Origin of the sequence: Marinifaba aquimaris, from assembly GCF_013328345.1 — a bacterium.
GTDB lineage: Bacteria > Pseudomonadota > Gammaproteobacteria > Enterobacterales > Alteromonadaceae > Marinifaba > Marinifaba aquimaris.
This window is the reverse complement of sequence record NZ_JABULX010000017.1, coordinates 1-57,671: the sequence shown is the minus strand read 5'-3', so window position 1 is coordinate 57,671 and position 57,671 is coordinate 1. Positions and strand designations below refer to the sequence as shown.

Annotated in this window: 53 protein-coding genes (1 of these 53 running past the window's edge); 43 read left to right on the top strand and 10 right to left on the bottom strand. The window is 38.7% G+C overall.

Features of this window, described 5'->3' with window-relative positions; genetic code table 11:
* Positions 1 to 122: the 5' portion of a glycoside hydrolase family 18 protein gene (locus tag HR060_RS11765; protein ID WP_174200494.1), read on the bottom strand. The gene continues 928 nt to the left of window position 1, outside the view; the window shows 122 of its 1,050 coding nt (coding positions 1-122); the start codon lies at positions 120 to 122; the stop codon falls past the left edge of the window.
* A gap of 1,008 nt (positions 123 to 1,130) precedes the next feature.
* Here HR060_RS11765 and HR060_RS11760 point away from each other — a divergent pair.
* The 15 genes from HR060_RS11760 to HR060_RS11690 all read left to right on the top strand — a co-directional run bounded on the left by HR060_RS11760 (position 1,131) and on the right by HR060_RS11690 (position 12,535).
* Positions 1,131 to 1,535: a hypothetical protein gene (locus tag HR060_RS11760; RefSeq protein WP_174200493.1), complete on the top strand. Its 405-nt coding sequence runs from the start codon at positions 1,131 to 1,133 to the stop codon at positions 1,533 to 1,535.
* A 151-nt stretch (positions 1,536 to 1,686) separates the two neighbouring features.
* Positions 1,687 to 2,241 carry a hypothetical protein gene (locus HR060_RS11755; RefSeq protein ID WP_174200492.1) on the top strand — a complete coding sequence of 185 codons (555 nt, stop codon included), beginning with the start codon at positions 1,687 to 1,689 and terminating at the stop codon, positions 2,239 to 2,241.
* A gap of 92 nt (positions 2,242 to 2,333) precedes the next feature.
* Positions 2,334 to 3,089: an RES family NAD+ phosphorylase gene (locus tag HR060_RS11750; RefSeq protein ID WP_174200491.1), complete on the top strand. Its 756-nt coding sequence runs from the start codon at positions 2,334 to 2,336 to the stop codon at positions 3,087 to 3,089.
* A 107-nt stretch (positions 3,090 to 3,196) separates the two neighbouring features.
* Entirely contained in the window at positions 3,197 to 3,652 is a 456-nt protein-coding gene (locus HR060_RS11745) for a hypothetical protein (protein ID WP_174200490.1), read from the top strand.
* Positions 3,653 to 4,002: 350 nt separating this feature from the next.
* Complete coding sequence (locus tag HR060_RS11740) at positions 4,003 to 4,731, top strand: hypothetical protein (protein ID WP_174200489.1); 729 nt, start codon at positions 4,003 to 4,005, stop codon at positions 4,729 to 4,731.
* A 77-nt stretch (positions 4,732 to 4,808) separates the two neighbouring features.
* Positions 4,809 to 5,552: a winged helix-turn-helix domain-containing protein gene (locus tag HR060_RS11735; protein WP_217434916.1), complete on the top strand. Its 744-nt coding sequence runs from the start codon at positions 4,809 to 4,811 to the stop codon at positions 5,550 to 5,552.
* A gap of 32 nt (positions 5,553 to 5,584) precedes the next feature.
* The gene (locus tag HR060_RS11730; protein WP_174200488.1) at positions 5,585 to 7,177 is read left to right on the top strand and encodes an ATP-binding protein; all 1,593 of its coding nucleotides are present in this window, start codon (positions 5,585 to 5,587) and stop codon (positions 7,175 to 7,177) included.
* Positions 7,178 to 7,361: 184 nt separating this feature from the next.
* Positions 7,362 to 8,273, top strand: coding sequence for a gliding motility protein GldB-related protein (locus tag HR060_RS11725; protein ID WP_174200487.1), 912 nt, complete (start codon positions 7,362 to 7,364; stop codon positions 8,271 to 8,273).
* Positions 8,274 to 8,275: 2 nt separating this feature from the next.
* On the top strand, positions 8,276 to 8,665 hold the full coding sequence (locus HR060_RS11720; RefSeq protein ID WP_174200486.1) for a hypothetical protein: 390 nt from the start codon (positions 8,276 to 8,278) through the stop codon (positions 8,663 to 8,665).
* Positions 8,666 to 8,759: 94 nt separating this feature from the next.
* Positions 8,760 to 9,419, top strand: coding sequence for a hypothetical protein (locus HR060_RS11715; RefSeq protein ID WP_246283150.1), 660 nt, complete (start codon positions 8,760 to 8,762; stop codon positions 9,417 to 9,419).
* 217 nt (positions 9,420 to 9,636) lie between these two features.
* Complete coding sequence (locus tag HR060_RS11710; RefSeq protein WP_174200485.1) at positions 9,637 to 10,149, top strand: DUF6265 family protein; 513 nt, start codon at positions 9,637 to 9,639, stop codon at positions 10,147 to 10,149.
* 125 nt (positions 10,150 to 10,274) lie between these two features.
* Entirely contained in the window at positions 10,275 to 10,625 is a 351-nt protein-coding gene (locus tag HR060_RS11705; protein ID WP_246283149.1) for a VOC family protein, read from the top strand.
* A gap of 36 nt (positions 10,626 to 10,661) precedes the next feature.
* A complete protein-coding gene (locus HR060_RS11700) occupies positions 10,662 to 11,114 on the top strand; it encodes a GNAT family N-acetyltransferase (protein ID WP_174200483.1) in 453 nt (150 codons plus the stop codon).
* Positions 11,115 to 11,142: 28 nt separating this feature from the next.
* On the top strand, positions 11,143 to 11,322 hold the full coding sequence (locus tag HR060_RS11695) for a hypothetical protein (protein WP_174200482.1): 180 nt from the start codon (positions 11,143 to 11,145) through the stop codon (positions 11,320 to 11,322).
* A 646-nt stretch (positions 11,323 to 11,968) separates the two neighbouring features.
* The gene (locus HR060_RS11690; protein ID WP_174200481.1) at positions 11,969 to 12,535 is read left to right on the top strand and encodes a hypothetical protein; all 567 of its coding nucleotides are present in this window, start codon (positions 11,969 to 11,971) and stop codon (positions 12,533 to 12,535) included.
* A gap of 187 nt (positions 12,536 to 12,722) precedes the next feature.
* On the opposite strand, the gene HR060_RS11685 is transcribed toward HR060_RS11690, so the two are convergent.
* On the bottom strand, positions 12,723 to 13,664 hold the full coding sequence (locus HR060_RS11685) for an NADP-dependent oxidoreductase (protein ID WP_217434915.1): 942 nt from the start codon (positions 13,662 to 13,664) through the stop codon (positions 12,723 to 12,725).
* Between the two features lie 138 nt (positions 13,665 to 13,802).
* Here HR060_RS11685 and HR060_RS11680 point away from each other — a divergent pair, with 138 nt between their 5' ends.
* The 6 genes from HR060_RS11680 (at position 13,803) to HR060_RS11655 (ending at position 22,997) form a co-directional block, all read left to right on the top strand.
* Positions 13,803 to 14,729, top strand: coding sequence for a LysR family transcriptional regulator (locus HR060_RS11680; RefSeq protein ID WP_174200480.1), 927 nt, complete (start codon positions 13,803 to 13,805; stop codon positions 14,727 to 14,729).
* Positions 14,730 to 15,000: 271 nt separating this feature from the next.
* Positions 15,001 to 17,916, top strand: coding sequence for an AAA family ATPase (locus HR060_RS11675; protein WP_174200479.1), 2,916 nt, complete (start codon positions 15,001 to 15,003; stop codon positions 17,914 to 17,916).
* A gap of 36 nt (positions 17,917 to 17,952) precedes the next feature.
* Positions 17,953 to 19,236, top strand: coding sequence for an S-methyl thiohydantoin desulfurase domain-containing protein (locus tag HR060_RS11670; protein ID WP_174200478.1), 1,284 nt, complete (start codon positions 17,953 to 17,955; stop codon positions 19,234 to 19,236).
* 503 nt (positions 19,237 to 19,739) lie between these two features.
* On the top strand, positions 19,740 to 20,762 hold the full coding sequence (locus HR060_RS11665) for a hypothetical protein (protein ID WP_174200477.1): 1,023 nt from the start codon (positions 19,740 to 19,742) through the stop codon (positions 20,760 to 20,762).
* Between the two features lie 229 nt (positions 20,763 to 20,991).
* Positions 20,992 to 21,690, top strand: a complete 699-nt coding sequence (locus HR060_RS11660) for a response regulator transcription factor (RefSeq protein ID WP_174200476.1) — start codon at positions 20,992 to 20,994, stop codon at positions 21,688 to 21,690.
* Between the two features lie 11 nt (positions 21,691 to 21,701).
* On the top strand, positions 21,702 to 22,997 hold the full coding sequence (locus HR060_RS11655; protein ID WP_174200475.1) for an ATP-binding protein: 1,296 nt from the start codon (positions 21,702 to 21,704) through the stop codon (positions 22,995 to 22,997).
* Here HR060_RS11655 and HR060_RS11650 read toward each other — a convergent pair.
* From HR060_RS11650 to HR060_RS11635, 4 genes are read right to left on the bottom strand one after another with little or no spacing between them, the layout of a single operon-like run.
* Positions 22,974 to 23,726 carry a MipA/OmpV family protein gene (locus HR060_RS11650; RefSeq protein WP_174200474.1) on the bottom strand — a complete coding sequence of 251 codons (753 nt, stop codon included), beginning with the start codon at positions 23,724 to 23,726 and terminating at the stop codon, positions 22,974 to 22,976. The genes HR060_RS11655 and HR060_RS11650 overlap by 24 nt on opposite strands.
* A gap of 14 nt (positions 23,727 to 23,740) precedes the next feature.
* Positions 23,741 to 26,872, bottom strand: coding sequence for an efflux RND transporter permease subunit (locus HR060_RS11645; RefSeq protein WP_174200473.1), 3,132 nt, complete (start codon positions 26,870 to 26,872; stop codon positions 23,741 to 23,743).
* Positions 26,873 to 26,902: 30 nt separating this feature from the next.
* Complete coding sequence (locus HR060_RS11640) at positions 26,903 to 28,051, bottom strand: efflux RND transporter periplasmic adaptor subunit (RefSeq protein ID WP_174200472.1); 1,149 nt, start codon at positions 28,049 to 28,051, stop codon at positions 26,903 to 26,905.
* A gap of 10 nt (positions 28,052 to 28,061) precedes the next feature.
* Entirely contained in the window at positions 28,062 to 28,586 is a 525-nt protein-coding gene (locus HR060_RS11635; RefSeq protein WP_174200471.1) for a DUF2141 domain-containing protein, read from the bottom strand.
* Between the two features lie 162 nt (positions 28,587 to 28,748).
* On the opposite strand from HR060_RS11635, the gene HR060_RS11630 reads away from it, so the two are divergent.
* The 9 genes from HR060_RS11630 (at position 28,749) to HR060_RS11590 (ending at position 35,087) form a co-directional block, all read left to right on the top strand.
* Positions 28,749 to 29,804 (top strand): alpha/beta hydrolase family protein, encoded by a 1,056-nt coding sequence (locus HR060_RS11630; protein ID WP_174200470.1) that lies wholly within the window; start codon positions 28,749 to 28,751, stop codon positions 29,802 to 29,804.
* A 226-nt stretch (positions 29,805 to 30,030) separates the two neighbouring features.
* Positions 30,031 to 30,618, top strand: a complete 588-nt coding sequence (locus tag HR060_RS11625) for a hypothetical protein (protein ID WP_174200469.1) — start codon at positions 30,031 to 30,033, stop codon at positions 30,616 to 30,618.
* Positions 30,619 to 30,902: 284 nt separating this feature from the next.
* A complete protein-coding gene (locus HR060_RS11620) occupies positions 30,903 to 31,565 on the top strand; it encodes a hypothetical protein (protein ID WP_174200468.1) in 663 nt (220 codons plus the stop codon).
* Between the two features lie 188 nt (positions 31,566 to 31,753).
* On the top strand, positions 31,754 to 32,260 hold the full coding sequence (locus tag HR060_RS11615; protein ID WP_174200467.1) for a hypothetical protein: 507 nt from the start codon (positions 31,754 to 31,756) through the stop codon (positions 32,258 to 32,260).
* Between the two features lies 1 nt (position 32,261).
* Entirely contained in the window at positions 32,262 to 32,582 is a 321-nt protein-coding gene (locus tag HR060_RS11610) for a hypothetical protein (RefSeq protein WP_174200466.1), read from the top strand.
* 117 nt (positions 32,583 to 32,699) lie between these two features.
* The gene (locus HR060_RS11605; RefSeq protein ID WP_174200465.1) at positions 32,700 to 33,101 is read left to right on the top strand and encodes a hypothetical protein; all 402 of its coding nucleotides are present in this window, start codon (positions 32,700 to 32,702) and stop codon (positions 33,099 to 33,101) included.
* Between the two features lie 39 nt (positions 33,102 to 33,140).
* Entirely contained in the window at positions 33,141 to 33,872 is a 732-nt protein-coding gene (locus tag HR060_RS11600; RefSeq protein ID WP_174200464.1) for an SDR family oxidoreductase, read from the top strand.
* A 350-nt stretch (positions 33,873 to 34,222) separates the two neighbouring features.
* Positions 34,223 to 34,540 carry a hypothetical protein gene (locus HR060_RS11595; RefSeq protein ID WP_174200463.1) on the top strand — a complete coding sequence of 106 codons (318 nt, stop codon included), beginning with the start codon at positions 34,223 to 34,225 and terminating at the stop codon, positions 34,538 to 34,540.
* 1 nt (position 34,541) lies between these two features.
* Positions 34,542 to 35,087, top strand: a complete 546-nt coding sequence (locus tag HR060_RS11590) for a hypothetical protein (RefSeq protein WP_174200462.1) — start codon at positions 34,542 to 34,544, stop codon at positions 35,085 to 35,087.
* 269 nt (positions 35,088 to 35,356) lie between these two features.
* On the opposite strand, the gene HR060_RS11585 is transcribed toward HR060_RS11590, so the two are convergent.
* On the bottom strand, positions 35,357 to 37,774 hold the full coding sequence (locus HR060_RS11585) for a bifunctional diguanylate cyclase/phosphodiesterase (protein ID WP_174200461.1): 2,418 nt from the start codon (positions 37,772 to 37,774) through the stop codon (positions 35,357 to 35,359).
* A gap of 133 nt (positions 37,775 to 37,907) precedes the next feature.
* On the opposite strand from HR060_RS11585, the gene HR060_RS11580 reads away from it, so the two are divergent.
* The 5 genes from HR060_RS11580 to HR060_RS11560 all read left to right on the top strand — a co-directional run bounded on the left by HR060_RS11580 (position 37,908) and on the right by HR060_RS11560 (position 44,293).
* A complete protein-coding gene (locus HR060_RS11580) occupies positions 37,908 to 38,915 on the top strand; it encodes an extracellular solute-binding protein (protein WP_174200460.1) in 1,008 nt (335 codons plus the stop codon).
* Positions 38,916 to 39,102: 187 nt separating this feature from the next.
* The gene (locus HR060_RS19760; RefSeq protein WP_174200459.1) at positions 39,103 to 41,241 is read left to right on the top strand and encodes an exonuclease domain-containing protein; all 2,139 of its coding nucleotides are present in this window, start codon (positions 39,103 to 39,105) and stop codon (positions 41,239 to 41,241) included.
* A gap of 528 nt (positions 41,242 to 41,769) precedes the next feature.
* Positions 41,770 to 42,579 carry a hypothetical protein gene (locus tag HR060_RS11570; protein WP_174200458.1) on the top strand — a complete coding sequence of 270 codons (810 nt, stop codon included), beginning with the start codon at positions 41,770 to 41,772 and terminating at the stop codon, positions 42,577 to 42,579.
* A 51-nt stretch (positions 42,580 to 42,630) separates the two neighbouring features.
* Positions 42,631 to 43,437, top strand: a complete 807-nt coding sequence (locus HR060_RS11565; RefSeq protein ID WP_174200457.1) for a hypothetical protein — start codon at positions 42,631 to 42,633, stop codon at positions 43,435 to 43,437.
* A gap of 52 nt (positions 43,438 to 43,489) precedes the next feature.
* On the top strand, positions 43,490 to 44,293 hold the full coding sequence (locus tag HR060_RS11560; protein WP_174200456.1) for a hypothetical protein: 804 nt from the start codon (positions 43,490 to 43,492) through the stop codon (positions 44,291 to 44,293).
* Positions 44,294 to 44,414: 121 nt separating this feature from the next.
* Here HR060_RS11560 and HR060_RS11555 read toward each other — a convergent pair whose 3' ends face one another.
* Positions 44,415 to 45,473, bottom strand: coding sequence for a helix-turn-helix domain-containing protein (locus tag HR060_RS11555; RefSeq protein WP_174200455.1), 1,059 nt, complete (start codon positions 45,471 to 45,473; stop codon positions 44,415 to 44,417).
* 822 nt (positions 45,474 to 46,295) lie between these two features.
* Here HR060_RS11555 and HR060_RS11550 point away from each other — a divergent pair.
* From HR060_RS11550 to HR060_RS11530, 5 genes are all read left to right on the top strand, one after another.
* The gene (locus HR060_RS11550; RefSeq protein ID WP_174200454.1) at positions 46,296 to 46,724 is read left to right on the top strand and encodes a hypothetical protein; all 429 of its coding nucleotides are present in this window, start codon (positions 46,296 to 46,298) and stop codon (positions 46,722 to 46,724) included.
* 733 nt (positions 46,725 to 47,457) lie between these two features.
* On the top strand, positions 47,458 to 47,952 hold the full coding sequence (locus HR060_RS11545) for a hypothetical protein (protein WP_174200453.1): 495 nt from the start codon (positions 47,458 to 47,460) through the stop codon (positions 47,950 to 47,952).
* Positions 47,943 to 48,488 carry an ATP-binding protein gene (locus tag HR060_RS11540; protein ID WP_174200452.1) on the top strand — a complete coding sequence of 182 codons (546 nt, stop codon included), beginning with the start codon at positions 47,943 to 47,945 and terminating at the stop codon, positions 48,486 to 48,488. The genes HR060_RS11545 and HR060_RS11540 overlap by 10 nt, the downstream gene beginning before the upstream one ends.
* Positions 48,489 to 48,720: 232 nt before the next feature.
* Positions 48,721 to 49,119, top strand: a complete 399-nt coding sequence (locus HR060_RS11535; protein WP_174200451.1) for a hypothetical protein — start codon at positions 48,721 to 48,723, stop codon at positions 49,117 to 49,119.
* A gap of 391 nt (positions 49,120 to 49,510) precedes the next feature.
* Positions 49,511 to 50,110, top strand: coding sequence for a hypothetical protein (locus tag HR060_RS11530; protein WP_174200450.1), 600 nt, complete (start codon positions 49,511 to 49,513; stop codon positions 50,108 to 50,110).
* A 297-nt stretch (positions 50,111 to 50,407) separates the two neighbouring features.
* On the opposite strand, the gene HR060_RS11525 is transcribed toward HR060_RS11530, so the two are convergent.
* Positions 50,408 to 51,592, bottom strand: coding sequence for a tyrosine-type recombinase/integrase (locus HR060_RS11525; RefSeq protein ID WP_217434913.1), 1,185 nt, complete (start codon positions 51,590 to 51,592; stop codon positions 50,408 to 50,410).
* A gap of 206 nt (positions 51,593 to 51,798) precedes the next feature.
* Complete coding sequence (locus tag HR060_RS11520; RefSeq protein WP_174200449.1) at positions 51,799 to 51,981, bottom strand: helix-turn-helix transcriptional regulator; 183 nt, start codon at positions 51,979 to 51,981, stop codon at positions 51,799 to 51,801.
* A gap of 430 nt (positions 51,982 to 52,411) precedes the next feature.
* On the opposite strand from HR060_RS11520, the gene HR060_RS11515 reads away from it, so the two are divergent.
* From HR060_RS11515 to HR060_RS11505, 3 genes are read left to right on the top strand one after another with little or no spacing between them, the layout of a single operon-like run.
* A complete protein-coding gene (locus HR060_RS11515) occupies positions 52,412 to 54,922 on the top strand; it encodes a CHAT domain-containing protein (protein WP_174200448.1) in 2,511 nt (836 codons plus the stop codon).
* Positions 54,922 to 55,941, top strand: a complete 1,020-nt coding sequence (locus tag HR060_RS11510; RefSeq protein WP_174200447.1) for a hypothetical protein — start codon at positions 54,922 to 54,924, stop codon at positions 55,939 to 55,941. The genes HR060_RS11515 and HR060_RS11510 overlap by 1 nt, the downstream gene beginning before the upstream one ends.
* A 50-nt stretch (positions 55,942 to 55,991) precedes the next feature.
* A complete protein-coding gene (locus HR060_RS11505; protein ID WP_174200446.1) occupies positions 55,992 to 57,395 on the top strand; it encodes a hypothetical protein in 1,404 nt (467 codons plus the stop codon).
* Positions 57,396 to 57,671 lie beyond the last annotated feature (276 nt).

Here is a 57,671-nt window from a genome sequence, read left to right as displayed (position 1 = left end):
ATGGCTGTGGGGTGATCTTCAAGCCAGACCGGGTAAACCGCAATAACAGGTTTACATGTATTAGCCCAGCTCGAAAAGCTGGAGACCAGTAAAGTTAATAGAAGAAAAGTGAGTTTTTTCAAGAGTATATACCCATCCATGTTGTTTAATAACTATTCTAGATGAGTTTGAAAACGAGTCTTTGTAACTTAACTGTCATTTAGTTGTATCTACCGAAAAACTTCATTATTTCGAGTGAATAAAAAAAAACGATAAAAAGAACAATGCATAAATCGCGAATTATTAAACTGTTAGATGTCTTTAATAAAAAACTCAACCTCATATAACTAAGGCTAAATTCACCAGTTATTACTCACTATCTACAATTTCAACGCTGTAAAAAACAGCTGGCATATGACTTAACAGCCTGTTCAGTCAAAACCAACACCAACACCAACACCAACACCAACACCAACACCATTTACTCACCCATCTCAACCACAATTCAAAATGAAAAGTCAGATGTCAGATATGTATTACATTAATGATGAATTTTCCTTCCTAAATTTTATAATGAGTACTGGGTATATAATCAGTCAATTCAAGTTTCTCATTTATTACAAGTACACACTTTTTTCCACGTTTTTTAAAACGATAAAATTAAGGGTTGAACACAAGCCACGGCTAGCTTATCGTAGAGAGAATGTAAAAAAATATTAATGAGAAATAGACGGAAATTTGTTTCAAAAATAAATAGGAAACGTCCATCTATTAAACTGTTATGCGTCACTTTAAATCGCTGTCTTTAAAACGGTTTTTACTTCAAGTCTTTTCTTCAAATTAGCTTTTAGGTACAGTGGCGTAATCAAGTTTTAAGTTGGTCTTGGCTCTTCGTTTTTCAATTTAAGCTGTGACCAGAAAGGTCATTCACCAGTCGAACGCTTCTTTGCAATTTTGGGTTTGGTGGGTGTTTTTTAATTTTAATTTTGGCTTATTGGTGCAGGCGCAAGCGCTTCTAAATTTGAGTGTCAACGCATAACAAGGTCGTCAACGCGGACAAAAAACTGTTGGCTGCTACGCTACGCTTCGCTTCACATTTTAGCCAACAATTTTTTGCCGGTTACAACGGCGTTATGTGTCAGTGTAGCAAGATGAAAAATATCAAAAACTCACTAAAAAGTTGGTTGTCCCTAGAAGTAGATGATGAATGCTTTAAAGAGTTCGTTGAAACTTTCCGGCATGAAATCGAAAATAACTTTTCGAGAGGCGAGTACCTTAAGCTTAAAAATTGTGATCGGTTAGTCGGTCGTAACGTCTTAGAGCAATTAGTATCTTGCAACCATTGTAGCTCAATCAAAACTATAGACGACGCATTAAGTTTAACTAAGAATGATAACTATAAAGGCATCCAGCGCCCTGAATATTTAAAATTTGAGTTTAAATATCAAGGCGTAACAGGGCCAGATTCGTATTGGCAATGTAATAAATGCGGTAGTATAACTATGTTTGTTTTACCTGAACGCGCTTTTAAAGGGTGGTGGGGTAAAGTAGCGTGAATAAATACATAACAAGCTGTTAAATAAGGACAAATTTCACAGTGTCGCTTTTTGCTATTCTGCTCCGCAGGCAAAAATCAACCCAGCAAAATTTGCCTATTAACAGGGCGTTATACGTTCGGAGAGAAATTTCAACCAAGGAGAAAATTAAGTGCAAAAAGAAATAGTCATTGGGGTTACAGCGGCAGTAATAGCTTCAGCTATAACCTATTTAGGTTCTAATGTTGGACAAAAATTGACTGAAGTTCAGCTCCAAGAAATAGCAGACAACCTATCTAACGATAGTGCATTTAATACTGTTCTATTAAATAAGCTTTCTACTGACGCTAGATTCAAACCTAAAGACGGATCTGATGGTAAGAATGGCGTAAATGGAAGAGATGGATTAAATGGCATCCGAAATATATCGAGTTCTGGCACAAACTGGTGTGCTGAAATGGGAGAGTCAAATCAAATCTGTTGGGGATATATGGACTTGCCGACAGCAAATACGCATACCAGAAGCTTTAGTTTTAATTTTGTATCTCCATTTTCCGTTATTCCTACCATAGCAAATGGAGTCAACGCGAATAGCAGTGGCTGGGCTTTCTCTGTCTACAATAACCAAGTAACTAATTCTTCTTATAGAGGCAGTATTGTCGAGCATTCTAGTCGAGCAAATCGTACGCCAGTAAGAATGAATTATATAGCTATTGGTTCAAAGTAACGTATAACAAGCGCCTGCAATCTGACCTCCGGCCTCTGTCAGTTGAGGCGGGCGTTAGGATTAGATCGCGAATATGGGAAGAAATGTTAGGTATGTCTAGTAAGGTTACAATAATACTGCCAAAAGAAATCTCTGATACTTTTACAGGTATAGGTGAGCATCTGAAAAATAAAAATAGATTCTCTTTACCTCGTAATATGGAAAAAATTGTTACCACATTTTGTGAATCATATGTTGAAAATAAAAGCGTAATAGATAAAGGTACAAACTTTTGGCGCGCGAGAGTTCATGGTGTAAATCAAGAAGTTTGTTTCAAGAACACAGAAATGGGAGCTCCTCCAAGCGGCATTGCCTCTGCGGGAAGAATTAATCCTGTTGGGATTTCATATTTGTATGGTGCATTCGCTGAAAAAACTGCAATATCTGAAATACGGCCTTGGAAAGGGGCAAACGTCTCAGTTGGGAAATTCTCAACTTCTCGAGATGTTAATGTAGTAGATTTATCAAAATCACCAAATTCATCAAAATCACCTAAATTAAAACCGAATGAAAGCTTGGAGGTGGTGAAAGAAAGAAGAGCATTAAACCAGATTATCTCTAGTGTTTTAACTAAACATTATTTTTCGGCTCCAGCTCACAATAACGATGATCACGCATATTTAGCTAGTCAATATATTGCAGAAAAATTTAAAGCATATGGGATTGAAGCATTAATGTATCCCAGTGTTTTGGATGACAATGGAATGAATATTTGCTTCTTCTCAACCGATATAGCTGCATGTGAAAATGTTAATATTCGTTCGATTAAAAGCGTGATTTATGAATATGACGAACCAAAAAAATCCTAACAAGTTGCAGCAACGGACTGTCAAACCTGTCACTTTTTGTGCATTCGCACAAAAAAGCGCCAGCTTTTCCAGCCGCTGTGTAAGGCGTTAGCTATATTGAGGTACAAATGAGATTCATCGTTTTATTGTTTTGGTTCTTGGTAGGAACTGACATTGCAACTGCCGGAGATTCAGATTTGCTTGGGGAGTGGGATTGTGGAGTAACGGAGCTCGTAACAGAAGGCAACCTGCTAGATATGGATATCCATCATACGATTCAGTTTCGCCCTGACGGAACGTCAACCGATTATCATACTTATAGCTACAAAGGTATTGATGGTGTTTGGTTTACCGTTGCCTATTCCGGTCCGTGGACTTTGGAAGACAATACGCTTACTGCAATCACGACTTCATCTGAGTTCAGTGATGCATCGCATGCAGAAATCCTGCAATCACATGAGTTACTTCAGTTACTTCAGTTTGAAAAAAACGAATACAAATCACATGTTGTAGAACTGTCACCCGCGCGTTTTTCAACAATAGATGACGACTCTGATGACCCTTATATATGCGAGCGAAAATAGCTAACAAAAGACTATGGCGTCAATAGCTGACTTTTAGCTTTTGGCGCTTCCCACATTACGCCATCTCTTAGCATTGAATTTAGTATCACTTTAAAACAAAGCTCGTCATTTTATATAGCTGCCTAGCCGTTTTCTCTAAATAGGCTGGTTAGCTAAAAAGCTCTTCCAATACCGCTTTTTTACAGCCATTAAACACCAAATTTACTGATAAAAGAGATTGGTTTTAGACCTAGTCTGGCTTTTTGTCACGAACTGTCACATTAGGTCTCCAAAGGGCAACAGCTCTTTTTTCCTTTGCACGTTAAATTAGCACCATCAAATGCAACGCAACTAATGCAATAGGAAAAACCATGAACAAATTTTTAACTGATTTACAGGCCCGTATAAACATCCGCGATATGTTTTCTCTTCGTGCAAATAAAATTTTAACGTCAGTCATTATATGTACTGCATTATCTGCATGTAGCAAGAATGATATTGATGATTCAATTGATGATGTAGAAAAAAATAGAACCTCTGATATTTACTTTGTTAACGCACTTGATGTGACCGCGACTTTTTATGTTAAAAATGAGTTGATGGTTAATGATTTGTATAAATCTCAGTTCGATCGCGGCGATGTTGAAAGTAACGCGGTAAGTAACACCTTTGAGTACGATTGGAATAAACAACATGATGATACCGAATTTGGGGTAAGAGACACCAATAGCTCTGCTAAGTTAGCTAAGCAAAAACATAAACTGAAAGACAACCGTGATTTTTGGTCTATTGCTTGGCGAAGTGAAGGTAATAACCCCAGAAATCAATTGTCTGTTATTGAGAAAAGAGCTGCTGATCAAAATGATGTTTTAAGTATTAGGGTTTTTGCTAGTAGTGAAATGGTTATTAAAGTTAATAATTCAAATAACGTAGCTGCTATCACAGAAGCTGGAAAGGTTTCATCTGTATTTAGAATAGAAAACTGTTCGACAGGTCTTAACATTGATAAGCAATTTATTGACTTATGTCAGGGCGACTTCGGTAAATCATATCTGCTTGTTGTAAATGAAAATGGCCTACGTGTTATGGCACAAGAGTGATTAAAAAGGTGAAACCGAAAAGTAAAAGGTATTATCCTTATTTGGCTTTAAAGAAATGTGTTTAAGGAGTTGTGCTTTTGAGTGAGCTATCAGAGCCAAGTGTATTAAAAAATAATGTGTTACTTGTAGAAGACGATAGGGACCTTGCTATTTTGATTCAAGCGTTTTTATCAAAATACGAATTTAATGTTTCTATTGTCACCGATGGTATTGAGGCGGCTAAACGTATTATCGATGAACAGCCTGATTTAGTTATTCTTGATATTATGCTGCCCGGGCAAACTGGCATGGATGTTTGTCGTCAGGTTCGCAGTCAATACCAAGGCATTATTTTAATGCAAACGGCATTAGATGACGATATTGATCAAATGATGGGGCTTGAAATAGGGGCCGATGATTATATCGTTAAACAAGTTCAGCCAAGGTTATTATTATCGCGTATTCGCGCTTTATTAAGGCGAATTCAAGTGGGAACAACCGCCCAATCTGAGAATACAAATCCATCAGAACTGTCAACAAATGCTATTAATATCGGCCACTTAGCGATTAACTATGCCAACCGAAGCGTTACCTTGTCAGGTAAACCGGTAGAGTTATCAACTGCTGAATTTGAGCTGTTATATTTATTGGCAACAAAAGCAGGCCAGGTTGTCTCACGCGATGAAATCGTACAGGAAATTAAAGGTTATGAGTATGACGGTTTAGATCGCTCTATAGACAGGCGTGTTTCACGTGTTCGTAAAAAGCTGATGGACGATGCCAATAGCCCTGTACTGTTAAAAACGGTACGAGGAAAAGGCTACCAACTTTGCCAACCCTAAAACTAATTTAATAAACGCTAAGGTCTTCATTGATGTTTAAAGCCTTCTTTAAGCTTTGGATTGTGGTATTTGTACCCTTGTTCATTATGATTTTTCCCAATCCGTATAGCCCATTAGATAGGCTTAATGAGTATGCAAAAAAATCATGGGCAATTAAAACCTATCAAAGCACTTTTTATTTACTAAATAAATCTTTGCGCTCTATTCCCGAGTCACAGTGGCAAAAAGAAATCGATATATTATCGAAAGATTTTGGTTACGAACTGCTGTTGTTACCCATTAAACAAGGTGACACTGAAGATGATTTAAGCCGAGCCTTGTTATCAGATGAGTTTGTTTATCAAAATACTGATCCCGGGCAACTTTTAAGGCGGATACCCAACAGCCAATGGGCTATTTCATTATCACTAAACCCCAATGAGAACGAGCGTATAAGTCGAAGCGCAAGCGGTGGCATTGCGTTGTTAAAAAAGGAGTTAGAGAATCAACCAACCGAGCAATGGCTGCGTGTTACTAACGATCTAGCGTCGCGCTTCGATTATGATATCGATATCTTATCCGTTGACGATATTAGCCTTGAAAGTGACAAGTTAAGCCAACTGCACCAACAAGAACTGACTTGGCAATATGACCAAGATTACAATTTGATTTTCTATCAAATGTTGTCCAATGGGCACTCGGTCGTGCGGATCAGTTCTATCAATGAAAACATGCTTACCGCTAAGATCTTTACCGTGATCATTCTCGCTTTTGTTACGGCTATTTCAATTGCTATGTTTTTATGGGTTTACCCGCTTTGGCGCGATATTAATAAACTGACAAAAACAGCCGCACTATTTGGTGAAGGCTATTTAGATAAACGTTCAGTTATGGCCAAAACCTCTGTACTGGCAAGGCTAAGTGATTCCTTTAACCAAATGGCTGAACGCATAGAAAAGCTCATTGTTGAACACAGAGAGCTGACCAATGCAATTGCCCATGACTTACGTACGCCTTTATATCGACTAAGGTTTGCCTTTGAGATGTTGCGCGAAGAAGGTGTTTCGCAGCAAGACAAATATAAATATCAGAGTGCGATAGATAACAGTATTGAAGATTTAGACCACCTCATTAATCAAACCTTGATCCTCTCACGTTATAGTCGTGCTACTGATGTAACCTTATTTACCCAGTGCTACCTTGCACAAACAATATTAAAGGAAGTGGCTTACTTTAGAGACCAGCATGACGACTTAAATATTGAGCTAGTTATAGCCAAAGATCTAGAGCATCGTCAGTTATTTGTCGATGAAAAAGCGCTAAATAGAGCGTTAACCAACTTGTTATCAAATGCGCTCCGCTATGCGAACCACAACTTAAAAGTCAGCTTACTGTTGAGTGTTAATGAAGGGGTAGAGGTTTGCTCACTGATTGTAGAAGATGATGGCAAAGGGGTTAGTGATGAAGATAAACATCGAATACTTAAACCTTTTACGCAGTTAGATAGCAAAGAGCGAGAAGCGAATAGTGGTCATGGATTGGGGCTTGCCATTGTCAATCAAATTGCGAATTGGCATAACGGCAGTATCACTGTTGAAGACTCTGAACTCGGTGGAGCCAAGTTCGCATTAACATGGCCTATATGATTTTATCGGAATAGAGCTGAGATGGCGGTGAATATTCATCATTAGCCATCTCGATAGAACAACCATCACTTATAAACCCTGATTATCCTTGTCTTTAATTGACCAAGCTTTACCTCTTGTTAGGGCGGGCGTTACAATTTGCCTCCTACCCAACTGTGTTGTATCTACTAGGCCAATAAAAACCATGAAAAATAAGCCGTTCACTTTACTTTTTACCACATTAACTTTTCTTTTAATGGGGATATTCCAACCCGCTTTAGCCGATGAATTTATTTTGGATGATGCCGAGCGTTTTGCTGATCTATTTACGCAATCTAAACCGCTTGATGCAAAACAACTGAAAAATGAATATTTAAAGCCAGGTACTAAAGGGGTTGAGATTTTTACCCCGCGTCGCATCAAAAATGAAAATAACCTCATTAGAGCTATATCTGAAAATACGCGCGCCTATCAAAAAGCCATTGAAATATGTTTACCAGCAGCTAGAAATATTGCCAGTGACGCCAAACGCGTTTTAAAAGATGTCAGCACTTTATTAGCTCAAACCCAATCGGCGCCGACTTACATTTTATTTGGCGCAAATAATTCAGGTGGTACAGCCAGTAAAGAAGGGCTGTCTTTGGGGTTAGAGGTTTTATGCCGCTTTGCCGATAACGAACAAGCGGCAAAAGAGGTATTACTGGGGTTTGTCGCTCATGAAATTATACATGTGTATCAAGCACGTTTGCCTGAAAATAAACAGATAAAGTACACCTTATTGCGTCAGGCATTAGCGGAAGGCTTTGCTGATTTTATCGCTAACCAAGTGTTAGGGAAGGTGACGCTGTCCGAAGTTGAACGGCATGAATTTGGTCTAAAAAATGAGGCGAAAATTTGGGCCGAGTTTAAAACTGTGATGAATGGCACAAACTTTAAACCTTGGATGTATGGCCGCACGGGTAATGAAAGGCCGAAAGATTTAGGTTACTGGTTAGGTAAACAAATTGCACAAGCGTATTATGATAAAGCGCGGGATAAAGCAAAGGCATTACAAGACTTGCTGCAGCTAAAAGACCCTCAAGCTATTCTCCTTGCCAGTGGTTACAACCCAACTTAAGTATGATGTTCACGTTTGCTCGTTTTATTTTAGTTATCTATGCGCTGCTTGGCATCGGGCTTGTGATGTTTTACGGCGCTGAAAATAAAACACCTTTAAGCCTTATTGTTTATGTACTGCTTTATATTGTTATTCCTTTATACGGGGCATATAGTATTGGCAAAAAACACGTAACCGGTGTGGTTGCCTGCCTGATATTCTTTATGTCACAAAGCATAAGGCGTATTGGCGGTGAAAGCGAACTCGCATTTAAAGCACCGTTTTCACTTGGTATCCCGTTTGGCGATTTCTCAGACGGACAAGGTTATTTGTTTGACTGTTTTGCCATTTTTATTGGGGTATTGTTAGCCCTATTGGCATGGAAGATATGCAAGGCTAAACAAACTTTATAGGCAAGGATAGTATGGTTTGGCATTGTGGTTACAGCTAAGCTGTGTACCAGTTTTTCGACTACGAATAATATAAACATCACAGAGGGATCTGATCATGAAAACAATAACATTAATTTTACTGGCAGCTTTATCTAGTGCGGTGATGGCGAGTTCCGACATCAAACCGTTACCTAAAAACTTAGAAAAAGAAATCAGCACAGACATAAAGAAAAGAACATTCTTTCCCATTATCAAGCCAGGTGATTGGGCGGGTATTAAACACGGTGCCGTTTATTCAACATTAGTCGGCTCGGAAGATGTACCAAAAGTCGTTATTGGTTTTGGTTACGACACGCCAGATAACTTTATCTTTTTGACTCATCAAGACAGCAAACGTCTCGATATAAATCAAACGGTGCAGCAGGCATTTTCAAATATTGAAAATTTAGCTGTGACGTTCACACCTTCTAAGGCACTAGATAATAAACTGTTAACGGCAAGTGGGCTTTCTTTTAGTAGTGAGGCCATCTTATCTAAAACACAAATGTTAAAAGCCCATAAGATGCTAAATGCTAAACAAATACTCGTTTCTATTCCGCGCAGAACCGGGTTAATGGCTATTTCAAAAGAAGCTTCGGATGAGCTGATAAACAAGTTTTTGTATTTGCACAACCACGCGTGGAATGATGATAGTTATGGTAATGCGCCAATAGCCAATATTATCTTTGTGCTTGAAGAGGGCGAGATCATTGGCTCAATTCCAATGGATTCATAAAAACGTGTGACACACAGGCTAAGTTATTTTTCAAAACCTAAAATGAGGTTTTAGTGGAGATATAAAGGCGTTTCAGCATTATTTGCTGAGCCTTTATATAGCTTATATCCAGACTATACAATAGCAAGCATGCCTAGCTTATCAAATACCGTGAATTTAATAACACACGTCTATACTGATTTTGAGTGATAACAATAGTCAAATGGAGTGACTCATCATGTTCAAAATTGCCTGTTCACTATGCCTTTGTATAGTTTTTTCTTTACAAGCACAAGCACAAGCACAAGCACAAGCACAAGCCCAAGTCCAAGCCCAAGTAAAAGCCAAAAAATGTGATTCGTTAGCGACTTTAACTTGGCTAATAGGAGATTGGCATTCTGAAAATAGTCGGTTAACCATCACAGAATCGTGGCAACGTGTAAGTAGTCATACGTTTGAAGGGGCAGGTTTCACGTATTCCATCGCAAAAAATCAACGAGTAAGCGCTGAAACGCTTCGTTTAGTCGAAATGTCTAACCAGGTCTTTTATATTGCCAAAGTAGCCAGTAATGATTTGCCCGTTGCGTTTAAATTAACGCAATGCAGTCATGAGTTGGCTGTGTTTGAGAACCCACAACACGACTTTCCTAAAAAGCTCAGTTATCAATTAACGGGTGATAATAAAATGACAGTTGATGTCTTTGGCGCCGATGGCAAAGGGTTCTCTATTGTGTTTATCGGTAAAAAATAAAACTAAGCGCTGATGCTATAAAAACAAGTTCTCGCACTTGCTTTTATATTGCTGATAAATAAGTAAATTTTCATTCGCAGTACGAAATGCGAAATACCTAAACAAGGTCAATTAAACAAATGGAAATGAAATATTTCGTCTTAGGCACAAATGATAAAAGCCAAGCGGTCGCATTTTATGATGCTTTATTTGAAGGTTTAACTTGGGCAAAAATACATGACGAGGGACGTATGACGATGTGGGCAAACGGCGATGCTATGTTTGCTGTAGCAGAGCCATTTGATGGTAACGATGCGTCAAATGGTAATGGCACCATGTTAGGTTTTAATGTAAAAACTAAGGATGAAGTTGAGCGTATCTACGCGAAAGCTTTAGCGCTTGGCGGAACGTGCGAAGGTAAACCCAATGTTCGTTCGGGGCGCTACTCGGCTTATTTTAGAGATCGCGATAGTAACAAAATCTGTCTTTTTAATTAGACTATTGAAGTTAATAGGGAGTGAAACGTAGATTAAATGGACTTACATGAAATTACCGAAACACGTTTAATAAAACACTACATAACTCAGCTTTATAGTGAGTTATTTGGCGATAAATCCGTACCCAGCGAAGCGTGTTTTGAGAAAATTTTCGAGCAGTTATCTGCTAATACCCACTTTGCTTACGAAGTAAAACAACACAACCAAGTAGTGGCTTTTTTTACTTTAGGTCAGTCTTTTTCCATTTTTGCTCAAGGCCGATATGGCATCATTAACGAGCTTTGGGTGAACCCTGAATGTCGCGCTAAAGGAGTCGGGCAGGCTGTGATGCAAGAAATCATAAAACTTGCTCAAGTCCATGGCTGGTCACGTATCGATGTGACGGCGCCACCAGATGAAAAATGGAATCGAACATTTGAATTTTACCAAAAGTGCGGTTTCGAGTTTACCGGCAGAAAGCTCAAGCTCTATCCAGCTAAGCACGCTTAAAGTACCCGATACGAAAAAGGAGTTTAAAATGAAAACAACATCGGAATTACTTCATCACGAAGCATTAGATAGGGCTTCAATATTGCTAGACAATTTAGAACGCTTACTAGGCGAACATCCAGTAATTGAAGCCGATCAAAATTTTAAATACTTATACGATGCCGCTTTTAATAATCTTCATCAGCTATATCAAAAGTTAGGCGAGTAGAACACGGTTTCCCTATACATCGAGTTTATTAAAGCATCAGGCTGATGGATATAATTAAACCACACCCCAGATACTAAAGAACAAACTCAGCAGATAATTTATACTAGGATCGAATTTACGCCCTGTCTATTTAAACCACCAAATTTATAACCCATTAATTTGCAAGGGAATTAACTTCAAAAAAAAATAAATTTAAAGACATAAACCTCTTACCCTGAAATCTAACAGTGCAACATAAAGATATCAAAACTCAGCTCTAGACCAAGTATTGAAAATGAGAATATGGAACACAGTTACTAGCAAGAAGCTAGCCAGTTCCAAAATCAATAGCATTGTTAACTTTGAACACCTTCTACTGACTGGGGGTAGCTTTTATGAAATATAGAAAAAAGCGTCAAGTTCATTTACACAAAAGCACTTTAATGCCTAACTTCCTCCCTCAATTATGTGAATTTATTATGATTAAATTTACAGGTATAAAAAATGCATCTATTTAACAAAGCAAGTACTCAGAAACTTTAAATTATATGAGGTTATTATGTTCGCTAAATTTTCAGCTTTTGTTCTATTATTTTCATTGCCTTTAAACACATATGCATCTTTGATTACAGAGGACTTCAGTAGCGGCGTAAATGGGTGGGGCTATGTGCAAACTTCTGATGCAGATGGCACAACCCCGCTTTCAACTTCTACCAGCCCACTGACTTTAGCGGCCAACGGCGGTCCATTAGGCACCGGTGATAGTTACCTGCAATATACAGATGTAGACACCAACTTCATGCATGCTGTTTTTGGTACTGGTTGGTCTGGTGACTTATCTGCATTCAATAACGGTACTTTTTCTTTTGATTACATCCAGACAGCTCCTACCAGTGGCTCAAGCTTTATATCTGATTTTGGATTTTTCCGAATATTTGGTGGAGGCCAAACCGCTGGTATAGATGTGATCCCATCTAACCCATCCGTTAATTGGACAACTCAATCATTTAATTTCAGCGCAGCAAATTTTGGTGTATCAAATACTGTTTGGAATACAATCCTTTCAGATGTAACTGGGATATGGTTGAATGTAGAAAGTTGGAATGGAGTCACGGAAGTGGTGGGTATCGACAACATTTCACTGACAGCGGCCACCGTATCAGAGCCTCCTACGTTGAGCTTATTAATCTTTCTTTTGGCTTGTTGGATGTTTGTCCGCCGCCGATTTTTGTAAAAGAGTACCAGGTAATAAGCGAACAATTTATTTCAATCGCTCATTATTAGTAGATTGAATCAAACTTATATGCACCTTAGGGTGCACCAGTTAAATCCAAAAACTAAGGTCATACCTCACACTGTATGACCTTTTGCTTTCCTTGCATTGAAAACACTTAGCTATTATGCGCCTCGCACCTGGTCGTTTAAGTGCTCATATTGATGATAATTTTGCCCCGAGCGCGTTTAGATTGGCTTAAAATATGTGCCTCTTTGATTTGATCTAACTTAAACACGCGGTCAATGTGAACCTTAATTTGGCCTGCATCGATAAGTGCGCTAATGTCTTTTAAATCATCGGCGTTTGGCATTACCATCCAACGTTGATAATGAATATTTTTTGCTTTCGCTAATTGCTCGTCTATTTCATCAAGTAAGCTAACTAAGTAACCACCCGCTTTAATTACATTGAGCGAGCGCGAAACTAAGTCATCTCCCCCGACTGCAACTAATACGGCATCTAAATTTTGCGTCAGCTGTTCAAAGTTTTGCGTACGATAGTCAATAAATTCATCGGCGCCTAAGCCTATGACAAAATCTCTATTTTTTGCAGAAGCGGTGGCAATAACATAAGCACCTAGAGCTTTGGCAATTTGTACAGCAAAACTGCCAACCCCTCCTGATGCGTTGTGGATCAGTACTTTATCACCTGACTTTAATTGGCAGCCTTGAGTTAAAGCTTGCCAAGCCGTTGATGCCGCTAAAGGGACAGCTGCGGCTGTCAGTAAATCTAAAGATTGGGGAATAGCGGCGACATATTGGCTATCAACCGATATGTATTCTGAGTAAGTGCCTTGCTCGTGAATCGGTGCATAAACATAAACGGCTTGCCCTATGTCCAAGTCAGTGACGTTTCGGCCTCGTTGTAAAACTATACCTGCCGCATCCCAGCCTAAAATAATCGGTAATGTGTGTACGTTTTGCTCTGCTAAAAAACCATCCCTAATTAACCAATCAATCGGGTTTATACCTGCGCCTTTTACTTTTATCAGTACTTGGTTATCACCAACACTTGGGGCGGGTACATCACCAACAATTAACTTTTCTTCGTTACCATATTCTTTTATGTAAGCTGCTCTCATCATCATTCCTATTTTGTTGTTGGCTAAGTTGATGAGGCTATTTTGCAACTGCTTTTGTATATCGTCTAATTGATGTTTGGTATTGAATGTATTGATAATATCAATGTATTGTTGGCGTGATATTTATATCTACTTGGTAAATAAATGGCTAACTTAGATCTTAATTTAATGGTGATGTTTGATGTCATCATGCAAGAGCAATCGATAACCGCTGCGGCTGAGCGCCTAGCGATGACCCAGCCGTCGGTTTCCAATGCGGTCTCTCGAATGCGCCACGTATGGCAAGATCCATTGTTTGTAAAACACGGGCGGGGGATAAGACCCACTCCGTTTGCACAACAGTTATGGCAAGATATTGCCCAACCTCTACAACGCATTAAACAAGCAGCTCAGCCTCAGCACTTTTCCCCAGATACATTAGAGCGGACCTTTCGCATTGCGGTAACCGATTGGATGGCTGACTTTTTTTGGTTGCCGTTAAAACATATTATCGAAAAAGAAGCACCGAACGTGAATATTCACGCAGTGCCTTATACCGTTAATGGTGAGACATTATTGATGCAGGCTGATGTTGATATGGTGTTGGATTACTTTGAGGGGCACTCGAATAAAGTTCAAACTGAACACTTGTTCAATAACCACTTTGTTTGTGCAATGAGACCCGAACATCCAATTGCCAAGCAAAACCTAACTTTAGCGCGTTTTACAAAAGCTCAGCATTTACTGTTGTCTTTATCGGGAGACGCTAGCGGCGCTGTTGATGCAATTTTACAAAAAAAGGCATTGACTCGGCGCATTGCGATGACAGTAAATCATTGTTACAGCATTCCCAAGTTACTCTGTCAAACTAATCTAATCACGACAATTCCTTTACCGATAATTGCCAATAGTGTTGATGACGGTGAGCTTATTATTAAAGCGCTTCCTTTTGATTTACCACCTGGCCCTATTTCGATGACTTGGCACATTAGGCACCAGCGAGATCCTGCTGTTTTATGGTTAAGAAACAAAGTTAAACAAGTACTAAATGAGCAGTTGAGTCATAAAGTTGCGCAACCTATTTTTGATTAAAAATTGTCAGTATATACCTGTGGCACGGTGTTTTTAGATATAAAAATAAGGGGTGCTACCTTTTAAAGTTTAGGGTTGTTTTTGAGGCTAATTCCCTTACAAATTAATGGGTTATAAATTTGGTGATTTAAATAGACAGGGCGTAAATTCGATCCTAGGATATAGATTATCTGCTGAGTTTGTTCTTTAGTATCTGGGATATGGTTTGATTATATCCATCAGCCTGATGCTCGAATAAACTCGATGTATAGGGAAGTAGTGGAAGCAGTTTATGTCATTGGAAGATGTCTCATTAGTCGCGAATGAGAAAATAAAGCTTTGCCCAAAAAAGATGAAGCTTTACAGAAAGTCTTTGGGGTTAAGCCAAGAAGCCTTATGTGATGCACTTTATGAAAAGCAAGTTGGGGTTTCGTTATCTACCGTTAAAAGGGCAGAGCTCGGTCAGCGCATCAATTTAAGATCGGCTAAATTATTAAGTGATTTTTTCGACGTTTCTGTCAATGAATTACAATTTGTTGAGTCTTTCCCGATTCAAGCTGAGCAGGTTACTCAAAGCGATGCAAGTGAAAGCCCCAACCGACAATTCAATAAAGTCTATGCAATTGGTCTTCATGTCACCAAAACCCATCATGCATCTGTTGATTCTGATGAAACAATCCTAAAAAAAATCACTGAACAATTTGTTCTTTTTGGGCTTGATATTTTAGTTGATATTAATGGCTACCTTGTTGTCACAGGCTCAATTAATAAAGACCAGATTCAACTCACTCGTCTGTTAAATTTTATCGAAACTGAAACCAAACACGCAGCTGTTGGTTTGACTTTATGTGTTAAGCAAAGTGTTTTAATAACAGGTGATGGTAAGGCTAACTTACAAGATACCGATCTAACTGAGCTGATTTCAATGCTGCAAACGGCCAATCAGTTTGGGATGTACGTTGATGAATATACCTATCAAGCGCATAGTGGCTGTTTTCAATATAAAAAATACCCAACCACATCAAGCTCGTATTGGTTCATTCTTTCATTACATGCCAATGAGCGCCCCTTTATTGGTCGTACGCAAGAGCTTGCTCAATTAAATGCACTCGCCAGTTCATTACAAGCTAAACAGATTGCTGGGGCTTGTGTATTAATACAGGGGGAATCGGGTATAGGAAAAACTCGGTTGGTAAGAGAGTTTAAAAAGGGGTTGTACGATAAAGGTTTTAATATTGTTGAAATCAGCTTTTCTCAATTGAACGAACACAACAAATACAGTTTGCTTCCTTTTGATGCTGATACTGCTTTAACAGGCTTTGAGCCCTCTGCCAGCTACTTAGACCACTCAAACCCATCATTTCATTTAATCCATTTAGAAGATGTGCATTGGGCTGAGCCTGATGATCTCGATTATGTTTTAACAACCTGTTCAACCGATAAACAAACAGCAGCATTGATTGTGATGACATCAAGAACGCCTTTAGCTAAGTTAGCCGAAATGGAGCAGGGTAATAATAGCCTTTTATCTCGGTTAACCACGCTTAATTTACTGCCATTCTCTGGTGAAGAAGCGCAGCAAATGGCTGCGCACTATGACCATTGCAGCAGCGACTACAAGCAGCAATGTGTTGATGCGGCTAATGGCAATCCATTGTTTTTAGAACAACTATTACAAGATAGTCAGCTTGATGATCGAATTAAATCATCAATGGATGCGCTGGTTTTACACCGTTTAGTGGGGTTAACCGAGCAAGCAAAGCACTTATTAAATGTCATTGCTTTATGTGGCTTAGTTGTTGATATCAGGCTATTAATCCATCTTGGGCTTAATGATGAAAATCAATTAAACCAACTGCAAGGTCACAGTTTCATTCGGATAAATGAGTCACAGGCGCAAGTTGAATTTATCCATGACTCGATATTGCAATCTGTCATTAATCAAATTTCGCAAAACGAGAAACGTGAATTACAACACTATATTGCCCATCAGCTTGATAGCCATATCACAGAAGGCGATGCCCAATATTGTGCTCAAGCGGCTAAAAGCTTTGCTGATATTCAGTCTTATCGAAAAGCTATTAGCTATTATTACCGTGCAGCGGTTTATGCAGTGGATCGCGCTATGTATGCCTTAGCCCAAGACTTTTTACAAAAGAGTTTGTTGTACCTTCAGTCAGAACCTGATGTGGCAAAAGAAATAAAGGTGCGCATTTTACTTGGGTCAATTTATAAAGCTAAACACGGCTGGGTATCGCCGCTTGTAGCCAACTGCTATCAACAAATTGAAGAGCTGACTAACAGCAAAGAACAATCAGAACAGATATTCCCTGTCATTTTTGATGCTTGGGTCTCGCGCTTATTGTCACTTGAACTGACAGAAGCAAAAGCGATAGCCCAAACACACAAAAGTCTCAGTGAAAAAATGGCGTGTCAGTCATCTTTAATGCTTTCATATACTGCGCTTAGCAACACTTATTTTTGGTTAGGCGAGCTCGATAATTGTTATCAAGCGTCTTGTGATGCGCTTAATTTGTATTGCCCCGACAGAAATAAAAACGATATCAAACATTACGGCCAAGATACTCAATCCATCACCCTGTTAATGCAAATAAAATGCTTATCACTGCAAGGGAAGATTGAGCAGGCTAGAGAAAAATATCAGTTACTAATTGAACAAAGCCAATCGCTTAATCATGCCTTTAGTTATGCCATTGCGATTCAAGCGAGTCTGTTTATGGAATACCACAATGGTTGTACGGATGCGGTACAAAAACAAAGTAAGTTATTAATGGACTATTGTACTGAACATGAAATCCCTTACTACTTGGGGCTAGCCGAACTCTTTTATGGTTGGAGCTTGGTGAAAAAAGGGCAAAGTGAAGCTGGTAAAACATTAATCGAGCAAGGGTATAACAACAAATTAGTGAAGTATGGCGGTAAAGCGATGCATTCTGTCTATCGTTGTTTTATCGCTCAGGCTTACCACCAACTAGGAGACAGCCAAAGCGCACTAGCGCATATTGATGCTGGCTTAAAGCTGGCATTACAACAAAATGAACTGGCCTACCTCAGCGAATTATATCGGCAAAAATCGATCGTATTAAGCGGTGATCACAAAGCGCGCCTCGCATCGATTACGCTGCTTCACAAAGGGCGGCAAGTGGCAAAAAAACAAGGTGCAAATTCGCTTTTGCAACGATTTTAAAAGACAAAGTAAGCGTTAAATAAAGGACTGTGATACATGAAAAAATTAAACCGAGTTGATTTAGAAGATATCGTCAATGGTTCAGGTCTATTGGCCAGTGGCGGTGGTGGACCCGTAGAATACTCTTACCAATTGGTCGATCGTATTTTGGAGATAGTAGGTGATGCAGGTGTTTCTTTGGCACAACCTAGCGATTTATCGGATGCGTGTTTTGGTGCGGTTGTTGGCGGTGTCGGCTCGCCTGATGCATTAAAGCAATACGGTTTAAAAGGTGCGCCAGAGCATGCTTATTCAGCCTTACAATCGTTAGAAAAATATCACGGCCAGAAAATTGGCTTTTCGCTGTCGGTAGAAATTGGCGCCAATATTTTTATCAGTATGTTAGCCGCGGCAAAACTGGCTAAAGCGACTAATACTGATATTCCTATTGTTGATGGTGACGGTGCAGGGCGCTCGGTGCCTATGTTGCAAAATACCACTTATGCAGATGAGATTTTAGCTACGCCTTTTTCACTATCACACACTGTTGAAAGTACTCAGCAAAAACAAGACAAGAGCATAACTGGAATTAATACGTTATTTAATACCGAACAAACAACGACTAACGCGCAATCGGCGTTTTCGAGTGCCGAAATTGTTGAGTCTATGATAAGACCGCTTATTGCAACTTCAGCGGGTTTTAACAACATTGCTGGCTTTGCTGGCTGGGCCATGAATGCTCAAAGTTTGCAGACAAAAAGTAGTGATGGCCCTATTTTAACCGGCACTATTTCACATGCTAGACAATTAGGTGAAGCGCTTAGAACGCGTAAAGGTAACCCAATTGATGCACTTAAATCCGTATTGGGAGATGACCTTTATCTTCTAGCACCGGGTGATGGTTTAGTGACGTTAACATCCAACCCGGCAAAGGCTGAAAAAACCGCTGGTGGCTTTGATCGCGGGGTGATGGAATTTACTCAACAATCGAGTGCTGGTCAGGTTGATTTTCGTCTGATTAATCAGAATGAAAATATCATTGCTTGGGCCAGTAACAGTGATTCTCCACTAGCAATGGCACCCGATTTAATCTGCTATTTAACCCAAGATGGTAAGTCTTTATCCAATGCCGATTTAAGTAATTTAACTAGTGATGAAAAAATCTATTTAATTGGTATTAAAGCCAATGCCAGATTAAGACAAGCGCCTTTATTAAATAGCTTTATGCAAGTACTTAAAAGCATCGATTTCTACGGAAGTTATCAACCGATAGAAGTATTACAAAAACACAAAGCATTAACGGTTGATAACCAAACTGAGCGACAAGCTGAACCTGCTTAGGTTCTGGTTTATTCAGGCTTGGTAGATTTACTACTAAGCCTGAGTGTTTTTCTATTTATCTTTTAGCCCGTTTTACTCTCCTGTTAGCTTTTCTCTATTTTTATCTTTTCTCTATTTTCATTTTTTCTTATTTTCATCTATCGCTCCTTATTTTTTAACTTCATGGAAAATATGTACTTTTTGTTTTTTGATTATGGTTTTTTAAACTGAGACTTAACTGATACTAAAGTGACACTGAACTGAGCTGTTTAACGGAACGTTGAGCTTCTAACATGGTTTTGTCACGTCGAGAATGAACTTGACAGTGGTGATTTTTAAAGAGTCAAAGCGGATAAAAAATGGATGAAATAAGTACGGTCAATTGACGAATTACTTCATCGTTTTATCAAGTTGGCTTAGCTTGGTGTTGATAGGGACATACCCTGAAGTGCAGCACTTCATTTTTAAAGTTTAAATTATCAAGTATCACATTTAGCAATGTCGATACCCACTCATGGAGAGATATGATGAAATCTTTAGGGTTAGTTAAAAAGTTATGTTTTTTATCTTGTAGTATGGTGTTGTTTTCGTCAAACGCTTCCGCTTTTGAGGAATTTGACGCAGCGTTTTATTTAAACAAATATCCAGACTTACAAGCGGCTTTTGGCAATGATCATATTGCTGCAAAAGCACACTGGGAAAACTACGGTAAGTTTGAAATGCGCCAAGCGGTAAAAGAGTTTGATGCGGCATTTTATATGAATACTTATCCTGATTTAGCCGCTGCTTTTGGCGCTAATTATGGGCTTTTAGCTCAGCATTGGCGCAATTTTGGTATTGCTGAAGGTAGACAATCATCAGCCGATTTTGATATCTATTTTTATCTCAATAACTATATTGATTTAGTTGCAGCGTTTGGCACCGATTATAATGCAGCGTTAAATCACTGGTATGTTTCAGGTGAATTAGAAGGCCGTCACACAGTAGCCTATAGCGTTACACCAACTGACGTTGATTCACGTGTTGCCATCGTTAATAGTTTAAATTATCAACCACTTAACATCAGTACGCAGGATCTAGCCAACACAGGGCAAACTACATTTGATAGCTTATCGGGTACCAACGATACAGCCACCATTACAAGTGGTGTGCAAGAAGGTCCTTATGTTGATTGGGGCGCAAATATTACAGCAGGCGAGACGACGATCATCAACCTCAATGTTTCGACTAACACGCAAGGCTATGATATTGACAGTTTATACTTAGCTTTTGGCGCGAAAAACGCAGGTGATTTAAGAAGCTACGATGTTTATTTTTCTCGTGTTAGAGACGATAGCTTTGTGCTTGCTGCTAGTGTTAACGATGTAGGTAACCTAACAGGCACTTGGACTTCAGCTAACTGGGGAGATGATACCATTACTTCTTTGGTGGCAGGTCAGCCTATTGGTCAAAATGTAGATGCCATTAAAATTGTTTGGAAACAAGCAGGTAGCTACGCAAACTACAAAGTGTGGGAAGTAGACGTCTACGGTCAAGCTTCTAACTAATACCAGTTATCTATGAAGTGAGGCACTATGGTGCCTCACTTATTAATTTAAGTCTTCTCTTGCTTGATTTTATTATTAATTTTCTATTTTCTGACCCAACCATCCATTTTATAAGCCAAACTATCCTAGTCTATTTGTATTGAAAAACTAACTTTCGTATAGTCAAAACAACTGATATTGAAGGTCTCAATATCGACCTTTACCTGACTCAATAAGAAATGGAATAAACATGCCACAGGCTGCGCAGCAAGTACTCATTGTTGAAGATGACCAACGCTTGAATCAAATGATTGCCGATATGTTAGTGCGGGAGCTTTATCAGGTGAGCAGTGTTTATGATGGACCGTCTGCTATTGAGGCGATTTGTCAGCAGCAACCCGATATTGTGTTACTCGATAAAATGTTACCCGGTTGTGATGGGCTTGAAGTATTACGACAAATTTATGGTCAGTACGATGGTATCATCTTGATGATCACCGCTGCACAAGACGATATTTTAGAAGTATCTGCACTTAATTTAGGTGTGCATGATTACATTAATAAGCCTGTGCGCCCGCACAGTTTGCTCGCTAGAATGCGCGCTTTATCTCGTCTCTCTCAACAAAATCAAAACCAAAGCCGCACCGATGACATTATCGAGGTACAAGACTTAGCCGTTAACCTCAATCGATTGAGTTTTACGTTAGCAGGTGAGCCGATAGAGCTGACCGAAGCCGAATCTGAAATTCTACTCTATTTTATGCGCAATCCAGGCGTGGTGCTAAGTAGAGATATGATCATCAGCGAAATTAGAAAAATTGAATACGACGGATTAGATCGCTCTATTGATATGCGGGTAAGTGCTTTGCGAAAAAAACTCAATGACAGCGCCCCGCCTTATAAGTACATCAAAACCCTCAGGGGTAAAGGCTATATCCTGTTAGCCTAGGGATTAAAAATATGTTCTCCCGTTTATTTATTTACTTAATGTTAGCGCTTACTGTCTCGGTATTGGTTGCCGTATCGCTACTAGATAGTTTTTATACTCAAGGTATTGCACAAGATGAACTAATGGCGACACGTGGTATCAACCAACTTGTCGGCAAGGATGCACTTAAAGATACCGACCCGCAATCACGGCTCGATTATTGGAATACACAATTTAACTATCACTTCGAGATTAAACCGCTTGATGAACTATTTTTCGATGAGTCGGCGCAAAATAAGCTGGTTGAGCAGGGCGTATGGGTTGATATCACCAGTGGCTGGGTCGTCGATGATATTCAGTTGTTTTACTATTATCCTGCTTGCAATTGCGCATTGGTAATGACCAAAGTATATCGGTCTGACACCCTTATCCAGCTATATATTCAAATCACTTTATTTATCATTTTGGCCACGCTGGCTTGTTTTATCTTCTCTTATGTTCAGAGTCATAAAAAGCATGTTAAGAAGTTGGTTAATATCTATCAAGCTTATGGCGAAGGGCAGTTTTCGACCCGAGCCGATACTGCCATTCCAATGCCTTATACGCCATTAGCCATTACTTTTAACCAAATGGCAGGGCAGATTGAGTCTTTGTTAAAAGAACAAAAAACCTTAGTGCATGGTGTTTCGCATGATTTAAGAACCCCAATAGCCAGACTTAGGTTTGCCTTAGATATGTGTCGTAATTGCCAAACACTGGCAGATTTTCAAACACAAATTCAGGATATGGATCTCGATTTAGATGAGCTCGATAGTTTAGTGTCTGAATGGTTGTATTACGCTGAATTAAGTGGGCAAGCCGTTGCAATCAACCCCAGTAAACACAATCTGAATGAATTAATCACACACGTTTTAACAAAAGCTCAGGTTCTGTATCCGGCTATTGAAGCTGAGCTAGTAAAGACTTCAACCAAGGATTGTACTATCAATGTCGATGCGAAATTATTTTCACGCGCGCTAGAGAATTTAATAATCAATGCGTTTAAAGCGGCTAACAGTCGCATCAAATTGAGCGTCAGTTGTATTGATGAAACGGACGTTTGCTTGGCTGTTGAAGATGATGGCGTGGGGTTATCTTCAACGCAATTAGCTGACATTATTCAGCCTTTTGTTAAGTTAGATGCCAGTCGCAATTCTCAAGGTTCAGGTTTAGGCCTGGCGATCGTTAAATCAATTTTAGATTTACACCAGGCCGATTTAATCTTGGGCAAAAGTGATTTGGGCGGTGCCCGTTTTGAGATCCGCTTAAAAGCTAAAAAAGACGCTTAAGCCCATATCCCAGCTGGTATCACTGTCAACCAAAGGGCTATCGGTGATTGAGTCATCCAACTGACGCCAACTGGCACTGCTTTGCAATGACCAGCTTTTATTAATTTGATAGTCAATGGCCATCGCAACGCCATAATTCATACTCGATTCACCCTGATAAGCGGCGCGTTCTTCGTTAACTTCATTTGCTCTTACCCCGTAGTAATAATCCACCAACTTATCACTTTGTCTTTCAACAAAAATGGTGGGCATAAAGCTCCATGAATCCACTTCAATGGGGTACAAGTAAGCTAAGCTCACTTCATAGCCTTTGTGAACTGAACTGATATCGTGCAACACTTCAAGCGAGATAAGTCCGAGGGTTGATGAGTAACTGTTAATGGCAAAGCCTGCATCTAAACTGTGATCGCGCTCTTCCATGCCTCGGGTATAGCGGCTTAAATCTTCATCAAAACCTTTAAGCCTAAAGGCTGCAATGGCATCTACCCATAAAGCTTTTGTCAGACCTAAGTGGTATTCCACGCGCAAAGGGTTAACCGACCATTCATCGCTTTCATAGGCCACTAAAGGCAAAGTGTAGTTATTACCATCACTGCCTTTGTATTCACCGGCACCGGTAAAGGTCCCCAAACCGACACTGACGATGCCTTCAGCTTGGCAGGGTTGGGTAAACAGCAGCATTAAACTGATGGCTCCCCATATTGAGCTAACGCGTTTTGTGGTTTTCATTTTTTATTCCTTTTTTAGTTTGATGAGCAATTTAATTGGCCACTGGTTTGCCAGTGGCGCTGGGTAACAAAGACTTTGATATCGTTACAAATGAGTAAGATCACAGGTATCAAAAATAAGGTCAGCAGGGTGGCAAAGAGCAAACCGTAGGCCATTGCTACTGCAGCTGGGATCAGGTATTGCGCTTGTTCTGAGGTTTCTTGCAGCAGCGGGTAAAGGCCAGCAAACGTGGTGATTGTGGTTAAAAATATCGCTCTAAAGCGACTACTACAGGCTTTTATTGCCGCATCGGCAGTACTCAGCGCGGTGGGGCGCTCTTCGTTATAACAAGAAACGATCAACAGGCTATCGTTGATTAACACCCCTGATAACGCCAGCATGCCTAACCATGAATTTAAGCTGACACTTAAATCTAAATAAACATGGCCGAGTAACGCGCCAACAATGCCAAATGGGATCACCGACATAATAATTAACGGTTGGCCATAGCGTTTCAGCGGTAGGGCTAAAAGACAATAAATACCCAGTAACGCCACAGCAAAAGCCGTGACTAAACCACTTTTGGCATTATCGATTTGCTCAAGCTCACCTGCTTTTTTGATTTTAAATAACGGATATTGGGCAACAATCTCAGGATAAAAGTCGCTCATTAACCTTTGATAAACTTGCTCAGGTGAGCTTTTAGATTTATCAATATCGATTAACAGCGCGCGGCTAAGGGCGCCGTCATAACGGCTGATCGCATTATTAATTTCAACGGTTTCAATATTGGCGATACTGAGTAATGGAAAAGCCTCTTGCTGTTGGTTGAAAATATACAGCTGACTAAAATCGGCACGCGAGTTTCTCAGTGTTCTCGGTAAATTTAAATACACTTTGACTTGGTGTTGCTGCCTGTAAAAGCGATCGACTTCTAAGCCGCCATACGCAGCAGATAATTGATCGGCCAACATCTTTTGACTGATGCCATATAACTGCGCCTCAGGTTTGAGCGTAAAAGCAAGCTGCGCAATACGATTGGCTTGTGGGTCTTTGACATTGCGAACGGCTGTTTGACCACTTAGCCAATCATTCGCTTGGCTGACAATCTCGTTGAGAATGTGTTGTTCTGGGTGCTGAAAGTGGAGCAAGCTACCGTTATCAGAACCGGCTAAAGAAACAATAACTTCTGTACTGACCACGCCTTCAAGTGCGCTCATTTTCTGGCGCCAACGCTGGGCGACTTCACTGAGTTTTACCCCTGGGCGTTTGGCTTTTGCCAGTGGTTCAGCAAATACCGTAATTTGACCTTGCTCATCCATAATGGACAGGCTTTTCTCAATGACATCGCCTCTGGCATGCCAGCGGCTTTTGTATTCTTGATTAAGGGCGGTGCGTGAACTTTCGAGTTGTTTAAAGGCGTTTTGGGTTAATGTCAGTGGCGCATTGGATTCCAACTCAACGGTCATCACGATAAAGTCGCTAGGCACATCCGGGAACAATACACTGCGGATCTTGCCTTGAAATAATGCACCTAATACGGCTAAACACAGCGCAATAAAGCTAATTAACCACGCGTAGCGATAGCGCAAGCAAAACACTAATAACGGCTGATAACAGTTAGCTACAAAGCAATCTAAAGCAGTTTGTGGCCAGCTTCTTAGTTTTTGAAAGTAGCTAGCAAGGCGAGATGAAGGGGCCGGTTTATTAACATCTAGATGGCGTAAATGCGCCGGTAAAATAAATTTAGATTCAATAAGCGAGAACAGTAAGGCGATAATCATCACCCAGGCAAAACCTGCAAATAATCGGCCTTCTTCTGATGCAAAACGCGTCATCGGCAGCAATGCAGCAACTGTGGTTAAAACACCAAAAATAGTCGGCATTGCCACTTTTTTAGCGCCATCTATGGTGGCTTGTAGTTTGTTGTTGCTGGTTTTTTTATGGCTGTAAATACTCTCACCAACGACAACGGCATCGTCAACTAAAATGCCAAGCACCATGATAAAACCAAAGGTGGTAATTTCATTTATCGTGAAGTTAAGGCCAAGTGGACCGAGTACAATAAAACTGCCGGCAATAGCAATGGGCAAACCCATTGCCACCCAAAACGCTAAACGCATTTTTAAAAACACAGTTAAAATTAAAAAGACCAGCAAGAAGCCTTGCCAAGCATTGTTGCTAAGTAAATCAAGCCTGCTTTGCACGTATTGACTACTGTCAAACCAAATGAGCAGTTCTAGGTTATCGGGTAAGGTTTGATTGAGCTCAGCGACCACTTTATGAGCTTGCTCAGAAATGGCTAACACATCACTTTGCGCTGACATTTTTATCGAAAAACCAATGCTGGCTTGGTTGTTAAACAGCACGTCTGAGTCGTGCTCGATAAACGCATCTTTTATCGTGGCGATATCCGCTAGATAAATACGATCGCCTCTATCGGTCACTTTTACTAAAAGCTTGGCCAGTTCGGTTTGGTACTGTGCGTGTTTGTCTGAATGAAGTAAAAATTGGCCATTATCCGTTTTTAATAACCCAGTTTTTGCCAGTACCGACTGGTTTTTTATCGCAATGGCAATATCGTCAAAACTCAATTGATGCTGGCGCATCTTATCTGGCACGACTTCAATATAAATGCTGTAGGCGTGGGCACCGTATTCCTCTAGTTTGTGAATTGCTGGGTTGGCCAATAAGGCGGCTTTAACTCGGCCTGCTTCTTTGATTAAGGTGTCTTTATCGGTATTGCCAAGTAACTGCACTGTGAGGGCATCAAACGTATCTTCGTTGCGATACACCTGAGGTTTTTCAGCTTGTACTGGCCAATCATAAATATTGTCTACCGAGGTTTTGATATCGTTAAACAAGCGGTCAATCGGGTAGTCGAGCTGCTTTTTAACGGTCAGTACCACCTCATCTTGTTGCGAAACGGTACTGACGTGTTGAATGCCATTAATGCCCTGTAGGGCTTGCTCTAACTTTTGGCCTATTTGTTTATCGACTTGTTCAGCGCTTCGACCTTCGTAATAAACACTGATTGTTAATTCGCTTGCAGGCAGTTTGGGAAAGATCTCATTGCGCATATGCGATGCAGATAAAAAGCCACCAATTAATAGTGCTGCCATTAATAAATTGGCGGCAACGGGGTGACGGGTAAACCAGGCAATCATGCTAATTTCCTAAAATAATGAGCTTTGTATTTACTGGCCGAGTTGGGCCAATGTTTCAGGGTGATGGGGTTTAACCGGTTTAGACGTTTCGATAGCTACTTCATTAACCGTTTCATTAACCTTTACTTGCATCCCTTGGCTCAGAGACGTTAACGGGTAAAGCACCGCGCGTTTGTCATGATGAGTGGGCATCGGAAAATAGAGGTGGTTATCGACGATGACATAATCGTGAAGGGGGTGCCTAACTAATGTATCCATTTCATCTAACAGCCAGATCTCACCTTTTAAAGTCAGTGTGCTCTCGGGTAAAACATGGGTTTGCGGCCATGTTTTAACGGGGAGTTGGGCGTAAATATGTTGGCCGTAGAGTGGGGCTGAATGCTCATTGTTTGAAGTTGTATTGAGCTCTAGGTATAGGCTTCTTTGTAGGTTTTTTTGATGTTGACTGATACCGCTGATTTTAGCCGTCCATTGCTGCTTTTTATCCAAACTAAAGACAGTAATGGTTTGATTGAGAATAGGCTGGCTCAACCTTGAAAAGTCTTGCTCGCTCAGCTGCACGCTAATTTGCTTGTCGGTTTTAGCCAGTACACTGGCCACGGCTTGCCCTGCCACCAGATACTCGCCTAAATGCGCTTGTACTTGCGTTATTTCACCGTTAAAAGGCAGTACAATTTGGCTTTTAATGAGTTGATCTTGTGCGTAATTCAGTTGGCTTTTTGTTAACGCTAAATAGGCCTTTGCTTGTTCTACGCGCAAGCTATTACTAGCAAACTGGGTATTAACATTTTTAAGCTCGACTTGTGCATCTAAAACGGCTTTTTTGGCCTCAGATACATTTACTTGATACGGCAGTGGGTCAATGGTTAACAAGGTATGCCCGGCAGATAACTGACTAGCGGGTTTTAATTGCTTAGATACGCTAATCACTTTACCTGATAACGGCGTACTGATTTGACGCAATTTAACAGGCTCTACTGTGCCTAAACGCAATAAACCGGGAATGTAATTGGTGGGCTTGGCAGTTACTACTGAGGTTAATTGTGCTTTTTCGGGTAAGTCGTAGTCGGTATCCGGTACCGAGGCTTTATCTAATTCATCCAACACCACTAATAAAATAAATATACTAAAAAAAGCGGCGATGGTTTGTCTGACTCTCAGGTGGAATAAGTATTTCATCGCATTGCCCTTATTGTAAGTTGAGAAAAACTTGGCCGTGCTGACTGTTAAAACGGATCTGACTTTGGGCAAAATTAGGCTCACTGTTTTGGGCTAAATCGATTCGGCTAATGGCGAGTTTCTCGGTGGGAATACCAAAAAAATTAACGTTTAGTTGCTCGTCTTTATTTTCATCATGAAAGGTAAAAATGGCGTAATCACCATAAGGAATCGCACTGAACTGACAAGCAACTTGCTGAGTGATAATGGCTTGTGCGCATGTGGCAAATGCTTGGTCATCACTGTCAAACTGTTGCTGGCTGTTGATGATTAATACCCGTATCTCGCCTTTGTTGTTATTTGCACCGGCTACATGAACCGTGAGCAAACCTTGTGGCGTTACTTTAGCTTTTGCCTCTTCCTTTACTTCTGCTTTTACCGCGTCTTTAACCGCTACTCCTGCTGAGCTGTTTGTTGGCAGGTTTTCGTTGTTGGGTGATTGCGCCATGGCTGCACATGCGGCTAATAGCAGGCTGCTTAGCGTTAATAATTTCATTGTTCACTTACCTATATTTTTTTGATGGCAAGAGCATAAAGAACTTGAAGCCAAATCACTGTAAGCGAGCGTAAGTGCGCGCTTACAATGGCTTACAAAAGGGCAAGGCAAGAATCGGTATGCTGTTTATTGAGCGTAAATAATCAAAATTGGAAGGGAAAAATGCTGGTTAAAACAATCAAAGGTTTGGGCCTTGTTATCTTACTTTTATTTGTTCTTTTACTATTACTCGATGAAACATCGGGAGAGTATGTTGATATCGAGTTTTCAGCTGCAGGTAATCAATTATCGGGGGTGATGGTTTTACCTGAAAACCCTGATATACAAGCAGGTAAAGACATGCCCATAGTGATATTTGTGCATGGCGACGGTGCCTTAAATGCCGACACATATGGCTATTATCGACCTATTTTTAGTGCATTAGCCGAACGCGGTATTGCGTCTCTATCGTGGAGTAAAGCAGGGGTTGAGGGTTCATCTGGTAATTGGTTAGCGCAATCGATGCAAGATAGAGCTGAAGAAGTGAAAAGCGCTATTCAATATATTCAACAGCAAGGTTACAGTACAAAGCGCATAGGCGTTTTGGGGTTTAGTCAGGCGGGGTGGGTGATCCCTTATTTAGCTGATGAACCTAATATCGATTTTATTACCTTGGTGGGCGGTGCCATTAATTGGCGCACGCAAAGTCAGTACTTAATAAAGCAAAGGTTGCTCAGTAGTGGCCAAATTAAACCGGGTGAGCCAGATGTTGCTAACGCTATCGCTGAATATGAGCAGCTTCAATATCAAGCAATAGCGTTGGGGTTTGATGGTTATCAAAGCGCAGCGGTTCATCAACACCCATTTGCAGGCGAGCCCATTACGGATAAAGCGCGTTTTAATTTTGTTAGTCGTAATATTGATGAAGATGCTCGCAAAGGTTTGGCCAATTTAACCGTGCCTATGTTGGCATTATTTGGCGATCACGATTTAAATGTTGATATTGAACAGAGCCAAGCGGTTTATCAGCAGATTTTTAACCAAAACCCACAAGCCACACTGACACAAAAAGTCATTAAGAATGCGACCCACGGGCTTTTACGTGATGACATCTTTTTGCATTTGGATGATATCGAGTGGTTAATCAAATTCGAATGGCATGGCAAAGATGCTTTTGCCCCCGGCGCGTTACTCACATTAACCGATTGGATTGCACAGCAAGCTAACCAAGCCCAATAAGAGACCTATTAAAAAAACACGACAATAAAACCAGCCGAGTGCTGGTTTTTTTTGCTTTAAATAGATGAAAATAAAGGTTTAAGCGCTAAAGCAGGTTTAATGCTTTGAAACTGGGTGTTTACCATGCTGTTTTTGTTTAGATTTGCGTTCAGTGAATTGGTAAAAAATTAAAAGCTGTGTAATTTAGAGCTAGATAACTAAGATACTGATTAAAAAGACTTTTTAAATGCCAAACGGTGTATGTTCACAATGCAATAACCCATTGCCAATTGCGTTAAATCAAAGCTCGGTAGATTGCCCAGTTTGCGGTTTAACTAATCATTACCATGACGAACAACCGCCTAAAAAACCAAGTGAAACTAAAAAGAAAAAATCCCTGATATCGGTATTTTTCAGTACTGTAGCCTTTGTATTGGCAATGCTTATTATTGCTCATCAACAATACGGAATCGAAATTTTCAAATTTACGCTTACCCCAGCGCCAGGCGGTATTTCTGAGTTAACAAAAAATGACCTCAAGAATTTATCTGAACCAGCGGTAAGACAAACGGTTAGCGAGTTTTTTGACTATTTAGAGAAAAAGAATTGGCTAGCATCCATATCTGAACAAACGGGTTACTCAACAACTGAAATTAAAGATTGCCTAAAAGTCGACTATAAATTTGATATTGGCAATAAGCCCAACAAGTATTGGACGTTAAGGTTTACCTGCCCAAAATCAGAAGACGGCAGTTATAAAAAATCTGAGATGATTTTAATGTCAATTCTTCAAGAGTTTGAAGGCTATAAAATGATTTTAAGGTCCAAGCTTTAACCCACCGCATTTGCTTGATAAGAAGTATATTTTTCATTGCAAGGTTACGAGTTTTAACCCAAGAGAAATATAACGTATACCTATTCAGGAAAATGAGTAACTCAGGCACTTTTATCCAAACCTAAAAAATATAGAGAATAATATTTTTCTTATGTAGCAATGGGTTAGGTAATTTGGTAAAAAATAACCACTAAGATAAGTGCGCGCTAAAATACGATGATGCACTCACTAAATAATAGCTGTTTTGCTATATACAGTGTCAACTATTTTATATGGAGTTAAAATTGAAAAATATACTAGCCTTGCTTCTTCTTACCGGTTTACTAGCGTGCCAACCAGTTGAAATTATGTCTAATGTGGATATGCCGCAAGGTTGGACACTTGACGAAGGACAAAGCTTTCTAAATGAAATGGATATCAAAAAACTTCAATTTGTAGTGGTAAAAAAATTCCCATCTATTCAAGGAAGAAAAGTTAACTTTAATATTTTACCAACTGTGTTTAACCCAACAATGAGCACCAGTGGTAACAATGCGCCATTTTATAAATACAGAGTTGTAGCAACCACTGAAGATGGTTGGGAGAAGACCGAAGAACTTAAAGAGTTTATCGTTTTTTATTTAAAGGGTTTATTAAATAATAGGCTAAAGCTTAATAAAATTGTGTACGTGGATGTACCTAAAGATATGGATGAATATGATGCTGATAAAAAAATAAGATCTCTTTATTTTAATGGGTTTGAGGCAAAGTTATTAAGTGAGTTTCCTCATATGAAAAATATACCTACACACTTGAATATCATGCCTACAGTATTAGCACCAAATGACAAGCAAGATCGCCAAGTTAAGATACACATAATGGCTGTATCAGAATCTAAATGGCAAACTGAACCAGAGATTGAGCAATTTATAGCTAACTATATCAGCCAACATTTATCAGCTACATAAGAAGTAATTTAAACAATTACGCTTAAATTTTAGTTGTTTATAAAACTAATGAAAATATGTGGGGATTTACCCTAACAAATAGTTCAAGCAGAAAGTGGGCAAGCGCTTGGCTTGCAATCTTTACTCGATAATTTTAGCCAAGCATCTATGCGTTATTCGTAAGGTGTTATGTTAACTAAGGAAAATCTATGGCCATCGAAGCACTAGCTTTTTATATGGGAGTTACTTTATGCCAAAGTATAGAGTTTCAACAGCAATTAAAACCGTCAGAGCTAATGAATCCTCATTCATTATTTTGGAATAAACAAGGCTCTACAGCTGTGCCATTTAACGAAAGTACAGTTGAAAAAGCAAGGCAAGTTCAATTAGATACTATTGCGTATAACGCTGACAGTTTTGAGGGTTGGGTCTCTACATATGAAGCCTCGTTTTCCCCTGATGGGCAAACTAAGCAAGATGCGCTAGTTATTGAAGGTAAAATAAAGGGAATGAACGCAACGTTTCAAGTTATACAGACAATAACAAAAGCTAATTTCAAAACGCATGATTTATTCTTTATGCCATCGTCTGAAATCACTCCCGAGATACGTAAAAAATCTGATTTTATGGCCAATTTTCAGATGGGTATAAATGCTCACCCCCATGCACAAGAATGCAATAAAATAATAATAAAAAATGTAAATAAGGATAAATAAGATGATTGTTTTAAGCTTTAAATGCTTCTTTGTATGGTTATTTTTTTTAATAGCAGACAAAGATAAAAATGTAGATGGATTCGGTTCAATTGTGTTGGTTATCGTACCGGCAATTTTGATATTTCTTTTTGCTATGGGGCTTGCTTTTTTGGGGCTCCCAATGTGGATTTTACTATTTACCTATCTTTTATATTTTTTCATACCTTTCGCAATTTTGAATAAAACAGGAACACTTGAGCCCAAAAAATCGGCATTATTTGCAGGTGTGGTACTAGTGATATCATTAGCAACAGAGTTTGGTTATCAGTTCATCTTGTCTTAAATGAGCAAAATAAACGTCTCAAGTAGAGAGGGTGTAAATGCATAGTTGGTACTCTTTACTCGACAATTTTAGCCAAGCATTTATGCGCTCAATAGCAATGAATTAATGGGTCTAAATATGCATATCCTAACTTTTGTAATATTAATGGTAATAAGCTTTCACTCTTTAGCATGTTCATGTGTTTATTACAAAGAAGAGGACTTTTCATCAAGGGCAGATCAAATTGCTCTTGTTAAAATACTTAAAACTGAATTATTGGAAGCCCCTAATCCTGTATATAGTAAAGTAAAAGTCAGTTTCGAAATAATAGAGATGTTTAAGCATCCAAACATCCCATATGAATATGCTTACACCTTCTCTGGTACTAATGGCTGTTCTGTACACACCTTTCCAGGTCAAGAATACATAATGTATTTATCTGAAGATCAGTGGTTCGGAAAATGTAATGGTACTGAAATCGCATACTCATACAGAGGTGAAGAGCTTTTAAAAAAGTTCCGGTCAAATGAAGCTGATTAACAAATGCTTTGACAGAATCGGGCACTAAGTGGAGTATCGATGACACCGATAGTTTTAGTTACAGGCGGTAGCCGAGGTATTGGCGCTGCTACATCCAAGTACTTAGCCAAACAGAATTATGCTGTTTGTGTTAATTATATTTCGAATAAAGCACAGGCTGACAAAGTTGTATCGGAAATTGAAAAAGACGGTGGTAAAGCTATCGCTGTGCAAGCGGATGTCTCTAAAGAAGAAGAGGTTGTTCGACTATTCAATACGATTGATAGCACACTTGGCCAGATCACCCATTTAGTCAATAACGCCGGTATTTTATTACCCCAAATTCGTGTTTCAGAAATGACAGCTGAGAGAATCAATAAGGTGCTGACAACAAATGTCACCAGTTATTTTTTATGCTGTCGTGAAGCTATCAAAAGAATGGAAAATGGTGGCTCAATTGTCAATGTATCTTCGGCTGCATCTAGGTTGGGAGCTGCTGGCGAATATGTCGATTATGCTTCATCAAAAGGCGCAATAGATACATTAACAACAGGGTTATCGCTTGAAGTGGCCAGTCAAAATATTCGGGTAAACTGTGTTCGTCCAGGCTTTATATACACAGATATGCACGCTGATGGTGGTGAAGCGAATAGGGTTGAAAGAGTTAAATCACTGATACCTTTGCAACGAGGTGGTAAAACTCAAGAGGTCGCGGCTGCTATCGCGTTTTTATTATCCAATGAAGCATCTTTTATTACAGGTACCTTCGTTGATATCGCTGGTGGTAAGTAGCCTGATAAATTTATTAAAACAAGGTATGAAACCTTTTACTTAGACGCATTTCTCGTCAATTTTCACCAAACTGAGTACTACTAACACTTGAGCCCACCAATTGTTTGTTTTGTGAAGTTTTTAAAGCCTATTTTTATTGCTTAAAAGTCGATTTAGTCTTTATTGGATAGCATTCATCGATTGAACAAGCAAAAATGGATATTCATTTTTTGGTGTTGTAGATCCTTTTTATCACAGTTCAATATTCTCATTGATAATAATTTTGTTATAAGTTTAAATGTACTAGCCACTTAGTATGGAAGTTTTTGGTAATATTATATTATCTAAAAATTAAAAAATGGAGTTTTAATGTGTCTGATCACACGTCAGTAAAAAATGCTATTAATGCTTTTTATAAGGGAGCAGGCTTAAACCTTACTTTCAAAAGAAATGTCAACCCACGAGTAGCGGAGGTATTTGGTGAAATGATCATTGCGACTCAGAAGTGTTCAACTGCATTAAGCTGGGTTCCTCGTCCTAGTGGAGGTAAGGCAACAATATCATGGATTGTGAGAAATTTTTCTCAAAGTGTTTTAAGACAGATAGAATCAAAACAGTCATTAACGTGTGCCAAAGAAGTAGTGCGTAATTATAGAACTAAATTACAGCTTGCTGCATTGGGTATATAAAATGAAGATAATATTCCTTTTTTTGTTGTTACTCACATTTGGCAATGTATTTGCTGCCAATAATGTAAAACAATTTCCTAAGTCAAAGTGTTCTGCTGGTACCTTGCAGTTAAAAATTGTTGATGTAACTTTCTGCCCTGTGAGAGATGATTTAAAAAAAGTAAATTTTCTTGGTTTATCTGATCATACCGTTACAATTTTGAATAATGGTAAAGAGTTGACAATAGGCTTAAACCCACCTGATGTTGCCATATCAAACTTGCATAAAAAATTTAATATTTCTGTTCATGAGTTCTTCTTGAGCTTATACGAAAATTCATTAAAAACTGACAAGCTAAGTTTGATAAAAGAAGCATTTGATATAGATAGCTTCAACAAGCTTGACGTTTATCGTAAAGCTGATTTATTTGCTTTTACAATTACAGGGACTAATGTCGATTACGATAGGATTTATCTCAATAAGGTAGACAGTGATGTCATTTACCAAATAACAGGTGAGTTTGATGAGCAAGAGCTTTTAGAAATACTTTCAAGGTTAGATTATTGAAAAATATAAGAAGAGGCATGCGTCGTTAGTTAATTTTTAACTTTTAGCTATTCTTTCATCTTTCGCTTCAGCATTGAGTTAATTATCATCACCCTTTTAATACACACAAACTTTCTACTTTTTATGTTGGAGCCAACTTCAACTAATCGTTGGCTTTCCTTTGTTTGTAATATTGATATTGCTTTTCTCATGGTAATTGCATAACAATACAAAAAAGCCCACCAATTGTGGTGGGCTTTTTTTGTATCTACTTTAACCTTGTCAAAAAGCTAAGGCTCCATTACTGCGTCAATCGGTTGAATATACCTATTGGCTGGCGTTGATTCATTACTTGCTGCTTGTCTTGTTAGGTTTTTAAAGCCAATATGCTTTTGCACATAAGCTGTAAACTCATCCTGCATTAAAGGTTTGGCGTAATGGTAGCCTTGTAAAAAGTCTATGCCCATGTCAACTAACACCGACTGCAACGCCTGATTTTCAACACCCTCTGCCACTACTTGTAAGTTCATGACCTTGGCCATGCTGATAATGGCTTGCACTAATCGGTGATCCGATACATTGTGTTTTTGTAAATTAAACACAAAAGAGCGATCAATTTTTATCACATCAATAGGGTAGTGTTGCAGCAAGCTGATGGATGAATATCCGGTACCAAAGTCATCCATAAAGAGTTTTACGCCGTGTGCTTGTAGCATAGTGATATTGTCTGATACCACTTTCTTGTTTTCAGCTAAGGTCGATTCTGTTAACTCAACGGCTAATCGTCTGCCTGGCACGTTATAGTGAGTGAGCATATTCGCCACATAACTGGCTACCTCTGGTTTTTGTAATTGCAGCGGTGATAAGTTAACGCTGATATACGGGCATTTATCAGGGCCAATACTTGTTTGCCACTGCGCTAATTGCGCTATAGCCTGTTTGATAACCCAGTCGCCAATATGGCAAATCATGTCGTTTTTCTCAGCGAGGCCAATAAATTGGTCTGGCATGATCAAACCTTTACTCGGATGTTGCCATCTTACTAACGCTTCAAAGCCAATTACTTGCTGCTTTGTATTCACTATGGGTTGATAAGCTAGGCGCAGTTGGTTTTTTTCAACAGCCGTTTGCAGCGCCATTTCCAGTGAATGTTCTCGAACTAGGTTTTTATACATGCTGTCGTCAAAAAAGATAACCTGTCCGCGGCCTTGTTTTTTGGCTTCATACATAGCGATATCAGCATCGCGCAGCACGGTATCTAAGCTGGTGTTAGCTTGTTCAATAATCGACACGCCAATACTGACACCAATGTGGTAATAGTTATTTTCAATGTAGTAAGGCTTTTTTATCTCATTTAAGTAGCGCTGGGCAATTTTAGTGACGGTTTTGTCATCTGTGATGTCTTTAAGCAGAACGATAAATTCATCGCCACCAAAGCGAAACGCTTGGTCTTTACTGCGGCTAAATTCGGTTAATCGCTCTGCGACCTGTTGCAACAGCAAATCACCAATTAAATGTCCTTTGGTGTCATTGACGCGTTTAAAGTGATCAAGGTCGATAAAAAGCACAGTAAAAGGAGAGAAGGGCTGTTGAGTATTACCCGGTAAACACGTTTGTAAACACTCAGATAATGCACTGCGATTTTTCAAGCGGGTGAGCTGATCGTGTGATGCTTGGTAACTGAGCGACTCTGTTTTTTGTTTAACTAGTTTATTGGCCCATGTCATGCGGTTGATATTGGTTCTGATGTAGCCACATAAAATTAAGGTTAAAACTAGTAACGACCCGGCCGCTGCACTGGCGTATAAGTCAGCGTGTTGGTTAAGCCCTTGCTTACTAAAGGTCACATACCAAAGTTGATTGGCAAAAGAGATATTAGCTTGTAACTGCATCAGTGGCGCTTGGTTTTCACATTCATCACAGGTATTTTGCCATTGTGACTGATAAAGCAAGTTCCCCTTTTCTTTATCATTGTGAATGGTCATTTGATATTCATCAGAAACCGTTACATCGCCAATGAGGGTATCAATCAACTCGTTTAACATGACAACACCCACAATAAAGCCGAGTAGTTCACCATCAATAATAAGCGGGTAGAACAATTTAACGCCCACCTCATCGTCGTCATTTACAAAGGTGTATGAGGTAATAGTTTGCTCATTAGCTGCATTTTCAAGTGCACTGGCAATTTTGCAGTCTGACGTTAATTGAAAACCCAAAGCTTCGCCAATCGCATCTAATGGCTCGGCGTATTTTACTGGGAATGAATACTGCCATTGGCTTTTACAGTTACTGCTGTTGATGGCCGAAGGGTAGGTGCGGTAATCAAAAATACCTGATGCACGCATTTGTTGTTCTAGCTGCTTTATTTGGTCTGTTGTTGTTTTTGGTGCCCATTGAATACCGCGCAGGCCGGTTTTAGATAAGAAGTCTTTGTCGATTAAGCTAGAGAAGGCACTGCGATCCAAATCAGGGTTAACGCTGATAAAGTGGTGAGTGGCTAAAATGACTTTATCAATAGCGAGAATGGCTTGCTCTAAGGTGGTTACTTTTTGTTTGAAGCTGGATTCAAACTGTGAGGTCACTTTTTGTTGTTCATAAAACTGGATGATATTAAATGCGCTGAAAGACAAAAGCACACCCAATACGGCGGTTAAAATAACGATACGGTAGGTTTTAATAAATGCGCTATTAATTAAAGTGGACAAGGACAGTTACCAGAAATTAAATATCAAAACGTAAGTGAAACGCTTTACATTCTATTTATTTAACCCGATAATGCAAATGATAATTATTATCGTTTAATTTTTGAGCTATTTCAATGAGGTATAGTGAGGGGTTATGAATAAGTACATTTATCTGTTATCAGCTATGTTGCTTGCACCTGTTGCAGCAGCTGAGCAAAGTTTGAATATTTACTCTTTCAGACAAGCTGAGTTGATTGCCCCGCTCGTTGAGAAATTTGAACAACAACACAATATCGATGTGAATGTGGTCAGTGGCAAAGCCGACAAAATTATGTCGAGATTAATTGAAGACGGCGATGATAGCTTTGCTGATTTATTGCTTACTTCTAATGTGCTGCGTTTAGAGCGGGCTAAAAAAGAAAACCTTATTCAAGCGGTTGAATCGAAGACTTTAACGGATGTGATCCCAAAAGAGCTTAGAGATCCAGAGGGTTATTGGTTTGGCTTATCAGTCAGGGCAAGAACCATTTTCTATGCTAAAGACAGAGTTAACCCTAAGCTGGTTAATAGTTATCAAGACCTTTCCGACCCCAAATGGCAAGGTAAAATTTGTACCCGAAAAGGCAGCCATTTATATAACCAGTCTTTATTAGCAAGCTTTATTCATCGTTATGGTCAAGCATGGTCTGATCAATGGGTGAAATCAATTGTGGGTAATTTGGCGCTGCGCCCAGCAGGTGGTGATAGAGACCAACTGCGCAACATTAGCCGCGGCGTGTGTGATTTAGCGATTGTGAATAGCTATTACTACGGTATGCTATCTTCAAGCGATAGTTTGCGCGACAAACAAGCCTATGAAGATGTGGGTATTTTATGGCCAAATCAAACAAAGGGTGGCACGCATGTTAATATCAGTGCAGCTGCGGTTACTAGGGCAGCAAAAAACAAACAAGCAGCGATTACGTTCATCGAGTTTTTAGTCGAGTCGGAAATTCAAATGATATATGCCGATATCAACTACGAATACCCGGTTCGCGCAGACTTAACGCCCAACGCGATGCTAACCAAGTGGGGCGATTTTATTGCCGATAAAGCGTCCGTCACCCAGTTACACAATCATCAACAAGCGGCTAAAGGTTTAATCGAAAAATATAACTGGTAGCTTTTTTATTCTAGATTGCAGAGTAGAGCCAAACCTTTGGCATGCTCTGCCCATTCCGTTGTTTTGCCATCACTCTCATAAAAAGCAGACTTACACAGCGCCAGCATAAAAATATTGATCGAGTACTTGATTTAACGTCTAGATAAGTTAATGTTGCTGTCTATACATACAGTTAAATGAAAGTGCCGTGAAACAACTTCCGACTTACTACTACCTCGAACACTTTAATGAAGTGATTCATTTTTTAAATGCGAAATGCCGGCATTTATTGGATGAAAAACAGCTTCATTTTATTGATGACTTTGTCAGTTGGGATCGGCATTTAAAAGCAGTATTGGTTCGTTTAAATAACAGAAAAACACCTTTTATCGACACGGCAAAATTTCAGTATCCAGAAATTACCAATATGCATCAGCAATTGAGTGCGCTAACTAAGTTCGGTTTTGTACAATCGGTACCAGAAAGCGCCAAGCTCGAATGGCTTGATACGCTGACTAAAGAGCAACTCATTAGCTGCCTGAAAACTAAAGCCGATTTGAGTGTTAAAGCAAGCTGGAAAAAAGAAGTGATTTATCGATTGGCCATTTCTGAATTATCTGAGGTGCCTATTGAACAAATTAGGCTATTTGATGGGTTTAAGTTTTTTGCGATAAAAGAGGATTTAACTTATTTCTTTTATCTGTTTTTTGGCAACCTTACCCGAGGCCACGAAGCGTTTTCACTCAGAGATTTAGGGTTAATGAGAACGCGAAAGCAAAACGAATTTGCCGATACGCCTTTTAACCTTAAAGCAGAAGCACAAAATGCTTTTTACTTTCAACAAATGCGCAATGCAATTAAGTTTGATAAGCGTGCTTTAAATAATTTGTTATCGGGTTTCGACTCACTTCCGAGCTCGGTTTCAGAAAAAGATGCACAGGTGAAAGACGAATACCTGTTTGAACTTGGCAAAGCCGCGTTTAAAGAAAACAAAGACTTGGCAATTGATATTTGGAAAACGTCAAACGCACCGCAAGCGATAGAAAAATGGTGTCGAGAACGCTTTAAACAAGGTGAAAAAGAAGAAGTAGAACAGCGTTTACTGGCTATCATAGATAATCCAGATACCCTCGAACTTGGCCAGTTCGCAGAAGATTTCTATCGACTTAAATACAAAAAAATCAAACGAAGTACCGCTACCCAGCTACTTAGTGATGCCAATGTGGTGATTGAATTGGATGAGGTCTTTAAGTCGTGCCCCGAAAAGGCCGTTACTCGACTTTGGAAAGAGCAAGGAAAGGCGGCGTTTTACACCGAAAATCGTTTATGGCTGAGTTTATTTGGTTTGACGTTTTTTGAGCTGTTGTTTTATGACGATAAGAACAAACCAACAACCGAGTTCTCTTCCATGCCAAATGCATTACTTGAAGATAATTTTTATCAAAACTCTGCTGATGAAATAAATGCGATACTGGCTTATGTGCTTAGCCCCAATAAAATTAAACAGCATTTGATGATGATGGCCACCCGTTATCACGGAGAGAAAAATGCATTGTTTAGATGGTCAGAAGTATTGTTAGCCCGACTGTTAAAATTTCTTCAACATGCTGATCCCAATGCGGTTAAACAGCACTTATTGAATATGGCTAAAAACTTTAAGGCGCTAAAAGATGGTTATCCCGATTTAATGGTTGAAAATAAAGGGCAACTGACTTTCTTTGAACTTAAAGCCCCCGGTGATTCTATTCGCCGAAACCAACTGGTGACGATAAAGGCACTACAATCGGTTGGCTTTAATGTCGAAATAGCGACGGTTACTTGGTCTTTCAACCCTAATCAGAAATACGCCGTGGTTGATATTGAAACAACAGGTGGCAAATCGGGCAACCACAGAATCACTGAAATAGGCATCGCTACTGTGCAAAATGGTCAGATCATTGATAAGTGGAGCACCTTAATCAACCCGATGCGTTCAATCCCTGCTCACATTACCCAATTAACGGGGATAGATAATGAAATGACGCATAACGCTCCTGTATTTGCTGATATTGCTGCCAAATTAAAAGAGCAACTTCAGGGCAAAATATTTGTTGCACATAATGTCGATTTTGATTTCGGCTTTATTCGAACTGAATATGAGCGCTTAGGTGCCTATTTTTCAATGCCAAAGTTATGCACTGTTCGATTAATGCGGAAGCACTTTCCTAAATTAAGTTCATATGGTTTGGGGCCATTATCGCAAACATTTGATCTTCCACTTGAGAATCATCACAGGGCATTAGATGATGCCATTGCAGCGGCTCACTTATTAATATTGGCCCAACAAAAGCAAGGGTATATTTCTTAATATCCAACCTCTGTATTTCATACCTTTGCTTTTTATAGCTAGGTCATGCAAACCATTAATTATTCTAAGAATTTCCTCTTTATCGCGTTGCACTATCCAGCGCTTATGGCGTTTTTTCAACTGCGCATAGCTATTCAAATCCTTGTTTGAGCGATTGTCTGTCCAATATTTCTAAGCGTGCTTATTAAAAGCAGGCTGATTTTGTTTAAATTCAAAAATGACCACTAGTCGATTAAAGGGCTAAACATTAAAAAAACGTCCAATCAAAGCAATAAGATCTCCTTGGTTTTAGAGTGAAATTGTTATTTTTCAATGGTTTATATTTTATTTTTAGTTTTTGAGTCTTATTCGTTTTGACGAGACTTAACTAAAAAAAATCCGAACTAATGTTGATGGCGAGTCTTGCTACTAAGCGAGTCTTAAACATCAAAACTCGGTAAAGAAAACCATGATGCTCGCTGTTGGTTAATCAGATGGAGCCTGAATGAATTGCCGACTTTTGCAAAAAATAATATTCGGAGAATAATAATGTTCAAACTTTCAAATATCGCACTGCTAGTGAGCTTGTCTGCGTTATCGATGTCAGCTGCTGCACTAACAGCTGAACAAGAGTCTAAGTTGAGAGATGTACTGGGTTGCTTATCACAATCCGATGCGACAGTACGCGTTGATGGCTGTAACTTACAGATAATCAACGGCGGTGGTTTTACGCGTCATAAAAATGGTTTAGGCAACATGATTGTTGGTTACAACAATCAAGCGAGCGCCCCTTCGGTTCCTGATTTTAGTAATGATGGTTCACACAACTTTGTATTAGGTCATAGTCATATCTACACAAGCACTGGCAACTTTATTGCTGGTACCAGGCACGAAGTATACGGCACATCGGGTTTTGTAACGGGCCATTTTGGTACCACAACACAACACAACAACACGATTGCTGGCGGTAAAAACAACCATTCTCACGGTATCTTCTCTGCGGTATTAGGTGGCCAAAATAATGGTGTACAAAATGGTAGTCAGTCCAGTGTTGTTATTGGCGGTGAACTAAACCGAGTCAATAGTTTTTGGACGAGCGTTTCAGGTGGCTTTGCCAATTTTGTAGATGGGCAACGTGGCTCTGTATCTGGTGGTCGCTTTAACCGCATTCCATTTGAAGGTAACCAAGGCACTATCGTTGGTGGTGAGCAAAATACCGTATCTAATGAAGCCGCTTCTATTCTCGGTGGTAAAGGCAATAACGCAGGTGGCTTTACTTCAACAATTGGTGGTGGTTTAAATCGTTCTACAGATAAAAACTATGAGTTCCGTGCTGGCAATATGAAAGCCGATAACTAGCCCTTTCTGATCTCCATCCAAATAATGACGAATAATATTTAGGGAAATAACATGTTTAATTATACAAAAATAGTTTTAGCAGGCGCGTTATCAGTGGTTGCTGCCAGTTCTCATGCCGCGCTGAGTGTTGAAGAAGAAAATGCATTTATCGACATTCTGTCTTGTTTTGAGCGCGTTGATAACACATTAGTAGTTAATGGTTGTAACGTACAAGTGGTGAATGGCAGCAATAGCAGTACGACCAGTAATGGCAAAGGTAACGTGATTATTGGTTACAATAAGCCGCTTCTTGGTGAGGGGGCGACACCTGATTATCGCTCAGGTTCACATAATTTAGTCATTGGCGATTTACACACCTATAAATCAGAAGGTGGTGTGATTGTTGGTGAAAGTAACAGTGCATTGGCACCGGGCGTTGCTGTAGCGGGTGTATTAAATACCGCTAAAGGTATGAACTCAAGTGTTTGGGGGGGGGCACGTAACACTGCAGAAGGTGACTACTCTAGCATCCTTGGTGGTGAGTTAAACAAAACCACAACTGATGCACTTTATAGCACGATTGCCGGCGGTTATAACAATACGGTTAGCAGCACGCATGCAAATATTTCAGGTGGCGCTGACAACGAAGCTTCAGCTGTACATTCAAATGTCATTGGCGGTGAATCTAACAAAGCTCAAGGCGCTGTCAGCTCAGTTGCGGGCGGTGAAGCTAACGTGGCATCTGGTGATCAGTCAGCCGTTTTAGGCGGTCGTTTTAACCAAGCTGATGGTGAAGCTTCAGCTATTGGTGGCGGTAAAAACCGTGTAATCGGTGGTCAGTATGACTACAAAGGCGGTTACTTCTTCTCTGGGCAATAAATCTGCTCGAATTTTTATATCCATTTAACTTTTCTAATTTTGGAGCAAGATTATGTTCAAACTCATTAAAAATACAGCTTTGGTTGGTCTTTGTTGCCTAGCTTGGTCTGGTGCCCATGCAGCCATTTCTTCTAGCGAAGAAGATGCCATTCGCAAAATTCTGCAATGTGTTGAGAAAATTGACGATACCTTGGTGATCAGTGGTTGTGATTTACAGGTAACAAATGGCCTGAATAATACTCAACTTACTAATGGCCTTGGCAACTTAATTATTGGTTACAACTCTGATGCATCGCTCGATAATGAACGAACGGGGTCACACAACTTAATTGTTGGTGAAAATCATAGTTATCGTTTGAGCGGCTCGCTTATTACAGGTGCTGGTAATTTCGCGCTGGGTCAATCTGTAGTAGTAGCGGGTTCAAATAACAAGGCGACAGGGTTTCGCTCTGTCATTTTGGGCGGTGTCGGTCATGAAGCTAATGGCTGGTTCTCGTCAATTTTAGGTGGTACAGGTGCTACTACCGGTAACAATGCACGCTGGTCAACTGTTGCAGGTGGTCAGTTCAATACAGCAAATGGTTTCTGGTCTTCAGTTACAGGTGGCCATAACAACCAAGCCAATGGTGATTTATCTACCATTACTGGTGGTGAAGATAACCGAGCAGAAGGCCCTTCTAGCACGATTGTTGGTGGTAAAAACAACATCACAGGTAGCGATGGTCGAGCAGCTGCTCTTTTAGGTGGTCGTGACAACCAAGCAAACGGTGAAGCGTCTACAATTGGTGGTGGTCAAAACCGAAGTGTGAGCGGTCTTGATGATTACCGAGCGGGTTACTTCTTTGCTGGCGAATAACCCTTAGCAGTTAGTGTCGCTATATTTGTTAGCCATTTGTGTGGCGACACTTACTAACCTAGCCTTGGGGTAACACGTGTAATTTACTTTTTACCCCTCGGCTTGGTTATGTTCAAGTTATTTAGACTTCTTGTACGAGTGCTGAGTTTTGCTGCCGTGTTTGTTTGCGATATTCGCTTGGCGTGTAACCCGTATGCTCTTTAAATAACTTGTTGAAGTTTGACTTACTACTAAAACCCGAATCAAAAGCAACCGCTAAAATTTTACTTTGCGATTGTTCGAGTAATCGCTTTGCTTCATTAACTCTGAAACCGTTAATAAAGTCATAAAAGTTGAGCTTTAACTCAATATTTAATAAGCAAGAAATATCATGTCGACTAGCTTTAATGTGTTCAGACAATTGCGTTAATGTAAGCTGAGGTTGCAAATATAATTGTTCACCTTCCATGGCTTCAAACAAAAGTGTGGTTAGCCTTTGTTTTTTAGCTTCATCCATTTGACTCACTCGCGTATCGACAGTCTCTTTAGCGGGTGTTTGAAATTGAAAAATTGCCGCTTTTGTCAGGCCAAAATAAGCGAGAACAAACAACCACAGGGTGGCGGGAATAAAACTTGTGCTAATTAAAACAATATTCCATGACTCGGGAATTATTGCTGAAAAGGCCCACATCGATAGCACTGCGCTCCAAATGATAACTTGGAATACACTCATTGTGAGTAACCAATTTAGATCGCTTTTTTGGATATCTGATAGCTGCCTTTTTATTTCACGTTGATGTTGGTACATGAAATAAACCGTGTAGCAGCCATATAAAAGCCCAAGCACGGGGCCAAATTGTATTTCTGTACTAAACGCAAGCGCGTAGCATGAGAGCACAGGAAATAGGTGTATAAGATCAGGTGCACTAAAGGGCTGAGACCTTGCTAATGTTCTGGCATAAAAATAGAACAACACACCATAAACGGGATCAAAAGTCACATGCCAGGCGAATGGCATTATGTGAGACATAATGGCAACAACTTCGGCTAATTCAACGCTAAACAAAACCACCCAAACAGCCAAAATACGACAAGCTAGTAAGTTACTACGGCAATTAAACAACAAGACACTGAGAATAAAGCCAAGAATTGAGCCAAGAATATAGAAGTTACGAGTAAACTCTAAGATTAACTCTGACATCAAAACCAACTCGTTTTATTAATTTAAAGATTGGCTAGTATACGTATTGAAATACAAAAATGTATCAAATTTGTAACATCTTGTTTACAAGGGTGGTGGAATAGCTAGATATGGAGACGAATGCACAACCAATCAAGATAAATTGCTCAAACTAGATTTATGATTCAGTTAATGAAAGTAGCGAATTACGCTGTTTTTCGCATTTGCTAACTTAACTCTGCACTCACTGTTTTAACCATTTAAATAGTGGAAACGAATCTGATTATGAGGTTATTGATTAAAGATTAAAGCACTAGTGTGATTGTATCTGTTGCAGGTGTTGTTCAGAATTGAAAAAAGCTGAAAGCTTTATTTGGCGGGGAGAGAGCTGGTCGGATTGGCCGGATTCGAACCGGCGACCCCTGACACCCCATGTCTCATAAATGCAAAATTCAAGATTTTGTTTTTAAAGCTTTTTTAAGTGTTTTTAACTGAATAAATTAGCTAAAAATGGCTTTTTAGCTAATTTATAAAAAATATATAAATCAATAAGTTATAAAATTATAACTACTGGATAATGGTCCAAGCAATTTGACTGATAATTTTAGTCGGTTTTATAGAAAAGTTATAAAAATAAACGCTTTGCATTCGTTTTAGGCTATTAGTCATAAAACAAGATGTTTAACAAAATACCTCTAAGTCTTTTGGCTTACTAATTCAAATATACCGGAATTTATATTTACAGTTTTCTTGTTTTTGTCCTATGGTTTAACCCTTTAGGAACTAAGTTCCTGTAGTCAGATTTAGCATTAATCCATATCGAGTAAAGAAAGGAAGAAGGTAATGAGTAATGATATTGCACTGAATGGTAACTCTGCTCGGCTTAACATCCCGTCAATTGAAGAACAGCGTATGTTTTTGATGCAGCAGGGTACGAAAGAGGCAATTGAGCAATTAGAGCAAAACTTATCGGTACCATTTTATGGATTATTCAATGCAGCGATAGAAAAATACCCAAAAGAACATTTATTAGATAGTGGTTATAAAACACCCGATCACGAGTTAGTTTATGAGTTGTTTGAAATAGTGAAAACTAAAACCGGTTTTAGCGATAAAGATCTTGCTACTGAAATTTTTGGTTTTAACAGTGATAGGATGATCCGATACTATAAAACGGGTCAACGTAATATCAAACAAGCTCTTTGGCATCGTTTTTTAATCATGACTGGCTTTAAGAAACAACGCGTACTCAAAGTGATTGGGTACTTTTAAGTTTAGAGCTAATTTTTGACTTACGCTTAAATCGATTTAGTCAACAACTTCTCAATTAGATGGGGTCAAGCAGTCAATAAGTTGGCAATTGGTGGAGAGCTCTCGGCACTTTGCAAAAACAGCTCGGCTTATTAAGCAATGTTACTCTTTCTTCAAGAAGATAAATATTGGTAAAAAACAAGTTACTTTGATTTTATTTCTTTTTAGTAGGATAATTTTTTGAGATGGTGATTACCATCTGTTTTAGGGTTGGTTGCACCTGAATATGAATACGGGGTTGGCTGCCAGCCTTTCTAAGCAATGACGTGTTACGCTCGGCTCAACTGTACCAGTCTTGTTTGCAGTATGATGCGCGAAAACGGGAACTTTACTGGTAAGTTTTGGCGGTGGTTCGATACCTCCTCATCGCACTTTCTTAATTAAATTGTTCAAGCCTTTCCAAATATTAGCAATCGTTGCCTAGCCTTCGGTACTTTACAAAAACTCGCTGTTTTGCTCTTCACACCTTATTTAATTTTCATTATTTGTATGGGGAGTTTGTTCTCATTCTTGATAGTGAGCCTTTTAATGCATCAACGATTTCTTATTCAAAGTTAAAGGTTACTTACTGATTACATTGAAGTATTTCATAAATGTTAATTTATGTTAGCTTATATGGTTAATACAATATGAGTAGAAAACCACCAAAGAAGTACTCGTTCAATCGTGTGTCCTAATTTCAAGGAGAAGTGTTATGGAACTAACAAACATGGAACTTATCACTGCTATATCATCTATTTCTGCCGCAATTAGTGCAGTTACTGCAGGTATTGCTACGTATTTAGCATGGCGAACTATCTCAAGAAATGATTCGATAAAACGCGCAGAAATCCATACTCATTTTCAAGGTCGAATTAGAGCTATTCAATCAGAATTTACTTCTGGTGTTAACTTGAGGGACAAATGGGAACCTACTTCTAAAGAAAAAAGAGCCATTCGCTTGTATTGGTATACTGTTCTTGATGAGTGGCTAGTGTGCTGTAAAGAGGACAAGTGTTTTAGGCCTCTTTGGGATGATTATTATATGCCTGGAATAAAAGGTGCGATGAGAAACCCTCACTTCGTAAAAGATTTAGAGACCATGTTTGACGGTGAATCTGGGCTATTGGGTTATAGGCTGGAGTTTAAAGAACAAATCAATAATATCTATCGCACTGTTTCTGATGGGCGGGATTTGATTTGGAAATAGCACCTAGTGTTGTTTTTATTTTTGGCACACCATGTGTTGGTAAGTCGACAGTTATTAATGAATTGGCAAATCAAGGCTATCAAAGCGTAAAAGTTGACACTTTGATAACGGGCTTTGTAGCTCAACCGTGTAAAGCTGACTTTCACAGGTTATCTTCTGACATTACAAACAAAATCTACGAATTATGTTTGCAAAGTAAATGCAAGTTAGCCATCGAAATGGGCTGTTTAATCGATCGTGATGCAAGTAATTTGTTGTTAGAAAAGCTTGGTAAAAAAGCTGTTTGTATTCATTTATCTTTGCCAATTGAGGAGGCAAAGGCTAGGGCTAGAAAGCGAAATTTGGCTATTCAAGCTGGGCAAAATGAAAGCATTATTATTGATGAACCGGATAAGATAGGTGAGTTCTATGTCTTAATGGAGCAGAACTTACCAAGCCAATATACCACTATCGATTGTTGTCAATTTAGCACCATTCGATGCCTTACCGAGAAGATAATGAAAACAATTTCAACAAAAGGTCACACAGACGAATAGCATTAGCTTTACCAGCTCAAGTTATAGCTGGCTAGGTTTAGGCTACTGAACTAGACGCTTTTCTCCCAAATGCAGGGAAATTAAATTAGGTCCTTTAATTCAAACGTTAAATAAAAGGGGATAAACTACCATAACATTGGTAATTACTTAATGAATTTGATACAAACATCAAAATAGGGATGTGCGCAATTTTTACACTATTTAATTGTTAGTTGTTTAAAAGGGATATTTTATGAATCAAGAAAATGTAATTTCAATCTTAGAAGGTCTAGCAAACGGTCTTAACCCAGTCACTGGTGAAATTTTACCATCTAATTCTCCTTATAATGAGCCTGAGGTAATTCGTGCATTATTTCAAGCAATTAATTTGATACCTAAGGCAAGAAAGCCTAAGAAAACTATTCAACAAAAACAGCAAGAAAATATTGAGAAGGGGCTTCCCCAAAATTATGGGCTACCTTGGGAGGAAGCTGATGTACAAAAAGTAGTGTCCATGTATCAAAGCGAGATAAGTATCCCCAATATTGCCAATGAATTTTCTCGCAAACCAGGCTCGATAGTGAGTTTACTTAAAAGACATGGCGTAATTACTGAAGAGGTCTCAATTGTTTTAAGTACAGCGTTTAAATAGACAACTAACAAGTCAGGGCATTGCTAAAGCGTAGCTAGACATTCTAGCCAACTTGTATTTAGCCGCTTATTTATACTTGAAATTCAGGAATTTATCAGACAATTTAAGGAAAAATTATGGATGATAAACAAAAGTTTACGAGCCCTATAAATGATAAGGTTGCTAATATATTTGGAAAAATGCTGATAGAAACAAGGAAGTGTTCTAATGCGCTGGCTTGGGTGCCTACTCCACCAGGCGGTAGAGCTACCATAACTTGGTTTGCTGCAAATTTTGGGCATGCAATGATAGATAGGTTTAGGGATAGCGTATCTTTAACATGTGCTAGGCAAGTCATTCATGTTTGGTCTCGTGAACTAGATAGAGCGTCGATATTAGGGTAGCAAGCAATATGAAATTTTATCTTTTAATTATACTCTGCTTGTTGACCTTAAATGCTAAAGCAATAGAGGTGAGTCAAAAGCCATGGCCTAAAGTATCTGATTGTAATAACTGTATCGGAATAAGCATATCCAATATGGATAACATTCAATTTAACTTCCCTAAAAGCAACCTGAAAGAAGTTTTATTACTGAATGTTGACGGAATTGGCACATACTTTAGAAGCGAAAATGAATGGTTTGCAAAAAATGACGAGATCATTTTTTCAGTATTAACTGAATCCCAAACAACGGGAGGGTTAAATGAAAATGGTTATTATCAAAAATTAAATGTCAGTAACATAGCCAGCTTTTTTGAGGAAATTCATACGCCTACTCAACCTTCGAAAGCACATGAAGTTGCTAGGCAAATTATGGGACTAAACGATGCATCTGTTTTTGTTAAGTACAAAGGCAATAAAATGAATGCTTACTGGTTAAAAAGCTATGATACGAATAGCCAACTTCTCTACATAGTACAGGCAAATCACAATCATGTTATTCAACTATCTGGAGCTTTTGAGGAAAAGCACGTCAGCCGTTTATTGTCATCTCTTTTCATGAAACAATAAATTTTACTCATAGTGTAAGCCTTGTTTGGACGCCAACAAGCTGGCGTCCAATACTGAAGTCATTTCTGATTTAACTATTCTTCGTTGTTCTGTCACTCAATGAAATTGAATAAACGGATATGACTCTACTTTCTTGACCGTGGTAGGCTCGTTCGTTCACTGCTATCAGTTACTAGTTTCTCTGTGATTTATGCTCAATATACGTCGTAAGCTCATGGTTCATAGTGCTTAAGTACACTGCTAAGCCACTCTTCTGTATCTTGCAGTCAACGAAACCGTGGGCTATTTATACAAAATCTAAGCTTTAATCTCGGCAGCTGGTACTAATTTCCACACTTGATGGTTAGCTTTGTAAATCTCAGTTGATTTACTATCTGAATGGGCCATTCTTTTTTGTGGATCGTGACCTTGTTTATCGTAAAGGTGAGCAGCTAAGGCACGGATTTCATGAAATGATGGCCTTTGTTTCATCTTTAAATGTTCGAATAACTTCAACTCATCACGCACTCTAGAAAATGCTTTTGATAAGTAGCTCGGAGTTAGTTGTGTTCGATGCTCACACTCTTGTGATAATGGGTTAGTGTTTCGTTTATTCTGTGCTTTATGTACGACAAATGGGGATATTAAAATATCGGTTTGGGATAATTCTATAATGTCTAAAATCGCTTGTGTGACGGGTATTGAAACTCTGCTTGCTTCTTTGTGTTTTGTTTTTTGACGATGAATTTTTAAGTAGCCAAATACTTTTAAGTTATCTTGCACAATTGGTGTGTTTAAATACTCAATATCTGAATATTTAACTTTACTTATTTCATTAACAGCATGCGTTGTTTGCAATGATAATGACATCGCGACTTTTAAAAAAAGTGGCGCACCTTGGTAGATAGCTTCATAAGCTTCAAGAGATAAACGTAATCGATCTTTCTCTTCTTTGGGCTTCATTTTTTTACGCGAAGCTGGGTTATCTACAATAGCTGATTCATCAAGAAGATAACTTTCAATCTTCATCAAGAAGCTTATTTTTCGATTATAAACATTGTTTGATTTACCATTGGTATATTTGGCTAAAAATGCATTCACATGCTCCATGCCCCAGCTTTTACTCAAAACAGGGGCGTGCAATTCGAGTAATCGCTCGGACTCTCGCTCAATAGTTTTGAATGTTTCAATTGCAATTTTCTCTTCACATTTAATACGTTTTAAAACAATAGGGATCCATTCAACAAGTGGCTTATTGTATTTATCTTTATGAGAGCCGTTAAACTGACGTTTAGATTCTTCAATCGCAAGTGTATCAATATCGCGAAATTTGGCGTTGTAGTCATTGGCAGCAGCTATCGCCATGGCACGGCTAGTGTTTGATGGTAGCCATTTTTCACTTTTGTCGACACGTCTAAATTTATAGCGTAACTGCCCATTTTTATTGGCTTGGTACAGACCTACGGGCAAATCACTGTTGTTGATATTACGTTGTTTCGCCATGATGAGAGCCTTACGATGCAAGAAAACTGGCTAGCTTTTCAACCTCTGAATGCTCAACATCGGGCGCATGGACATACCACGTTTTACCAATGCGCTCACCTGGTAGTTGTCCATTATTGAGCATCTTTATTATGGTTGGGCGCGAAGGTCCGTCATCAGGATAGAACTCATTTAGATAGCTCGTTATTTTTAATTTTCGCATTATTTTAATCCTCTGTTTTGAATGCTTCTAAATCAGTTAGGTGGTACATCGGATCACTACTTGGTAACAAACGAACTGTTGTAACTTGTTTTTTAAAAGCCTCAGTTTCACGTACTCGGTAAAAAGTTGAACGCGAAACACAAAGATATTCGTAAGCTTGTTTGGTGGTTAATAATTCAGTTTCCATAAAAAAATCTCTTAAGTTTTTTGTTATTAGATCAAATCCACGATGAGTCACAAATTTGCTTACCTATGTAGAACTTATTGATTTTTTTTCGAAAACATCAATTTTATTTAAGAATTAATTGATTTTTTTTTAATTACTTTAATTAATGGAGGTATTTTGGGTTTGAAAGGACAGGTATAGATTTTTTTAGAACAGGGTAATAATTAGCAAAAAATATTGAAGAAGGGAGTCTGTTTATCTTCTGACTTGATGCCTTAAAACACTAGCCTTAGTGTTAGTGACGCAAGAAAGAATTAAGCATTTTTATATTCGAGATATAAACAATAAATAATTAACCCCTTGTTATCTTGTCTGCTTCATATGTAACATATATCGTACAAGAATAGAGCGCTTAAACAGCGCCAAAAAGGAAACAATTCAGGGAGTTAGAATGATAAAAATAATATCCATCTTGTGGATGGTGTGCCTCACTAGTTTTAGCTATGCATTTACAGACTTTCCTATCGGAGATGAATTACGAGGAGAGGAATATAGAGATAAAGCCAGACCTTGTGGTACTGACGATATTTGTCGATTGAATGCTTTTTTTGATATTGGTGGGTATACACTGCTAGATTCACTTCTAACCGATAAGCTTCGTGGTAAGTTTGTTAGTGGGCTAGATTTTGATGATGTATGTGGTATTTACTCTAATAATAAAATGTACATGGAGTTAAACGACTGTTTAACAAAATGGAAAACATTTCAATTATTAAGGTTTCAAGAATATGAAGAGTTTTTTAATGAGGTTAAAGAAGAAGAAGGCTACGAGAAGCACATCGGAAATACATTCACTAGAATGGCCTATGTTGGCCACCGCGTTACCTGGATAAACTACGCTAAAGACTTTGTTAAAATTAATTATTATGAAGGGCTACAAGCACTTGAGTATAACGATTTTAAACTGGCAATAGAATATTTTGATAAGGGTATCGATTTTGTCGAAAAGTATCACGGCGAAAGACGCTTTGGGCCACTGTATGCTGAAATGGCAAGACTTGCCGGTATCAGCGCTATTTATGCTAAAAACTCAGCCTTAGCACAAAAATATCAACAAAAAATCAATTCAGTAAAAGATATTGATAACAAAGTATCTGACTATGAAGCTTTCTATCTATTAAAAAATGCCAGTATTGATTTTTTAATTGCTGAACAAGGTTATGATGAGGCGAGATATTTAAACCAGTTCCAAGTATCTAAAAGTGTTAATATTGATTACTTCGATATGGTTTGGGGTATAACCAAAATTGCTTTAGGTAATGGCATCCAAGCTATCGATGGATTAATTACCGCTTCCGGCAGTATTAACTTTGACCGTGATTTAAATACCCTGCCTTTATTCTATAAAAAAGCTAAGTTATTACTGGTTTTTAACAAACAACAAGAAGCTAAAGACATTTACCTTCAACTACAAAATGCGCCTGCTTTAAAACAACATAAAACTCTCGAGTATCTGGTTTACAACGATTTAGCATTGATTGAAAAAGCCGAAGGCAATACTGAAATGGCGATACGGTATTTCAAAACGGCCATTGAGCACATTGAGTCTCAAAGAAAAATAGTGAATACCGATATTGGGAAAATTACCTTTATGGGTGATAAGCAAGAAGTGTATTGGAACTTTATCTCTTATCTTATTGCGCTTAACCAGGTTGAGTTAGCTTTTGAATATGTTGAGCGTTCACGTTCAAGAGCTCTGGTTGATATGCTTGCCAATAAAAAGGCATTCAAGAAGTTATCCAAAGAGCTTAATAATGATTTAACTAATCAATCGGATATCGCATTAGTGCATAGTGGTTATTCTTCATCACAAGATAGCCGTGCTTTTAAACGCAAAAATACTCATTCATTAAAAGACATTAATACCATTTTAGGTACTGAAAAAGAATCAATTGTCTCTGTTAGCACTGTAAATTTGCCTGAGGTTCAGTCGTTACTATCAGGCAATGAATCTATTCTGGAATACTACCAATACAAATCAGAATTGTTGGCGTTTGTTGTTGATAATAAAGGCATTAAGGTTGCAAAACTAAAACCTGTCTCATCGGCTTTGGTCAATGAGTTTTCCAAAGTTATTAAAAATAATAATACAGAACGTTTTACTCAAATATCATCCTCCTTGTATAACGCTTTAGTTGAGCCAATTGATGAACACTTGAAAGCACGTATTTTGTTAGTGCCTCATGGTGAATTACATGGCGTACCATTTTATGCGTTGAACAAAAAAGGTCAGTTTATGATTGATAACTACGAGTTATCAATTATTCCAAGTGCCAGTGCTATTACTTATTTAGATAAAACAAATAAAGCTACATCTTCTGTTATTGCTTTTGGTGATCCTAATTCTGATCGCGATGTACCAAAATTAGCCAATGCCAAGTTAGAAGCCCACAAAGTATCAAACTTATTCGCTTCAAATTTAGTACTGACTGAAAACAAAGCAACAGAGGCCAGCTTTAAAGAATATGCCAATCAATTTGGTGTGATTCATTATGCAGGACATGCATTATATAACGAGCAAATGCCGTTAAAATCATCGTTATTAATGGCTAAAAGTGGGGTAGATGATGGTGAGCTAACACTTTCTGAGATTTACGATCTTGATATTTCTGCAGAGCTTGTCGTGTTATCAGCATGTGAAACTTCGCTAGGTTATATTACTGCAGGAGATGAAAGCATCGGTTTAAATAGAGGCTTTTTAACAGCAGGGGCTAAGGGTGTTGTTTCTAGCTTGTGGAAAGTAAGTGATAAAGAAACGGCGCAATTAATGGAGCTGTTTTATCAAAACTATAAAAACGAACAGCCTTCAAAATCTTTAAGAAATGCTGCTTTACACATGAAAAATACCCTCGGATTATCCCCATTTTTCTGGGCGTCATTTCAGTTTACAGGACGTACATAATGAAATTTACTCTAAAGATATTCACAGCTTGGTTGCCATTTATTGGTATTTTATTTTTAGTTGGGTGTAGTTCAACCCCATACCAACAAGATTGGAATAATATCAACTGGCAAAGTGGTTATAAAGAAGTTCGTAAGGAAGAAAAACTTAAAATTAACTACATGTCCCGTCTGGTATTAGAGCATGAGGCTAGAGTTGAGTTAAGACAACAGTTAGACCAAGCTGGGTACAAAGCGACTAAAGGGCAAATTGGTGTTGATTTACAAAATCCGTATCTTAAGTTTTTCATGCAAGCAAAAGGGATTAATGCATCAACTAATAATGAATTCGCTGTGCAGGCAAGTAAAAATGGTTACTTTGAGGATGGTAGCTTAAGTTACACCACTCAAATCTGGTTACCTCAATATTTTGAAGGTCATAATTTAGATAATGTTGAGATCGCCACTAAAGTGGCGAGAGAATATGTTCAAAAGAAAATAGAAAATTTAGCGACAGAAGCTAACTTCGAATACAGTTGCTTGAAAAACTGTAATGGCAAACATCAGGTTCATTTGTTAAAAAATAAAGCGAGCAACAGCTTACCTTATGTTTTTGTACCTAAAGATATTGTTTTTTCTATTAGAGTAGCAGAGCTAGAACCTGTCGTAGATGACCCATATATCGAAAATATACTTGGCTTTAAACCTAGATGGAAAAGTCCTGATGGTTTTAACTTTTTTATAGAGGCTTACTACGATGCGCAAGAGGATAGTACCGGTAATAAAATATTAGATGTGTCACCGAGTGGTATTATTGTTGCCACATCTGAATATAAGAGGGATAGTTTTGAGGTTTCTGTAGGGTTAGATCTTTATAACCAAATATTCGATAACCCCTATATGTTCTTTGGACATCATCATATTAAAGGTTTTGCTTTTTACAATAAGAAAATCTATTTTGGTTCCAACAATGATGATGCTTTTTGCTTCGACAAACATGTTTACCCCCCCCAATCATTTGTAAAAAATAAACTCAAATGATTTAGGGCTTATCCGTTGATAAGCCCTTTTTATTATTGAAAGAGTGCTTTATGTACCAATTTACTAAAATCATAATCCTTGTCTGTGCGCTTACATTCAACATCAAGGTAGGCGCTAATACATTTAAAGGCTTTGCTAATCATTCTAAGCAGGCTGTTGCAAAGGAGCAGTCTCTGTCGGCTTTACAACAAACCTTATATGTAAACATTGAGAGTGAAAGTTATAGTTATCAAGACAATAAAGGGAATGATTTTTTTAAGGTTAGTAGCCAATTATCTTCTAGTATCCCTTTAGTTGGCGCTATAACTGATTGCGTTGAGCTATCGAATGAATATCAGTGTCAATCAAAGCTCAATAGCTCGCAATCCATGCCGCTTTATCAGGCATTATTTGAACAAGAGCAAAAGTTAGCGATGCAAAATTGGCAACAAATTCAGTTGTTAAATAATGCGGATGTAAAGTATGAAGCTCTGAATGAACTATTTAAAAAAGTCCATCTTCTTCAGCAAGTTGCAATGGTTATTGCGCTTCTTAACCCTAAGCTTGATACACCTAACCTTGAAATTAATATCACTCAGATTATTGAGCAAATGGTTTTAATGGAAGAGCAAGTCACCAGTTTAGATATGGCTAGCAAGTTGTTAGTCAGAAAGCTCTCAGCACCAAAACAACGCGTTTTAGTCAAACCCATTACACATGTTAATTCAAGTGAAATAACACCTTTTACCAAGCTTATGCAAACTCACTTGCAGAATGAACTTAATGCAGTGCGAGATATAAAAAATGCTGAGCTGATTTTAACTGGCCAATATAGTGAATTGAAAGAGCTGCTAAATTTGCAAGTCAGTTTAACTGACCTTCAAGGAAGCATTATATCTACCGCTGTGATTGCTATTCAAAAATCAGCACTCGTTAATTATGAATACAGGCCAAAACAACCGACTTTTGACACTTTACTCTACAGTCAGCAATTAATAAATAATGAGTTTTCTGTTGAGCTTCAAACTAATAAGGGGAGTCGAAATTTATTATTTGATAAAGGTGAAACCTTAAATTTGATGCTAAAGGTAAGTCAACCTGCTTATTACTATATTGTGGGGCATACCAAAACCGGTGAAGATAGAATGAGTTATTTGATGGATCTACAAGATGCAAAAGATGACTACCGTTTTATTAAATATATTAGCCCGAAGGAAGCTAATCACTGGATTAACATTGCTGAATTTGAAGTTGCAGAGCCATTTGGTCAAGAGATACTGCAAGTGTTTGCCAGTACAATCAACCCTATAGAAATAATACCTACAACGAATTTTGATGGGTTTTACCATAAAATAGACGGCAAAATTGAAGAGAATATCCAAAAGGTACGTGGCTTCAAACGTATCAAAGATAAAGCAAAAGCTTCTCTGCCCAAAGTAGCAGAAGCCGTACTGAGTATAACGACAAGTGGATAATTAGTTTGTCGGCAATTCGAAATAAATAAGGCTCACAAATTGTGAGCCTTAAAGTTGGTTTTACTTAATATCTCTTACTAATGCAGTGCGATAAATACTTAAAGACTTCCTTGTGTTTGCCGCCGTTAGTGCAAAATCGAAGCGTATAGTATTAACGTCAAACCCCAATGAATCATAACTGGAGGGTGTTGTAACTCTGGGGTCACCCATTAAGAAGCCGTTGTAAAGAAGACGAACGGATTTTTTGATTGTTTCAGGATGAAAAAATCAATAAAT

Bases quoted from the DNA above. Each gene is read 5' to 3' on its own strand.
- HR060_RS11655 (WP_174200475.1), top strand. From the start codon at position 21,702: ATGTTCTCCCGTTTATTTATTTACTTAATGTTAGCGCTTACTGTCTCG.
- HR060_RS11705 (WP_246283149.1), top strand. From the start codon at position 10,275: ATGAAATATTTCGTCTTAGGCACAAATGATAAAAGCCAAGCGGTCGCA.
- HR060_RS11760 (WP_174200493.1), top strand. From the start codon at position 1,131: ATGAAAAATATCAAAAACTCACTAAAAAGTTGGTTGTCCCTAGAAGTA.
- HR060_RS11560 (WP_174200456.1), top strand. From the start codon at position 43,490: ATGTTCAAACTCATTAAAAATACAGCTTTGGTTGGTCTTTGTTGCCTA.
- HR060_RS11710 (WP_174200485.1), top strand. From the start codon at position 9,637: ATGTTCAAAATTGCCTGTTCACTATGCCTTTGTATAGTTTTTTCTTTA.
- HR060_RS11665 (WP_174200477.1), top strand. From the start codon at position 19,740: ATGATGAAATCTTTAGGGTTAGTTAAAAAGTTATGTTTTTTATCTTGT.
- HR060_RS11720 (WP_174200486.1), top strand. From the start codon at position 8,276: ATGATGTTCACGTTTGCTCGTTTTATTTTAGTTATCTATGCGCTGCTT.
- HR060_RS11625 (WP_174200469.1), top strand. From the start codon at position 30,031: ATGCCAAACGGTGTATGTTCACAATGCAATAACCCATTGCCAATTGCG.
- HR060_RS11695 (WP_174200482.1), top strand. From the start codon at position 11,143: ATGAAAACAACATCGGAATTACTTCATCACGAAGCATTAGATAGGGCT.
- HR060_RS11750 (WP_174200491.1), top strand. From the start codon at position 2,334: ATGTCTAGTAAGGTTACAATAATACTGCCAAAAGAAATCTCTGATACT.
- HR060_RS11590 (WP_174200462.1), top strand. From the start codon at position 34,542: ATGAAGATAATATTCCTTTTTTTGTTGTTACTCACATTTGGCAATGTA.
- HR060_RS11740 (WP_174200489.1), top strand. From the start codon at position 4,003: ATGAACAAATTTTTAACTGATTTACAGGCCCGTATAAACATCCGCGAT.
- HR060_RS11530 (WP_174200450.1), top strand. From the start codon at position 49,511: ATGAAATTTTATCTTTTAATTATACTCTGCTTGTTGACCTTAAATGCT.
- HR060_RS11525 (WP_217434913.1), bottom strand. From the start codon at position 51,592: ATGGCGAAACAACGTAATATCAACAACAGTGATTTGCCCGTAGGTCTG.
- HR060_RS11645 (WP_174200473.1), bottom strand. From the start codon at position 26,872: ATGATTGCCTGGTTTACCCGTCACCCCGTTGCCGCCAATTTATTAATG.
- HR060_RS11570 (WP_174200458.1), top strand. From the start codon at position 41,770: ATGTTCAAACTTTCAAATATCGCACTGCTAGTGAGCTTGTCTGCGTTA.
- HR060_RS11650 (WP_174200474.1), bottom strand. From the start codon at position 23,726: ATGAAAACCACAAAACGCGTTAGCTCAATATGGGGAGCCATCAGTTTA.
- HR060_RS11605 (WP_174200465.1), top strand. From the start codon at position 32,700: ATGCATATCCTAACTTTTGTAATATTAATGGTAATAAGCTTTCACTCT.
- HR060_RS11520 (WP_174200449.1), bottom strand. From the start codon at position 51,981: ATGGAAACTGAATTATTAACCACCAAACAAGCTTACGAATATCTTTGT.
- HR060_RS11555 (WP_174200455.1), bottom strand. From the start codon at position 45,473: ATGTCAGAGTTAATCTTAGAGTTTACTCGTAACTTCTATATTCTTGGC.
- HR060_RS11745 (WP_174200490.1), top strand. From the start codon at position 3,197: ATGAGATTCATCGTTTTATTGTTTTGGTTCTTGGTAGGAACTGACATT.
- HR060_RS11635 (WP_174200471.1), bottom strand. From the start codon at position 28,586: ATGAAATTATTAACGCTAAGCAGCCTGCTATTAGCCGCATGTGCAGCC.
- HR060_RS11610 (WP_174200466.1), top strand. From the start codon at position 32,262: ATGATTGTTTTAAGCTTTAAATGCTTCTTTGTATGGTTATTTTTTTTA.
- HR060_RS11725 (WP_174200487.1), top strand. From the start codon at position 7,362: ATGAAAAATAAGCCGTTCACTTTACTTTTTACCACATTAACTTTTCTT.
- HR060_RS11505 (WP_174200446.1), top strand. From the start codon at position 55,992: ATGTACCAATTTACTAAAATCATAATCCTTGTCTGTGCGCTTACATTC.
- HR060_RS11730 (WP_174200488.1), top strand. From the start codon at position 5,585: ATGTTTAAAGCCTTCTTTAAGCTTTGGATTGTGGTATTTGTACCCTTG.
- HR060_RS11675 (WP_174200479.1), top strand. From the start codon at position 15,001: ATGTCATTGGAAGATGTCTCATTAGTCGCGAATGAGAAAATAAAGCTT.
- HR060_RS11580 (WP_174200460.1), top strand. From the start codon at position 37,908: ATGAATAAGTACATTTATCTGTTATCAGCTATGTTGCTTGCACCTGTT.
- HR060_RS11660 (WP_174200476.1), top strand. From the start codon at position 20,992: ATGCCACAGGCTGCGCAGCAAGTACTCATTGTTGAAGATGACCAACGC.
- HR060_RS11715 (WP_246283150.1), top strand. From the start codon at position 8,760: ATGAAAACAATAACATTAATTTTACTGGCAGCTTTATCTAGTGCGGTG.
- HR060_RS11515 (WP_174200448.1), top strand. From the start codon at position 52,412: ATGATAAAAATAATATCCATCTTGTGGATGGTGTGCCTCACTAGTTTT.
- HR060_RS11545 (WP_174200453.1), top strand. From the start codon at position 47,458: ATGGAACTAACAAACATGGAACTTATCACTGCTATATCATCTATTTCT.
- HR060_RS11685 (WP_217434915.1), bottom strand. From the start codon at position 13,664: ATGATGATGAGAGCAGCTTACATAAAAGAATATGGTAACGAAGAAAAG.
- HR060_RS11700 (WP_174200483.1), top strand. From the start codon at position 10,662: ATGGACTTACATGAAATTACCGAAACACGTTTAATAAAACACTACATA.
- HR060_RS11550 (WP_174200454.1), top strand. From the start codon at position 46,296: ATGAGTAATGATATTGCACTGAATGGTAACTCTGCTCGGCTTAACATC.
- HR060_RS11535 (WP_174200451.1), top strand. From the start codon at position 48,721: ATGAATCAAGAAAATGTAATTTCAATCTTAGAAGGTCTAGCAAACGGT.
- HR060_RS11510 (WP_174200447.1), top strand. From the start codon at position 54,922: ATGAAATTTACTCTAAAGATATTCACAGCTTGGTTGCCATTTATTGGT.
- HR060_RS11640 (WP_174200472.1), bottom strand. From the start codon at position 28,051: ATGAAATACTTATTCCACCTGAGAGTCAGACAAACCATCGCCGCTTTT.
- HR060_RS11615 (WP_174200467.1), top strand. From the start codon at position 31,754: ATGGCCATCGAAGCACTAGCTTTTTATATGGGAGTTACTTTATGCCAA.
- HR060_RS11630 (WP_174200470.1), top strand. From the start codon at position 28,749: ATGCTGGTTAAAACAATCAAAGGTTTGGGCCTTGTTATCTTACTTTTA.
- HR060_RS11600 (WP_174200464.1), top strand. From the start codon at position 33,141: ATGACACCGATAGTTTTAGTTACAGGCGGTAGCCGAGGTATTGGCGCT.
- HR060_RS11680 (WP_174200480.1), top strand. From the start codon at position 13,803: ATGGCTAACTTAGATCTTAATTTAATGGTGATGTTTGATGTCATCATG.
- HR060_RS11670 (WP_174200478.1), top strand. From the start codon at position 17,953: ATGAAAAAATTAAACCGAGTTGATTTAGAAGATATCGTCAATGGTTCA.
- HR060_RS11565 (WP_174200457.1), top strand. From the start codon at position 42,631: ATGTTTAATTATACAAAAATAGTTTTAGCAGGCGCGTTATCAGTGGTT.